Origin of the sequence: Mycobacterium sp. E796 (assembly GCF_001672815.1) — a bacterium.
Classification (GTDB): domain Bacteria; phylum Actinomycetota; class Actinomycetes; order Mycobacteriales; family Mycobacteriaceae; genus Mycobacterium.
The window spans coordinates 1-52,568 of record NZ_LZKK01000162.1; the positions used below are offsets into that span (position 1 = coordinate 1).

The window sequence follows — 52,568 nt, forward strand, 5'->3', positions numbered from 1 at the left end:
AATGCTCGACAAACTCGGCAGCTGAGAAAGGCAGGCTTGCAGTGGCTTTCGGCGATGGCGCCGCCGACGCGGCGCTGAACTCCAGTCCGGCCATCGCGCCGTAATCCAGGATCTTGGGAACCCGCAGCCCGGCGTCCACATACGACTTGATGATTCGGGCGACCTGCCGGGGTGTGCCGTGCGGCACGACCGCCCGGATCGCTTCGGGCTTGACGCGGCCGAGGAAGTCGAGGATCCGTTCCCGCGTCAGCGTCGTCGGGTCGATGTCATGAAAGCCGCCCCAGTCGTCGCCCATCGGATGGTCAAAGCCGAAGCGGCGCAGCACTTCCGCGGATACCTGCAACAGGAACGCGGCCACCAGCGGAGCGCGCAGGATCCCTTCGATCGCGTCGTCGTCCTCGCCGATCAGGCAAACCTGCACGTAGCACGGCGTGATCGCCATCGGGTCGCGGCCGGCCTGTTCGGCCGATTGCCTTACCGCGCCCAGCATTTCGGCGTAGTGCTCGGGGGTCCACGCCCCGGCCGGCCACCAACCGTCGGCATAGCGCCCGACGATGTCGAGCATTCGTGGCCCGCTGGCGCCGATCCAGATCGGCGGGAAGCGCCCGTCGTAGGGCTCGGTGTCCAGGCGGGCGCGATGCAGCCGGTAGAACCGGCCCTCGAAGTCCACCGGACCGTCGCATTCCCACAGCAGCCGGATGACCCGCAGCGCCTCCTCGAAGCGGCCGACGGGCCTAGCGAAGTCGAAACCGTAGGGCACGATGTTTTCGCTCTCGCCGCTGCCCAGGCCCAGGATGAATCGCCCGCGGGAGAGATGGTCGATGGTCAGCGCGCTTTGGGCCAGCATCGCGGGGTGGCGGCGCACCGTGTCCACGACGCTGGTGGCGAGCGGCACCCGTTCGGTCAGCACGGCCGCCGCGGCGGCGACCGCCATACCGTCGAGGTGCCGGTGCGGCGACGGCGACGACGTTGCGAGGTCGGTGAACTCGGGCGTCCACAGCGCGTCGGGCCAAAAGCTCACCATGTGATCCGGCAGCCAGATCGAGTGGTACCGACCGGTGTCCAGCTCCGCCAGGCCCGACAGGTTCAGCGGGAGCGTGGTGCGCACGAACGCAGCGGGCGAAACCTTCACCGCGCCACCCACTCCGAGTTCAGCGCGAACTCCGACATGTACCTGGTCGAACTCCAGCCGCCGTCGACGACGATCGTCTGACCGTTGATGAAACTCCCGCCCGGCGAGCACAGGAACGCCACGGTGCTGGCGATGTCGTCGACGGTGCCCAGCCGCTGATGCGGCGTCAGCTCGGTGTTGATCTTGCGGAATCGCTCGTCCTGCAAGCGCTTCTCGACCATCGGTGTCACCGTGACGCCGGGCGCGACGGCGTTGCAGCGGATGCCGGCGGGGCCGTACTGGCAGGCGATGTGGGTGGTCAGCGCGGTCAGCCCGCCCTTGGCGGCGGAGTAGGCGCCGCCCCGCAGCCCGCCCACCACGGCGAAGGTCGACGTGATGTTGATGATCGCCGACCCGGGCCCCATGTGCGGCAGCACCTCGCGCGTGAGCCGAAACGGCGCCCGCAGCATCAAACCCAGGAAATAGTCCAGTGTTTCGTCGTCGGTTTCGTGTACCGGTTTGGGGTTGCCGACCCCGGCGTTGTTGATCAGGAAGTCGACGTGGCCCCACCGGTCGACGGCGGCCTCGACGATGCGCCGCGGCGCGTCGTCCTGGGTCAGGTCGACCGCCAGGGTCGCGACCCGAGCCGGGTCGGCGATGGATGCCTGCAGCTCGGCCAGTCGGTCCTCGTCGCGGCCCGTGCCGAGGACCGCCATTCCCATCCCGGCGAGGCTCCTTGCGCATCCCAAACCGATGCCGCTGGTTGCGCCCGTGACGATAGCGACCTGCATCTCACCCATCCTGTGTTAAAGCGGCCCTGATCCGATGTTTGAGGATCTTGCCCGCGTCGTTCTTGGGCAGGGCATCCCAGATGACCACCTGTTCGGGGGCCTTGAATTTCGCGACGCCCTTGCTTTGCAGCAGGGCGAGCAGCTCGGCGACGCCCGGCTCCGACTTGCCCCGCTCCGCCGAGGGCACGATCACCGCGCACGCCCGTTCCCCGGTCCGGTCGTCGGGCAGCCCGACGACCGCGATTTCGGCGATGCCGGGGTGCTCGGCGAGCAGGTCCTCGACCTCCTTGGCCGAGATGTTCTCGCCGTTGCGAATGATGACGTCCTTGGCCCGCCCGGTCACGAGGAGGTATTCGCCTTTCAAACCAGCTGAGACCCAGCGGCCGAGGTCCCCCGTGCGGAAAAACCCTGCGGCATCGAATGACTCGGCATCGTCGTGCAAATGCCGGTAGCCGAGCAGCATCTGTGGGCCGCGGACGCAGATCTCGCCGCCGCCGTCGGCTGCGAGGTCGTGGGGGACGAGTTTGATCTCCGCGATGCCGGCCCGCCCGTCGGTGTCCGCGGCTCGGTCGGCTTCGTCCGGCCGGGGCGCGCCGACGGTCGCGACGGGCACCTCGGTGCAGCCGTACACCCGGGTGACGACCGCTCGGTCGAAATAGCCGGCGGCGCGCCGGATCAGCGCCGGCGACACCGAGGCGCCGCCGCAGATGAACACCTTCAGGTCGGGCAGGCGGGTGCCGGCGCGTTCGGCGGCGGCCAACAGCTGCTGCAGGAACGGTGTCGCGCCGGCCATGTGGGTGCAGTGTTCACGGTTCATCATCGCCACGGCCGCCGCCGGGTCCCACCGGTCCATCAGCACCGCGGTCGTGCCCAGCAGCAGCGGGCATTCGAACGCGTAGATCGACCCGCCGATGTGGGCGATGGGCGACGGGACCAGGAACGTGTCGCCGGGCTCGACGTTCCAGTGGTCACGGATCTGGCTGATCAGCGCGTGTAGCGAATTGTGGCTGTGCAGCACGCCTTTCGGGCGGCCGGTGGTGCCCGACGTGTACAGGACCATGCGTGCGGCGTCGGGATTCAGCCGCGGCAACCGCGCGGGATCCGGCGGGCCCTCCAGCAGCGCGGGATAGGGCGTGTGCGCGCCGGCTTGCCAGATTTCAGAGCCGCGCAGCACCACCACCTCGGGCGCGGGGTCCATCGCGGCGGTGACGCGTTCGAGCATCGCGGCGTAGTCGTGACCGCCGAACCGGTGCGGGACGAAGATCATCGCTGCTTCGACGTCCTCGAGGATGAAGCGCAAATCGTGGTCGCGCAGCGACGGCAGGATCGGGTTCACCACCATCCCGGCCAGTGTCGCGCCCAGGTAGACGACGGCGGCCTCGTGCCAGTTCGGCAGCATGAACGACACCACGCTGCCGGTCGGCACGCGCGCCAGCAGGGCGTTGGCCAGCCGGGTCGCCTGGCTGTCGAGCGTGGCGCAATCCAGCCGAGTGTCCCCGTCCACCAGCGCCGTTCGCCGTGGCGTGGTCTCCGCGGCCGCGCGCAGCGAGTCCGCCAGCGTGGTGCTGACCCACAGCCCACGCCGGTATGCCTCCGCCGCGAATGTGGCGTCTTGATGGGCCCGGGCTGTCACGTCAGTCGGCCTGGTCATTCACGCGGCGCATGGTCATCGCGTAGCGAAAGCTCGACGACAGGTGAGTGTTGACCGTTACCTGGGCGACCTCGCCGTCGGATGTCTTGTAGGTTCGCCGCATCTCCAGCGCCGCCGTGCCCGCCGCGACTCCGAGGCCGTCGGCCAGCCCGGGCGGCAGCAGCACCGCGGCGATTTCCTGGCGCAGCTCGGCGATGCTCACCCCGAACAGGTCCTCGATGAGCGGAAAGATCGGGCCGGTGTGGCGTCGCAGCAGCCGGCCGACCGCGGCGAAATCGCGGTTGATGTAGTACTCCGTTCGACACAGGGGCGCCGAGGCGCCCTCGGCCCGCCGGTAGCCGCGCACGGACAACCACTGCGTGCCGGCCGGCAGCCCGGTCCGAGCGGCGAGTTCGTCGTCGATCTCCACCATCTCGTTGGACTCGATGGTCAGCTGCGCTCCGGACGCGAACGCGAGCAGGTCGTCGATCGACATCGTGTCCTGCGCATAGGAACTGGTCGCCGGCCGGGGGACCACCCGGGTGCCCGCGCGGGGCCGCGACGCGACCAGGTTGTCCTCGCGCAGCCGGCGCAGCGCTTCGCGCACGGTGTAGCGGCTGACCGCGAATCGCTCGCACAACTGGTGCTCGGTCGGCAGCTGCGAACCCACCGGGTACACGCCGTCGACGATCTCTTTGCGCAGCGTTCGCGCGATCTGCAGATAACGGTGCTCGCTCGAGATCGCCTGGGACATCAGCGGCCGTCCCGGGATCGGCGCACCGCCAGCACGCTGCCGTCCCCGTCGGCCGAGACGTACAGCGTCCCGTCGGCCGCGGCGGCGACGCCGGCGAACGGGCCCTGCGGCCCGGAGAACGGCGGCATGCCTTTCAGCGGCTTGGGGACCACGCCCGCCGGGGGACCGACCGGTAAACCCGACGCCACCGTCCACCGAGCCCTGGTGTTCATGTCGAACGCGACCAACTCCTTGGCGCCGGCGTCGACGATGTAGAGCACGCCGTCATGCACGCAGATGCCCTGCGGGCGTTGCAGATCGGCGACGACGGTGTCGATGGTCGATCCGTTCAGTCGGATCACCCGTCCGGCGCCTGCCTCCGCGACCAGGCACGCCCCGTCGGCGCCCATCGCGACTCCGACCGGCTCGCGCAGGCCGCGGGCCAGCGCGTCGACGCCACCCGGGCGGACCGACAGCACCCGCCCGGTGCCCAACTCGGCGACGACCGGCCCGCCCGGCCCGACCGCGACGCCGTAGAGCTGGTCGAAACCGTCTGCCAGCACCTCGGTTTCGCTCGCCGCGGGCCGGTAGCGGCCGACCTGGCCGCCCGAGGTGGTGACGGCGAACTCGCCCGGCCCGCTCGACGCGACGCCCCGCAGGAAGCCGGGATAGCCGGGGCTGAACAACATCCCGACGGTCTGCAACGACCCGTCGGGCAGGGCGACATAGAAGTATGTGCCGTCGGCGACGTAGAGCCGTCCGTCGTGGCCCACGGTCAGATCCAGCGGCCAGTTCAGCCCGCCGGGCAGCACGGTTCGCGTCGAACCGTCCGGCGATATCTCGGTGATCTCGCCGGTGAAATTGGATGCCAGCACCCGGTCGCCGACCAGGGTGCAGTTGTCCAGGCCCGGGCTCAGCTGGGCCAGCAGCCGCCGATCACCGTTGCGCGGGTCGATGCGCAGCACCTGCCCGCTGGCCACCTGGGTCGAGACGATGTAGCCCTGCGGGTCGAACTTGACCGAGTCGGGCACACCGAGATCGCCTGCGACGCATTGTGGTTCGCCGCCGTCGGGATGCACGCGCCAGATCTCGTTGGCGCCCATGACCGGGAAATACAGCATTCCGTCCGGGCCGACCTCCATCGCGTTGGGTGAGGGCACGCCGTCCAGGAGCACCCGCGGCGGCCCGCCGTTCAGGTCCAGCTCCAGCAGCCGCCCACCCTCGCGGCATTCGCCGATGAACAACCGGTCGCCGTGAAAGGTGATCCCGTTGGCCGACGGAACGTCGTCGCGCAGCACCCGGGTCCGGCCGGCGGTGTCGCGCACGCTGACCCGCCCGTCCATCACCTCGGTCGCGTACAGGTTGCCGCGCGCGTCGAACGCGACGTCGTCGGGGGCGACGATCTCGCCGCCCTTGGCGCTCACGACGCCCAGTTGCCCGGTGCGGTGATCCAGCGCGCTGATTTGGCTGCCGGTCACCTGCGCGATGTACACGCGCCCGTCCGGCCCGGTGCGCAGGCCGTTGGCGCCGAACAGGCGGCTGGGAGGAGTGACCCGGTCGAGTCGCCAGCCGTCCGCGACGCCGATCGACGGCGGTACCGCATATCGGGATGGCTGCGTCGCGATGGCCATATCCTGCCGTGGTCCTTCCGTCAGCCCTGTGAGCTGGACGCTATCAACTTGTTCTAGTCCAGACAATAGCTTCCGAAGCGGGCAGGCTTGGCCTTGACAGCCAACTCTGTCGATGGGAATAGTGTTCTCCAAAGGACAGAACGCTGTATCTTGTCCGGACAAAGCGACGCAGCGGATTGCAGGTCATGGACGATCTTCTCGGGCGCCTCCCAGGGCTGGACGGGCGCGTCGTCGTGGTTTCCGGCGCCGGTGGCGGCGGCATCGGCACCACCGTCACGGCCATGACCGCCCGCGCCGGGGCGACGGTGATCGCGGTGAGCCGGTCGAAGGAAAACCTGGACGAGCACGTCGCCCCGCTGGCGCGACGGGGCCTGGCGGTGGTGCCCGTCGCGGCCGACGCGTCGACGGACGAGGGCATCGCCACGGTGATCGACCAGGCGCGGCGTGCCGACGGCAGCCTCTACGGTCTGGTTAACGTCGCCGGCGGCGCCGAGCCGTCGACGTGGATGCCGTCGACGCGGGTGACGCGCGGCGACTGGCGCAAGATCTTCACCGACAACCTCGAAACGGCGTTCTTCATGAGCCAGGCCGTGGCGGCCGAACTCGTCGCGCAGCAGCGGCCCGGGTCGATCGTGTCGATCTCGTCGATCAGTGGCATGAACACCGCGCCGTTCCACATCGCCTACGGGACCGCCAAGGCCGCGATCTCGGCGATGACCCGGACGATGGCGCTCGAGCTGGCGATGTCCGGGATCCGGGTGAACGCCGTGGCGCCCGGCGTCACCGAGACCGCGGCCTCGCGCACCTACGTCGACGAGGACCCGGACCGGGATCGGCAGGCGATCGCGATGGGCCGGCGCGGCCGGCCGGAGGAGCAGGCCGGCGCCATCCTGTTCCTGCTCTCGGACCTGTCGAGCTACGTCACCGGCCAGACGCTGCTCGTCGACGGCGGCCTCGACCTCAGGTGGAGCCACCTGGGCGCCGACAATACCTCGCTGTTCCTCAAGGACGAATCCTTCCGCGCGGCCATTAGGAGGATGTCGTGACTGATACGAAAGTCCAAGCGACCGAAGAACTTTCGAAACCCATGACGATCGGCGTCGAGGCCTACATCAGCCCGGACTACGCCCGCGCCGAGCGCGACAAGCTGTGGCGCAAGGTGTGGCAGCAGGTCGGCCGCGTCGAAGAGCTGCCCGAGGTGGGCAGCTACCTGACCTACGACATCCTCGACGACTCGATCATCGTGGTGCGCACCGGACACAACGAATTTCGCGCGCACCACAACGTGTGCATGCACCGCGGCCGAAGGCTGATCGACACGCCGCAGGGCGCCAAGAACGCCTGCGGCCGCGCCCGCAAGTCGTTCGTGTGCGGATTCCACGGCTGGACCTACGGTTTGGACGGGGGGTGCACGCACATCCGCGAGCAACAGGACTGGCAGGAGGCGCTCACCCCGGAGAACACCCACCTTCGGCCGGTCATGGTCGAGACGTGGGGCGGCTGGTTGTGGATCAACATGGACCCTGACTGCGAGCCGCTGGCCGACTACCTGTTCCCCGCCGCCAAGATCCTCGACCCGTTCGGTCTGGAGAACATGCGCTGCAAATGGCGCAAATGGCTTTATTTCGACTGCAATTGGAAGGTCGCGCTGGAGGCCTTCAACGAGACCTACCACGTCTACACGACCCATCCGGAATTCAACAAGTTCGGCGAATTCAAGGGGTGGGCCAAGGCGCAGGGCAAGCACAGCAACATCGGCTATGACGCCCCGGACGACCTCGCGGCGACCAAGTCCAAGATCCGCCTCGGCACCGGCGCCGATCCCCGCGTGTCGACCGCGGAGATGCAGATCTACACGATGGAGGAGACCAACACCTCCACCACCGAGACGCTGGTGAACGCCGCCAAGCGGCTGGTCGACGAGCTGCCCGAGGGCACCCCGGCAGACAAGGTCCTCGAGCACTGGCTGGCGTCGGCGCGCCGCGACGACGAGGCCCGCGGCGTGATCTGGCCGACGATCCCGACCGACATCCTCGGGCAGGCCGGCACCGCGTGGCAGATCTTCCCCAACTTCCAGATCGGTCAGGGCCTGACGGTTGCGCTGTGCTACGGCGCCCGGCCGGACCCGAGCTACAGCCCCGACAAGTGCATCTTCGAGGTGTCGGTGTTCGAACTGTTTCCGAAAGGCGAAGAGCCGCAAACGGAGTGGGAGTACACGCCCGTGGGTGACCCGCGGTGGCGCTCGGTGTTGCCCCAGGACTTCTCCAACATGGCCGCCGTGCAGCAGGGCATGAAATCGCTGGGCTTTCCGGGCACCAAGCCCAATCCCTACCGCGAGCGCAGCACCGTCAACCTGCACTACCAACTGTCGAAGTACATGGGTACCGGTGAGCCGAAAGAGCTTTGAGATAGATGACCACCGCTGAGGAGCCCTGCGGGCCCACCGATGTAGCGCAGGACGTCGACATAGACGCGATGCGGGCCAGATACGCCCAGGAGCGCGAGAAGCGTCTACGCAAGGACGGCGGCGCGCAGTACCTCGAACTCGAAGGTGACCTGGCCGACTTCTACGAGATAGACCCATACACTCCGGTGGCCGAGCGCGCGCCGATCAACGAGGACATCGAGGTGGCCGTCCTCGGCGGTGGGTTCGCCGGATTGTTGTCGGGTGCCTACCTGAAAAAGGCAGGCGTGCAAGATGTTCGGGTCATCGACATGGCCGGAGACTTTGGCGGAGTATGGTATTGGAACCGCTTCCCCGGCATCCAGTGCGACAACGACGCCTACTGCTATATCCCAATGCTCGAGGAACTCGACTTCATGCCGAGCAAGAAGTTCGCCGACGGTGCCGTGATCTTCGCACACTGTCAGGCCATGGGTAAACACTTCGACCTCTACGATGGAGCGATCTTCTCGACCCAGGTCAAGACCATGCGCTGGGATGAGAACATCACACGGTGGCGGCTGATCACTAACCGCGGCGACGACATCCGCGCACGGTTTGTGGTGATGGCGCAGGGCTCGTACAACAAGCCAAAGCTGCCCGGCATCCCCGGTATCAAAGAGTACCTGGACGGCGGGGGCCACGCGTTCCATTCCGCGCGCTGGGACTACGACTACACCGGCGGCGATGCCAACGGCGGCCTACATAAGCTGGCCGACAAACGGGTCGCACTCGTCGGCACGGGGGCTACCGGCGTCCAGCTGGTGCCGCATCTCGGCCGGGATTCCAAGCAGCTCTTCGTGTTCCAACGCACGCCGTCGTCGGTGGACATGCGGGCCAACACGCCCACCGATCCGGCCTGGGCGGCGGCCCTGCAGCCCGGTTGGCAGGAGGAGCGCAAGCGCAACTTCCACAACTGGTCACCGTTCGTTGGAGTGGTCTTCGGCGAGCCGGACCTGGTGTGCGACTTCTGGACTGAATTGGGCCGCAACATGTCCGCCCGGATTGCCGCCAGCCCGGATCCCGCCTCACTGGGGATCGAGGAGATCATGGCGATCCGGGAGGAAGAAGACTACAAGATCATGGACCGGCTTCGTCGCCGGGTGGACGCGCTGGTCGACGACCCCGACACCGCGGAGTCGCTCAAGCCGTACTACCGCTTCATGTGCAAGCGGCCGTGTTCGAGCGAAACCTACCTGCCGACGTTCAACCTGCCTAACGTGACGTTGGTGGACGTGTCGGAATCCAAGGGTGTGGAACGCCTGACAGCGAAGGGCATCGTCGCCAACGGCGTTGAGTACGAGGTCGATTGCGTCGTATTCGCCAGCGGGTTCGAGATCTCTACGGAGATCAGCCGGCGCTTCGCCGTCGACGTCATCGAGGGCCGAGACGGGGTGTCGCTGTTCGACTACTGGCACGACAGGTACCAGACGCTCCACGGCATGACGACCCGCGGATTCCCCAACCAGTTCTTCACGGGCTTTATTCAGGGCGGCGTCTCGGCCAACACCACCGCGATGTTCGAGCAACAGGCAGAACACATCGCTTACATCATCGCCGAGGCGCAGAAACGCGGCGCGACCACCGTCGAACCCAGCCAAGAGGGCCAGGACGGCTGGGTCAGAACGGTCGCCGAGCTCGCGATCGACAACTCGGGATTTGAGATGTCGTGCACCCCTGGTTATTACAACAACGAAGGCCAGGGTGGTGCCAAAGACAACGGTGCGTTCCTCGGCGATTTCTACTCGCCGGGTTTCTACGCCTTCGGTGACCTGATCGCCGAGTGGCGCGCCAGGGGTGACTTGGAAGGCCTTGAGCTTTCGTGAGCGAATTGCGGTTCGATGGCCGGGTCGCGGTCGTCACAGGCGCCGGGCGGGGCCTGGGCTGCGAGTACGCGCAGCTGCTCGCCAGGCGCGGGGCGAAGGTGGTCGTCAACGACCACGGCGGCAGCCTGGCCGGCGACGGGGCCGACGCCACGCCCGCCGAGGAGGCGGTCGAGGCGATCAAGGCCGGCGGCGGCGAGGCCGTCGCGTCCACCGCGTCAGTCGCGACCCGAGAGGGCGCCGCCGAAATCATTCAGAGCGCGCTCGAACACTACGGTCGCCTCGACATCCTGATCCACAACGCCGGCAACGTCCGTCGCGGCTCGCTGAAGGAGATGAGCTACGAGGATTTCGACGCCGTGCTCGACGTGCACCTGCGGGGTGCGTTCAACGTTGTGCGGCCGGCGTTTCCGGTGATGTGCGAGGCCGGCTACGGGCGCATCGTGCTGACGTCCTCGATCGGTGGCCTGTACGGAAACCACGGCGTGGCCAACTACGCGACGGCGAAGGCCGGCGTGCTCGGGCTGTCGAACGTCGCCGCCCTCGAAGGTGCGGCCGAGGGCGTGAGGTGCAACGTGATCGTCCCGGCCGCGGTGACGAGGATGGCCGATGGCATCGACACCTCGTCGTACCCGCCGATGGGCCCCGAGCTCGTCGCGCCCGTGGTGGCCTGGCTCGCCCACGAAAGCTGTTCGGTGACCGGGGAGATGTTCATCGCGCTGGCGGGTCGGGTGGCGCGGGCGGTGATCGCCGAAAGTCCCGGTGTGCACCGGCCGGCGTGGACGGTCGAGGATGTCGGCGCGCATCTCGACGCGATCCGAAACGTCGAGGCGCCGCTGATCTTTCCGGTAGTGCCCGACGGTCACGGCCAGCACATCCGGTACAGCTTCGACCTCGCGCGCCGTTCCAGTGATCGAGGCGTGCTTCATGGCTAGCCGGGCGGGCGCGGGACCACTGGCCGGCGTGCGGGTGATCGACCTCACCGCGATGGTGATGGGACCGTACTGCACCCAGATCATGGCCGACATGGGCGCCGACGTGATCAAAGTCGAACCGCCCCAAGGCGATAACACCCGCTACATTTCGGTCGGTCCCGCGCCGGGCATGAGCGGGGTGTTCGTCAACGTGAACCGCGGCAAGCGCAGCGTCGTGCTGGACCTGCGCACCGACGAGGGAACGCGGGCGCTGCGCGGCCTCGTCGAGTCCGCGGACGTGTTCATCCACTCGATGCGCGCCAAGGCGATCGCCAAGCTCGGCTTCGCCTACGACGACGTCGCCGCGATCAACCCGGCGATCGTCTACACCAACTGCTACGGGTACGGGCGGCGCGGGCCCGAACGGGACCGGCCGGCCTACGACGACACCATCCAGGCCGAATGCGGCCTGCCCGCGGTGCAGCAGCAGCTCACCGGCGAGGCCGACTACGTCGGCACCATCATGGCCGACAAGGTCGCCGGGCTGACCGCGCTGTACGCGACGACCATGGCGCTGTTCCACCGCGAGCGCACCGGCGAGGGGCAGGAGGTCGAGGTCGCCATGTTCGAAACCATGGCGTCGTTCATGCTCGTCGAACACGCCAACGGCGCCCTGTTCGACCCTCCCCTGGGCCCGGCCGTCTACCCGCGCACGGTGGCGCCCAACCGCCGTCCCTACCGCACCAGCGACGGCTACATCGCCGCGCTGATCTACAACGACAAGCACTGGAACGCATTCGTCAACGCCGTACGGCCGCCCTGGGCCAGCGAGGTGTATTCGACGCTGGAAGAGCGCGCGCGCCACATCGACACCGTGTACGGGTTGGTGGCCGAGACCATGAAACAGCGCTCGACCCAGGAGTGGCTGGCGCTGTTCCGCGAGCTCGAAATACCGGCCGCGCCACTGAACACGCCCAGCGCCTTGTTCGACGATCCGCACCTCAACGCCGTCGGCATGTTCCAGACCGTGGACACCCCGCACGGGCCGGTGCGATTCCCCGGAGTGCCCACCTGGTTCTCGCGGACCCCGGGCCGCATCGCGGGGCCTGCGCCGGAGCTCGGCGCCGACACCGACGAAGTGCTCGCCGAAATTGGCACGAGCAGACACAGAATCGCACGAAACAGTCTGCCAGAGGGCGATTTTGCGTCTGCTCGCGAGGGAACGGAGTTTTAAACATGGCTGTGCCCGTCTACAAGCGCATCCTCGACCTCTTCGAGGTCGAGGGCGTCAACACACTGTTCGGCATCCCGGACCCGAACTTCGTGCACATGTTCGCCGAGGCCGACGCTCGCGGGTGGTCCGTGGTCGCGCCGCATCACGAGCTGAGCGCGGGCTTCATGGCAGAGGCGGCGTCGCGGATGACGGGCAATCCCGGCCTGTGCATCGGCACGCTCGGCCCCGGCATGGCCAACATCGCCGGGGCCATCCAGTGCGCGAAGGTCGAGAACTCGCCGGTGATCTTCATCGGCGGCCAGCGCGCCCGCATCACCGAGCGCCGGGTCCGGCGCGGCCGCATCCAGTTCGTCCGGCAGGAACCGCTCTTCGCGCCGTCGGTCAAGTACAGCGCCTCGATCGAGTACGCCGATCAGACCGACGAGATCATTCACGAGGCGATCCGCCGGGCCATGTCGGGAACACCCGGGCCCGCCTACATCGAGTACCCGTCGCACGTCATCCTCGAAGAGCTCGATGTGTCGGATCCGCTGCCACCCAACAGGTATCGGCTCGTCAACCAGACGGCGGGTGAGCGCGAGGTCGCCGAAGCGGCGAAGTTGATCCGGGCGGCCGAAAGCCCGATCCTGTTGGTCGGACACGGGGTCCACACCTCGCGCACCGGTGCGGCGGTCCGGGAGCTGGCCGACCTCATGGCCTGCCCGGTGATCCAGACCTCGGGCGGCACGTCGTTCATCGACGGTCTGCAGGACCGCACCTTCGCCTACGGATTCTCGCCGGCGGCCGTCGAGGCGGTGGTGAAGTCCGATCTGTGCGTCGCGCTCGGCACGGAGCTCGGCGAACCGAGCCACTACGGCCGGACCCGCCACTGGGCACCCAACGACGCGAAACGGAAATGGATTCTGGTCGAACAGGATCCGGTCGCCATCGGCGTCAACCGGCCCATCGACATCCCCCTGGTCGGCGACCTTCGCGGTGTGGTGCCCCAGCTGGTGGACGCGCTCCGTGACGAGCCGAGAAAGGCGTCGGCCGCTTCCAAGACCGACCTCTCCCGCTGGATCTCCGAGGACGCGGCGGAGCTGGCGCAGCTCGCGGAGAACGCGCCCACGGGCCGCACGCCGATACACCCGGCGCGGTTCGTCGTGGAGGCCACCCGAGCGTTCCCCAAGGACGGCATCCTGGTCCGCGACGGCGGCGCGACCGTCATCTTTCAGTGGACCTACTCGCAGGCCAAGCCGCGCGACGTCATCTGGAACCAGAACTTCGGCCACCTGGGCACCGGCCTGCCGTACGCGATCGGGGCGTCGGTCGCGGAGGGCGGCAAGCGCCCGGTGATGCTGCTGACCAGCGATTCGGCGTTCCTGTTCCACATCGCCGAGTTGGAAACCGCCGCGCGGCAACAGCTTCCGCTGGTGTGCGTGGTGGGCGTCGACCACCAATGGGGCCTCGAGGTGGGCGTCTACAAGCGCACCTTCCCCCAGCCGTCACCCCAGCCCGGCGTGCACTGGAGCAAAGACGTCCGCCTGGACAAGGTCGCCGAGGGCTTCGGCTGCCACGGCGAGTACGTCGAAAAGGAGGACGACATCGGCCCGGCGATCGAGCGGGCCTACGCTAGCGGCAAGGCGGCCGTGGTCCACGTCTGCATCGACCCGAAGGCCAATTCCGAGGAGATGCCCAAGTACGACGAATTCCGCACCTGGTACGCAGAAGGCACCCAGTAGGTAGTAAGGAGTAGTCATGCGCGAGTACTTGAAGTTCTACATCGACGGCCGCTGGGTCGACCCGGTGCGGCCCAACACGTTCGACGTCGAGAACCCGGCCACCGAACAGGTCGCGGGAAAGATCTCGCTCGGCTCGGCCGCCGACGTCGACGTGGCGGTCAACGCCGCCCGGCGCGCTTTCGACGGCTGGTCGCAAAGCACCCGGGAACAGCGCCTCGAACTGCTGGAGGCGATCCTCGCCGAATACGGCAAGCGGGCGGGCGATCTGGCCGACGCGGTCACCGAGGAGATGGGCGCGCCGCCGTCGCTGGCGGCCGGCCCGCAGGTCCAGCTCGGGCTCGGCCACCTGGTGACGGCGATCGACGTGCTGAAGAACTTCCAGTTCTCCGAACAGCACGGGGCGACGCTGATCGCCAAGGAGCCGATCGGTGTGTGCGGGCTGATCACGCCGTGGAACTGGCCGCTCAACCAGATCGCGGTCAAGGTCTACCCGGCCTTGGCGACCGGCTGCACGATGATCCTCAAACCGTCCGAGGTGGCGCCCTTCTCCGCCTACATCTTCACCGAGATCCTCGATGCCGCGGGCGTCCCGGCCGGGGTCTACAACCTGGTCAACGGCGACGGCCCGGGCGTCGGCGTCGCGCTGGCCAGCCACCCCGACATCGACATGGTGTCGTTCACCGGGTCCACGCGCGCCGGCGTCGAGGTGGCCAGGAACGCCGCGACGACGGTGAAGCGGGTGACGCAGGAGCTCGGCGGCAAGAGCCCCAACATCGTCCTCGACGACGCGGGCTTCGCCGACAGCGTCCGCGCCGGCGTGACCAACATGATGCCGAATACCGGGCAGAGCTGTAATGCCCCGTCGCGCATGCTGGTCCCGAATTCGCGGATGGCCGAGGCCATCGAGATCGCGCGCGAGGTCGCCGAGCAGGTGAAAGTCGGTAATCCCGAGGACAAGAGGGCGATCGGACCGGTGGCCTCACAGGCGCAATTCGAAAAGGTCCAGGGCCTGATCCAGAAGGGCATCGACGAGGGCGCGACCGTCGTGGCCGGCGGCCCGGGCCGGCCGGACGGGCTGGACAAGGGTTACTACGTCAAGCCGACGGTCTTCGCCAACGTCACCAACGACATGACGATCGCGCGCGAGGAGATCTTCGGTCCGGTGCTGTGCATCCTCGGCTACGACGACCTCGACGAGGCCGTGCAGATCGCCAACGACACCGACTACGGCCTGGCCGGCTATGTCTCCGGGGCCGACCTCGACAAGGCCCGGGAGGTGGCCCGCAAGATCCGCGCCGGCTGGGTGACGATCAACCACGCCTTCGACATGAACTCGGCGTTCGGCGGCTACAAGCACAGCGGCAACGGCCGCGAGTGGAGCGAGTTCGGGTTCCACGAATACCTCGAGGTCAAGAGCACCCTGGGCTACGCGCCCCAGAAGGGATGAAGCACAGATGTTTTCAGCAGTCTTGATCGACAAGGGTGACGCGGGACAGACCGTCGGGGTCACCGAGCTGGACGAGGCCCAGCTGCCCGACGGTGACGTCAGCGTCGACGTCGAGTACTCCACGCTGAACTATAAGGACGGCCTGGCCATCACGGGCAAATCGCCCGTCGTGCGCAAGTTTCCGATGGTGCCCGGTATCGACCTCGCCGGCGTGGTGAGCGAGAGCAGCCACGCAGACTGGAGCAAGGGCGACCGCGTGGTGCTCAACGGTTGGGGCGTCGGCGAGACGCATTGGGGCGGGCTGGCTCAGCGGGCCCGCCTCAACGGTGACTGGCTGGTGCCCCTGCCGGCCGCCTTCACCACCCGCGAGGCGATGGCGATCGGCACCGCCGGCTACACCGCCGGTCTTTGCGTCGATGCCCTGCTGCAACACGGGGTCTCCCCCGATCAGGGCGAGGTCCTGGTGACCGGCGCGACCGGTGGCGTGGGCACGATCGCGATCGCGCTGTTGACCGCGGCCGGGTTCAAAGTGGCCGCCGCGACAGGCAAGTCGTCGGAGGGACAGTTCCTCCAGCAACTCGGCGCCGTGACGGTGTTGGACCGCGCCGAATTGAGCGAGGCGGGCAAGCCGCTGCAGAAGGAGCGTTGGGCGGGCGTCGTCGACACCGTCGGCAGCCACACCCTGGCCAACGCCTGCGCGCAGACCCGGTACGGCGGCGCGGTCGCCGCGTGCGGCCTGGCCGGCGGCATGGACTTCCCGGCGACCGTGGCGCCGTTCATCCTGCGCGGTGTCTCGCTGCTCGGCATCGACAGCGTGATGGCGCCCAAGCAGCGGCGGCTGACCGCCTGGGAACGCCTGGCCCGCGACCTGGACGCCGGCGCGCTCGATGCGATCGCCCGGGAGATCGCCCTGGGCGAAGCCATCGCCTCGGCCGGCGAACTCATGGATGGCAAGGTGCGCGGCCGGATCGTCGTCGATGTCAACCGCTGACGGGGAGCTCTGAATGACGGAGAACACCACCGCTCAACTCGACTTGACCGACGTCGATCATCGGGTGGGCAAGCCCGTCGGTGGCGGGCAGCTGTGGGACCCGTGCAGCTCCTCGGACATTCGGCGCTGGGTGATGGCGATGGACTACCCCAACCCGGTGCACTGGGACGAGCAGTTCGCGCGCGAGTCGAAGTTCGGAGGCATCGTCGCGCCGCAGTCCATCGCGGTAGCCCTGGACTACGGGCACGGCGCGGCGCCGGCGTGCGTGGGCCACATCCCGAACAGCCACTTGATCTTCGGCGGAGAGGAGTGGTGGTTCTACGGCTGCCCGGTTCGCCCCGGGGACAAGCTGTTTCAGGAACGCCGGTTTCACGACTACAAGGTGACCGAGACGAAATTCGCCGGCCCCACGATGTTCTCCCGCGGCGACACCGTCCACAAGAACCAGCACGGCGCCCTGGTGGCGCGCGAGCGTTCCACCGCGATCCGCTATCTGTACGAGGAAGCCACCAAGCGTGGCATGTTCGAAAACCAGCTCGGCGAGATCAAACGCTGGACGCAAATCGAACTCGAGGCGGTCGAGCGGCTGCGCCGCGAGTGGCTCGAGTCCAACCGACTGGGTGTTTCGCCCCGCTTCGACGAGGTCAAGGTCGGCGACACGCTGCCGCGTCGGGTGATCGGCCCGCACAGCATCGCCAGCTTCACCACCGAATACCGGGCGTTCCTGTTCAACATCTGGGGCACCTTCGAGTGGGTGGCGCCGGCCGGCATCGAGGATCCCTGGGTCTATCAGGATCCCGGTTGGGGCAAGGACTTTGCCTTCGACGAAGAAGACGCGAAGATCGATCCGCGCAAGCGCGACGGGCTTTACGTCGGTCCGTCGCGTGGACACATTGACGCCGAGCGGGCCAGCGAGGTCGGCATGGCGCGCGCCTACGGCTACGGCGCCACGATGGGCGCGTGGTGCACCGACTATCTCGCGTACTGGGCCGGCCACGACGGCCTGGTGCGTCACTCCAAGGCCGACTTCCGCACGCCGGCCTTCGAGGGCGACGTGACATATTTCGATGCCGAGATCGTCGACAAGCAAACGGAGTCGGCCTGGGGTGTGCCGCTGGTCCAGGTGAAGCTGCGGCTGACCAACCAGAACGGGGAAATGCTGGTCGGCTGCACGGCCGAGGTGGAACTCCCGTTGTAGCCATGGCCGACGAGACGGATCCGCAAGCGGCACAGGTTCTTTCGATCGTTTCCGGGCCACCGCTGTCGGATGAGCCCGGGCTCGGGTCGCTCACGCTGCCGGGCTTCCTGCACGACGTGACGCGGACGTACGGCCCGCGCGAGGCGTTGGTGTGGCGCACCGCCGACAGCGTCACCCGGTGGACGTACGCCGAACTCTGGGACCGCGCGATCGAGGTGGCGCGCGCGTTGCGCGCGTGCGGCGTGGGCAAGGGCACCCGCGTCGGGGTGTTGATGACGAACCGCCCGGAATGGCTTGCCGCAGTGTTCGGCACCTCCTTGGCCGGGGGCATCGCCGTCCCGTTGAGCACGTTTTCGACGCCGCCCGAACTGGACTATCTGATCCGGGCCTCCGCCATCGCGGTGCTGTTGTTCGAACGCACGGTGCTGACGAAGGACTTCGCGGCCGTGCTGGCCGAGCTGGACCCGGCGACGTACCCCTACTTGCGCAAACTCGCGCTCGTCGGTGACCCGGCGCCGGGCATCCAATCGTGGCCCGAGTTCCTGTCCTCCGGCCACGAGGAGCCGCGCGAGTTGGTCGAGGCGACTGCCGCGGCGGTGTATCCCAGCGATTCCGCCGTGCTGTTCTTCTCGTCCGGCTCGACCAGCAAGCCGAAGGGCATCCTCGGCGCGCACCGCGGGGTGTGCATCCAGCTGTGGCGGTTCCGGCGCATGTACGGGTTCAGCCCGGACGACCGCGTTCGCGGCTGGACCGCCAACGGCTTCTTCTGGTCCGGCAATTTCACGATGGTGCTCGGGTCCACGCTGGCCAGCGGCGGGGCACTGGTCCTGCAATCGACGTTCGACGCCGCGGAGGCGCTCGAGCTCATGCAGGCCGAGCGGGTGAACTTCCCGTTCGCGTGGCCCCACCAGTGGGCCCAGTTGGAGGGCGCACCCAACTGGAGCACGGTGGACCTGAGCAGCGTGCGATTCGCGGATTTCAAGACCCCCATCGCCCACCATCCGACGGTGTCGGGCGAGTGGCACGAGCCGGGCCACGCCTACGGCAACACCGAAACATTCACGATCACAACGGGTTATCCCGCCAACACCCCACCCGAGGTCCACGCGGACAGCTTCGGGGTGGCGCTGCCCGGTGTGACGTTGAAGATCGCCGATCCGCTTACCGGCGGCACCGTCCCGCGCGGCCAGGCCGGCGAGATCTGCGTCAAGGGGCCGACACTCATGCTCGGCTATCTCGGCACCCCGCTCGACGAGACGCTCGATTCCGAGGGCTTCTTCCCGACCGGCGACGGCGGCTACCTCGACGACGAGGGGCGGCTCTACTGGCAGGGCCGGCTGACCGACATCATCAAGACCGGCGGCGCGAACGTCTCCCCCCGCGAAGTCGACGAGGCCCTCATGACGCAGCCGGGCGTCAAGGTGGCCCAGACCGTCGGCGTTCCGCATCACACGCTCGGCGAGATCGTCGTCGCCTGCGTCGTGCCGCACGACGGCGTAACCATCGACACCGCAGAGCTTTTGGCGCGCATGCGGCAACGATTGGCGAGTTACAAGGTGCCGCGCCAGGTGCTGTTCTTCCGCGAGGACGAAGTGGCGGTGACGGGCAACGCCAAGATCAAGGCCGGCGAGCTTCGGGAACTGGCCGTCAAGCGACTGACCGAAGCAGGAGGTTTGCCATGAAGTGTCGTGCCGCCGTGCTGCGCGGCGTCGGCGAGGACTGGGAGGTCCGCGAGATCGTTCTCGACCCGCCACGCAGCGGCGAGGTCCTGGTGCGGATGGCCGTGGCCGGCATCTGCCATTCCGATGACCATGTGTTCACCGGCGACGTGGTGCCCACTCCCGAGGTGCTGGCCGCGAGCGGTCAGCCCGCGCCGGACTGGTTCCCGCTGCTGGGTGGCCACGAGGGCGCCGGCGTCGTCGCGGAGGTCGGGCCGGGCGTGACATCGGTGCAACCCGGGGACCGCGTGGCGCTGTCGTTCATCCCCGCATGCGGCAGCTGCCGGTTCTGCGTCAACGGTCAAAGCTACATCTGCGATATCGGCGCGAGCCTGTTCGTGCGGGAGATGCCCACCGACGGAACATGCCGCCGCCACCTCGGCGACGAAAACCTTTTGGCGTACGGGCAATTGGGTACTTTCGCGGAATACGCGGTGCTGTCCGAGAGGTCCGTCATCAAGATCGACGACGCGATCCCCTTTCACGCCGCCTCACTGGTCTCCTGCGGTGTCAGCACCGGCTGGGGCTCCGCGACGGTCTCGGCGGGCACCGAGCCGGGCGACACCGTCGTCGTCATCGGCGCCGGCGGCGTCGGGATGAACGCCCTGCAGGGCGCTCGCGCGGTCGGCGCAAAATATGTGGTCGCGGTGGATCCCGTTGAATCCAAGCGGGATTCGGCCAAGATCTTCGGCGCCACGCACACCGCCGCCTCCGCGGCGGACGCAATCCCCTTGGTCAGAGAGATCACCGCCGGCCTGATGGCCGACCGCGTCGTCGTCTGCCCCGGCGTTGTGCACGTGGACCTGATCCCGTTGGCGATGGCGCTGCTCCGCAAGGGCGGGGTCTGCGTGCTCACCGGCATCACCCCGTACACCGAGCCCCCCACGCCCCTGGTCCTGCAGGAGATGACGCTGTCGGCGAAACAACTCCGGGGAGCCCTCTACGGCGGGATGAACCCGCGAACCAGCGTGCCGCTGCTGCTGTCGTTGTATCAGGCGGGCGCGTTGAAACTGGACGAACTGGTCACCCGCCACTACGGGCTCGACCAGATCAACGAGGCGTTCGCGGACCTGCGCGAGGGGCGCAACATTCGCGGGATCATCGATTTCGCCGGCGCCTGAAGTTCGCCCGGCTCAACCGGTTTCGAAGTGGCGCCGGATGCCGGCCAGCATCTCGGCATGCGCCTTGACGGCCTCCCGCGTCGTCATCGCGGCGAGCGGCCGGGGCGCGGCGATCCGGATCCGCTCGGTGACGCGGGTTCCGCCGTCGATCGGCGCGAAGCTCACCCTTCCGCGCAGGCGGACTCCCGGCGACTGATCGGCCTCGGTCGTCACCTCACCGTCCGTGCGGACGTGCAGCCGCGCCCGGTAGGTGATCCGCATGGTGAACGGCCCCAATGGAATCCGGTCCACCACCCGGTAGCTCTGCAGGTAGCCTTCCGGCGTTTCGTCGCGCGACGTCGCCTGCACCGACACGATCAGCGGATGCACGAGTTTGATGTTGTCCAGATCCACGTAGAAATCGCGGACGTCCTCGGGCGGCGCGGGCACTTCTTCGGACAGCTCGGTTTCGGCGTGCGCCGTCCACCAGCTCACAGGTACAACTCCGCCGCGAGAACTCCCGTGCGCCACCAGACCAACGCCGCGAACAGAACCGACACCAGGACGGTCACCGAGGCCTGGATCAGGTTGCGGCGTTTCATCGGCGCGTAAACGTAAGCCGCGGCAACCAATCCGCCGGTCACCAGCCCGCCCACGTGGCCCTGCCAGCTGATCCGTTCGGAACTGACGGCCGGAGCGACGAACGTGTAGAGCAAATTGATCACGATGACCGCGACGACCCAGCGCATGTCGAGGTTGAGCCGCTTCGCCACCACGAACGTGGCGCCGAAAAGGCCGAACACCGCGCCCGACGCGCCCGCCGTCGCCGTGTTCAGCGTGATCAGGTAGACCAGCACCGACCCGCCCAGCAGGCTCAGTGTGTACAGCGCGCCGAACCGCAACCGGCCGAGCAGCATTTCGAGCGGCGGGCCCACGACGTACAGGGCCCACATGTTCAGCAGCAGATGAGCGGCGCCGTAGTGCACGAACGCCGAGGTGACCAGCCGGTACAGCTGGCCGTCGGCGACGGCGGGTGGCCACAGCACGAGCTGACTTTGCAAGCCCCGCACCGACATCTGCAGCGCGAACACTCCCACGTTGATTGCGATCAGCGCGTAAGTGATCACCGGCGTGGCCGTCCGTTCCCGCCCACCGAATTGTGTGCGGGGCTGACGAATGCTTCGGGCACCCGCCTGCACGCATTCCACGCACTGGTGACCGACCGCGGCCGCGCGCATGCAGTCCGGGCAGATGTAGCGCTCGCAGCGGTTGCAGCGCAGATAGGTCTGGCGACCGGGGTGCCGGTAGCACGTCGGCGCTTCGGCCTCCGGTGGCCTGGGTGCAGTCATCGCACTATTCTCGCCGTTTCCCAGGTTGCCGCGGTGCCTTACTGTGTTTTCGTGAGGTCACCGAATGTGACTGAGGTCCGGGCCGGCGTCGTGGAGCGCTACCTGGAGTGCCTCGCCGCCCACGATTGGGACGGCCTCGCCGCCACCATCGCCGACGACGGACTGACCCGGGAGGGCCCGTTCTGTGATGTTGTCGAGGGCAAGCAGCACTACGTCGCCTACCTGCGCAAGGTGTGTACGACCCTCAAGGGTCACCGGCTGGAGGTGCAGCGGGTCTCACACGTGAACGATCGCCTTTCCTACGTCGAGTTGACCGAGGCGTTCGAGATCGACGGCGCAAGCGCGACGTGGCCCGAATGCATTCTTTTCGAGCGGAGCGACGACGGGCTGATCTCTCGCGTCAGCGTGTTCTTCAAGCAACGCTCGCCCGACACCGGCTAGAGGTCTATTCCCTCCCCCGCGGAATTGACCTACCGTGTTGGGATGGAGGAAGCAGGAACCCCGGAGTCGGTGCCGGTCGAGAAATTGCACTCGGGCGACCCGATCACCGATTGTGGTCAGCGGTACATAGTTCTCGAGTCGAAATCTCTCGGCGATAGTTGTGTGGTTCTCGAGCTGGAGTCCCGGGTGAACCATCAGTTGCAGGTCATCGAGAAGTCCTTCCCGGCCGGGTACCAGGTCGGCAGGGCGAATCACCGGATCTTGTAGACCTTTACCCAAGCCGAATGCGCGAGTAGCCGTCCGACGGCTACCGCGCATTTGTGTTTTCTGGCCGGCTGGTACGCCGGCCGTTCCCGAAACACCTTCTCCGCCAACCAGTTCGGCGCGACACCGCAACCGCGTCGTTCCGGCGACGTCTCCGCGAGATTTCTCCACCTCTGCGTGTTCTCCCATGTTTGGCCCGCCGCCAACCCGGTAACCTTTTGCCAGGAAGCAATTGCAACCCTGGCAACCGAGCGAGTCCGACGCGCCCCACTCGCTGGTGTAATCGCACGGCCGTCCATCCGAGCCACATGTGGACAGGCCGATGACACGCCAGGATCATTAGGCGCGGGTAGACGGGTTTGAAGGGTGACGGAATGAGGATTCCGGGTGTAGCCAGCGTCGTTGCTGGCGTGACCGGCGGAGCTGCGCAGGTGGTACGAGCCGGCGTCTCCACTGCGGCCGGCGCCGCGGGCGCGGTGCAGATGTTCGCCAGCCCGGTGATGGAATTGGCTAGCCCGGTGGTTTCGTCGATGGCCCACACGACCGGCCGGGCGATCGGCCTCGGCGCCGCGTCTAACGGCTCCTCCCCCAACGGTGTCGCCCCGCCGGTGCGCTGGCACAGCGGGCGCCGAGTGCATCTGGACCTGGATCCACTGCTGCCCTTCCCCAGCTGGCACGAACACGCGGCGGTGGTGGAGGAACCGGTTCGCAGGATTCCGGGCGTCGCCACGGCCCACGTCGAGGGCGCGCTGGGACGGCTCGTGGTCGAACTCGACGGCGACGCCAACGCCGACGCTGTCCTGGACGAAGTCCGGGACACGGTATGCAGCGTCGCCGCCGACCTGGCTTTCACCGGACCCAAGGCGATAAGCCGCACCGCGCCGTTCGCCGACCCGGGCAACCCGTTGGCAATTCTGGTCCCGTTCACCGCGGCGGCGATGGATGTCGCGGCCATCGGCGCCGCGGTGACCGGCTGGCTGGGCCGCCTGCCCGTCGCGCCGCGCAGCGCGCGCGCCGCGGCCGCCGTGCTCAATCACCAGCCGCGGGTGGTTGCCGTCCTGGAGTCGCGGCTGGGTCGCGTCGGCACCGACATCGCGCTGAGCGCCTCGACGGCCCTGGCCAACGGACTGACCCAGGCGGTGGGCACGCCGATGCTGGACCTGGCGCAACGCGGCCTGCAGATCTCGGAGGCGTCGGCCCACCGTCACCGCTGGCGGGAGCGGGAGCCCCAGCTGGCCTCGCCGGATCGACCCCAGGCCCCGGTGGTGCCCGTCATCTCGTCAGCCGGACCCGGCTCGCAGACCCCGCGCCACAACTGGGCCGCGGCGGCCGCCGGCGAGGTCTCCCACGTGATGGTCGGCGGGGCGATCGACGCCGCCATCGACACCGCCAAGGGTTCCATGGCCGGCCCGGTCGAGGAGTACGTCGATCAGGCCGCGAACGCCTCGCTGATCGCCGCGGCCGGCGCGCTGCTGGCCGGCGGCGGCACCGAAGACGCGGCCGGGGCGCTGCTGGCCGGCGTGCCGCGGGCCGCGCACGTGGGCCGTCAGACCTTCGCCGCCGTGCTGGGGCGCGGCCTCGCCAACGCCGGGCAACTGATCCTCGACCCCGGCGCGCTGCGCCGGCTGGATCGGGTCAAGGTGGTCGTCATCGACGGCGCGGCGCTGCGCGGCGACAACCGCGCGGTGCTGCAGGCCAGAGGAGACGTGCCCGGCTGGGACGAGGACCGGGTCTACGAAGTCGCCGACGCGCTGCTGCACGGCGAAGAGGCGCCCGACCCCGACCCCGACGAGTTGCCCGCCACCGGGGCGCGCCTGCGGTGGCTTCGGGCGCAGGAGCCGTCGGCGACGCCCGCCCAGGGCCTTGAACACGCCGACCTCATCGTTGACGGTGAACGCGTCGGCGGCGTCGACGTGGGATGGGAGGTCGACCCGTTCGCGATCCCGCTGCTGCAGACGGCCCACCGGACCGGGGCGCGGGTGGTGTTGCGCCACGTCGCCGGCACCGAGGACCTGACGGCCAGCGTCGCCGTGAGCCATCCGGCGGGCACGCCGCTGCTGCAGTTGGTCCGCGATCTGCGGACGGACCGCGGACCGGTGCTGCTGATCACCGCCGTGCACCGGGACTTCGCGTCCACCGATACCCTGGCGGCCCTGGCCATCGCCGACGTCGGCGTGGCGCTCGACGACCCGCAGGCCGCGACGCCGTGGACCGCCGACATCATCACCGGCACCGACCTCGCCGCGGCGGTGCGGATCCTCTCGACGCTGCCGGTGGCCCGGGAGGCCACCGAATCGTCGGTGCGCCTGGCCAAGGGCGGCAGCACGCTGGCCGGGTTGTTGCTGGTCACCGGCGAGCCCGGGACGGCCAACCCGTTGGCCCTGCAGCGTTGGCTCAACCCCGTCAACGCCGCCGCCGCGGCCGCGCTGGTCTCGGGCGTCTTCTCGGCCACCCGGGCGCTCCGGTTGCCGGACCCCACGCCGCAGCCGCTGACCGCGTGGCACGCCCTGGACCCCGAAATCGTCTACTCGCGGCTGGCCAGCCGCACGCGGCCGCTGGCCGTGGAGCCCGGGGAGGCGCCCTGGAGGCAGGTACTCGACGACCTCTCCTACAACCCGCTTGTCGCACCGCTGCGGGGCCCGGCCACCCAGATGGGGCGGCTGCTGTCCGCGACGCGGGCTGAACTCGCCGATCCGCTCACGCCGATCCTGGCGGTCGGCGCGGCGGCCTCGGCGATCGTCGGCAGCAACGTCGACGCGCTGTTGGTCGCGGGCGTGATGACGGCCAACGCGATCGCGGGCGGGGTGCAACGGCTGCGGGCGGAGGCCGCGGTCGCCGAGCTGTTCGCCGAGCAGGACCGGCACGCGCGGCGCGTCGTCCTCCCGACCGTGGCAACGGCGCGCCGCCGGCTCGAGACGGCCCGTTCCACCGAACGAACCGTGACCGTGAGCGCCAAGTCGCTGCGCCCGGGCGACATCATCGACCTGGCCGCCCCGGAGGTGGTGCCCGCCGACGCACGCCTATTGGTGGCCGAGGACCTCGAGGTCGACGAGTCCTTCCTCACCGGTGAGTCGCTGCCGGTGGACAAGCAAGTCGATCCCGTCGCCGTCGCGGACTCCGACCGGGCCAGCATGCTTTTCGAGGGCAGCACCATCGTCGCCGGCCGCGCCCGCGCGATCGTGGTGGCCACCGGCGCGGGCACCGCGGCGCAACGGGCGATGTCGGCGATCGCCGATGTCGAGTCGGCCGCCGGGGTGCAGGCGCGGTTGCGGGAATTGACCAGCAAGGTGCTTCCGCTGACGCTTGCCGGCGGCGCGGCGGTGACCGGTCTGGCCCTGGCGCACCAGGGTTCGCTGCGCCAAGCGGTCGCCGACGGCGTCGCGATCGCGGTGGCCGCCGTCCCGGAGGGCCTCCCGCTGGTGGCCACCCTGTCCCAGCTCGCCGCGGCCCAGCGGTTGTCGCGGCGTGGCGTGCTGGTCCGCACGCCACGCGCCGTAGAAGCCCTGGGCCGCGTCCAGACGGTGTGCTTCGACAAGACCGGCACCCTCACCGAGAACCGCCTGCGCCTCGTCCGGGTGGTGCCTCAGGAAACCAGCGCCGACGGCCCGTTCCCGGATCCGACCGAGCCGCGTGCGGCTGAGGTGCTGCGCACCGCCGCGCGCGCGTGCACCCAGCCGCACAACGGGCAGGGGCACGCGCACGCCACCGACGAGGCCATCCTGACGGCCGCCAATTCCCTTGATGGTCAAGCGGATTCGGAGTGGACCGTGCTCGCCGAGGTGCCGTTCGAGTCCAGTCGCGGCTACTCCGCCTCCATCGTCACCTCCACTGCAGCGACGGCGGAGCCGATGCTGATGGTCAAGGGCGCCCCCGAGGAGATCCTGCCGCGATGCCGGTTCGCCGAAGGCAACGGGGACCAAGACCATGCCGAGTCGTTGGTGTTGGGTCTCGCCGGGGAAGGGCTGCGCGTGTTGGCGGTGGCCCGGCGCAACTGGGACCGCGAGACCGCCGACGAGCACACCGACGCCGACGCCGTCGACGCCGCGGCGCACGACCTGGAACTGGTCGGCTTTGTCGGATTGGCGGACACCGCGCGCCCGTCGGCGCGGCCACTGATCGAGGCGCTGGTGCAGGCCGGACGCCGGGTCGTGCTGATCACCGGCGACCATCCCATCACCGCCCGGGCCATCGCGCGTCAGCTTGGGCTGCCGTCGGATGCGCGTGAGGCCACCGGGGCCGAACTGGCCGCGCTCGACGAGGACGCCCGCGCCAGACTCGCCGCCGACGTGCAGGTGTTCGCCCGCGTCAGCCCCGAGCAGAAGGTGCAGATCGTCGCGGCGTTGCAGCACAGCGGGCAGGCGGTCGCGATGGTCGGCGACGGGGCCAACGACGCCGCCGCGATCCGGATGGCCGACGTCGGCATCGGCGTCAGCGGACGCGGGTCGTCGGCCGCCCGCGGCGCCGCCGACATCGTCTTGACCGACAACGACCTCGGCGTCCTGCTCGACGCCCTGGTCGAAGGCCGCGGCATGTGGGGCGGGGTGCGCGACGCCGTCAGCATCCTGGTCGGCGGCAACGTGGGCGAGGTGCTCTTCACCATCATCGGGACCGCCCTGGGGACCGGCCGGGCGCCGGTCGGCACGCGTCAACTGCTGTTGGTGAACCTGCTCACCGACATGTTTCCCGCGCTGGCGGTGGCCGTCACGCCGCAGTACCCCCAACCAGAAGACGATGGGGACGGCTCCGACCGCGACGCCGAGGAAATGCAGCGGGCCTTCCAGCTGGCGGCGCTCTCCGAACCCGCGCCGTCGCTCGACGCGCCGCTCATGCGCCAGATCGTCACCCGCGGCGCCGTCACCGCTGCCGGCGCGACGGCCGCCTGGGCCATCGGGCGTTGGACTCCGGGCACCGAACGGCGCACGTCGACGATGGGTCTCACGGCGCTGGTGAGCACCCAGCTCGCGCAGACCCTGTTGACCCGTCGCCACAGCCCGCTGGTCCTGGCCACCGCCCTGGGCAGCGCGGGCGTGCTGGTCGCCATCGTGCAAACCCCGGGCGTCAGCCAGTTCTTCGGCTGCACACCCCTGGGGCCGGTCGCCTGGTCCGGCGTGATCGGTTCGACGGCGGGTGCCACCGCCGTGTCGGTGCTGGCACCCAACTGGCTGGCCAACCGGGTTGCCGCGCTGGAGCCCAAGGACAAGAAATAGACGACGTCGAAATCCGATATCGCGTGCGCTATCAAATTCGCGGGTCGGGTACGGGTCGGCAGACCGCGCCTAGGTCGACAGCTCCTTGCGCACCACCTTGCCCGCGGGGTTGCGGGGGATGCTCTCGACGACGTTGATGTCGCGCGGCTGCTCGAAGCGGGAAACCCTGCCCTTCAAGTAATCCCGCAACCCCTCCGGATCGAGGCTGCGCCCGGGGTGCGGGACCACGAAGGCGGCCAGCCGATGACCGAACTGTTCGTCGGGAACGCCGATGACCGCATTGTCGGCGATGTCGGGGTGCTCGGCGAGCGCGTTCTCGACCGCGCGCGGGTAAACGTTCTCTCCCCCGGAGATGATCATGTCGTCCTCGCGGCCGACGATGTAGAGCCGGCCGGAGTTGTCGAGATAGCCCATGTCGCCGGTGCTGGTCATGGTCCCGACGACAGCCTTGGCGCCGCCGTCCGTGTATCCCTCGCTCGCCAGCTCGCCGCCGACGAAGATGCGGCCGGTGACGCGCGAGCCGACGGGTCGGTCGTTTTTGTCGAAGATGCGCACCGGGCATCCGGCGACGGGTTTTCCGACGGTCTCGGGGGCCTCTCGCAGGTCGGCCGGCGTGGCCAGCGCGCCGATGCCGACTTCTGTTGAGCCGTAGCCGTTGTAGAGAATGTCGCCGTAGGCGTCCATGAACCGCTGCCCGAGGTTGGGATCCAGCCGGTCCCCACTGGACAGCACCACACGCAGGTAGGGCAACGGGTTTCGCGCCCGCACCCGCTCCGGCAGGTCCAGGATGCGCGCCAGCACGACCGGCACCGCGGTGAAGGCGTCGGCGCGATGCAGCGACGCCTGCGCGAGCGCGGCCTCGGCGTCGAAGTGTCGATTCGTCAGGACCGTCCCGCCGAGGGCCACGGTCAGCATCAGCATGCCGAGCCCCAACCCGTGAAACATCGGCATCGCCACCGAGATCCGCGAGCCGGTCCGCAACCCGGTGCGATCCAGGATCGTCACCCACACGCCCACCGCCGAACGCAGCTGCGGCGTGCGTGGCACACCCTTGGGCGTGCCGGTCGTACCCGACGTCAGCAGGATGATCCGGCCGGGTGCGGCCACGTCGGGTCTCGAAGGCCGCCAGCCTTCGTCGCGCGCACCGATCGCCGCCGGGTCGACGACGGCGACCGACTGATCCGCGGCGCGCACCCGTTCCGCGAACTCGTCGTCGGCGACCATGGTGGTGATCTTGTGCCCGCTCAGCGCGGCGGCCAGCGCGTCGGTGCGGAAATCCGTGTTGACGAGCACGACGTCGGCGCCGACGAGCGCGGCGGCGAAGAAGCCCTTGACGAAGCCCTGCCCGTTGCGGCACATCAGCCCGACGGCTCGACCGGGGCCGGCTCCGGCGCCGGACAACTCATGGGCAAGGGATTCCGTTTCCGAGCGCAGCTCGCGGTAGGTGAGCGCGCCGTCGTCGTCGATGATCGCGGCGCGGTCGGGCCACCGAGCCGCCGTGACCGCCAGCAGCGTGTAGGGATTCGTGCCGCTGCGGCGCGCCTCGCGAATCAGTCGCACCGTCGCAGCCGGCGAAGGCGGGCTGAGCAGTCGGGAGCGCAGCAGCGCGCGGAGCGCGGTGGCGACCACGCCGTCGGTCATCGTCCGGCCTTTTGGTCATCGGTGTTGGCGAAGAAGCGCCGGTGCCACAGCCGGGCCGCGCGATCGGCGGGCCCGGCCAGCAGCACCGAGGCCAGCTCGGCCGGCCACACCCACGGGGGTTCGTTGGTGCGGGGCCGCTCGATCACCGCCTTGGCGATCGCGTCGGCGGCCTCATCCGGGGACAGGCCGGGAAGCCGGCCCAGGATCGGTGTGGGTGCGATCATCCGGGTACGGACCAGCGCGAAGTAGACCGCCGTGACGTCCACGCCGTCGACGTGCAATTCCGGGGCGACGCTGCGCAGCCACCGGTCGAATGCGCCCTTGGAGGCCTGGTAGGCGCCCCACTGCGGGCCGGGCACGACGCGCACCCCGACGCTCGACACGTTCACGATGTGCCCGCCGCCGCGCTCGCGCATGGCCGGCAGCAGGCCCAGCAGCAGCCAGATCGGTCCGAGGTAGTTAATGCCGATGGTGCGCTGGAAGTCGTGGGGGCGGTCGTACTGATCATGCAGGCTGCGACGCAACGACTTGCCCGCGTTGCTCACCACGATGTCCACCGCGCCGTGCTCCTCGGTGACCCGCTTGGTCAGCTCGCTGACCGCGGACTCGTCGGTGAGGTCGGTCGGGTAGGCGACCGCCCGGCCGCCGCCGGCGTTGATGGCCGCCGCGATGTCCTCGAGCCTTTCCGCGGACCGCGCGACGATCAGGACCGTGGCTCCCGCGGCGGCCATCTTGCGGGCCGTCGCTTCGCCGATTCCATACGACGCGCCGGTCACCAAGACCGTCTTGCCGGAAACCGCGCCGCGCAGCCGGTCGGGATCGGAGACCCGCGCCGGATTTGCCAATCGATCGGTGGCTCGTGCCAGGGCCGCTTCGACGGCCTTCACAAGGGGCTTTACAAGGGGCTGAGGTATCACGTTCACGTTCACTGCCGCATTCACTCCGAATTGCGCGCGAGGTGCGGCGCTGGCTTGACCGTTTGCCTCGACTCGGACTACAGCAAGCAGACCACACCGGGGTATCGGCCCGCGCCCCGGCCCGGCAATCGGTGACTGTCGCGAATCGCTCGCCGGCGCGCCGTCGCGCGTCCGCCGGAGGTTTTACGGATCTGAAATAATTCGCCGGAAGATCACTGTTTAAGCAGGCATTCAGTTGGGCACAATTGCGGCATGATCGCACGTCACCTCCCTCGTTTCCTTGGTCCAGCAGTCGTCGCGGCGGCCGGCGTGAGCGCCTCGGTCCTCTCCGGCGCCCTCCCCATCGCCTCCGCCCAATGTCCCGACGTGCAGGTGGTGTTCGCCCGCGGCACCGGTGAGCCGCCCGGCCTTGGCGCGACCGGCCAGGCGTTCGCCGACACCCTCCGCTCGCGAGTCGGCGCAAGGTCCTTCGACATCTATCCGGTCAACTATCCCGCCAGCCAGGAGTGGGCGACGGGTCTCGACGGCATCAAGGACGCAGGCGCGCACGTGGTTTCGATGGCGCACGACTGCCCCAACACCAAGATGGTGCTCGGCGGCTTTTCCCAGGGCGCGGCGGTGATGGGGTTCGTCACCTCGTCCTCCGTGCCGGACGGGGTGGATCCCGCGACCGTACCGAAGCCGCTGGGTCCCGACGTGGCCAACCACGTCTCCTCGGTGGTGCTGTTCGGAACGCCGAACGTCCGGGCGATGAACTTCCTCAACCAGCCCCCGGTCTCGATCGGTCCGCTGTATCAGGGCAAAACCATCAAGGTGTGCGCCCCCGAGGACCCGGTGTGCTCCGACGGCATGAACTTCGCCGCTCACGATGCCTACGCCGATGACGGGGCGATGATCGACAAGGGCGTCGCCTTCGCGCTGAGCCGCCTCGGCGAGGGGCCAGCCGCCCCGGCGGGTCCCGCGGCGCCGACGACGGTCGTCGCGTCGCCGAACGGCGGGGGCTTCGGCAGCTGAGCGGACCGGGATTAGTCCCTGACAAATCCCTTGTTGCGCATCAGGAAATCGGCCAGAAACCCGTCGTGCGGGATTTCGGGGGCCGCGTAGAAGGTCGGGTGGTGCCCGGCGTAGACGTTGGCGACCGTCGGTTCGGCGAGCAGCTCGTCGACGAGCCGCTCGTCGTCGGTGATGGCGGTGACGACCAATGAATGCCGCAGCGGCGCGACGCCCGCGGCGCGCGACCACGGCGCCACCCACACGCACGGAAACGGCAACTCGGTGTTGAGCTTGTCGCTGAGCTGGCCGGAGCCGGGTTCCTCCAGCAGGTGCACCGCCGGGCGCAGCGCCGCGCAGCCCTCGCCGATCGGGGCGACCACCCGATCGGCGCTCAGCAGCGGCGTCGTTCCGGCGGCCTTGGCGGCCAGATAGGCCGCAAGCGCCCGCGCCTTTTCCAGTGGCTGGGTCGGCAGGATCGCGCGCTCGTCCTCGCTGGGCAGCGGCTCGATGGCGGCCAGCCGCTCGGCGATCGCGTGCGCCAACGGGGCGGGGTCGCCCTCGTAAAGCACCGCGGTGGCATTGACGCAGGCCATCCCGCCCAGGTTGGCGATCGAGTCGACGATGAGGTCGAGGCGGTCGCGCCAATCCCGGTCCGCCGCGATGAGGATCTTCGTACGACCGGGACCGTTCACCAGCACGGCGGGATCGTCGGCGTACTTGTCCACCACGTCCTGGCCGCCGTACACCATGGCCAGGTCGGCCGAGCGGATGATCTCGTCGGCGCCGCCGTGGTCGGTGGGCAGGTAGGCCGCGTCTTCGGGACGAAATCCCGCCTGGCGCAGGGCATTCACCAGCCGGTGGCCGGTCAGCGGCTCACGGCGCGACGGGCGCACCGCCACCCGGTATCCCAGCGCGAGCGCCTGGGGCCAGAGGGCGTGCACCCCCGGGCCGTTCCCGGCCGCATGCACCGCGAACACCTCCCCGCGCCGCGCCCACACCGCGCCGCCGCGGCGGATGCGCTCCTCGCGCCACTCGAGCGCGGCGCCGGCGGGCCGAGCCGCCCGCACCGCGTCGAAGGCCGAGGCGACGGCGTCGGCCACCCCCCGTGCCCCGGCCCGGGCGACCGCGATCGGCAGGCCGGAAATGCCACTGACCAGCCGCACGTACTCCTCGAAGTCCAGCCCGCCGATGACCGCGGTGGCAAACAGACCGGCCGCGTCGGCCAGCGCCGCTTCGCGTTGCCCGGCGGGCAGCGGTGCGGCCTTCCGCTGCGTGCCGATGGTGCGCGAAACATACAGCGGCGGAACGATGCTCAGCTCGGCAACGGGGGCGCCGGCGGTGCTCATGATGACCTCGCGGTTGCGGGTGCGATACTCGCCGCCGGGGCCAAGCGCGTCGATTTGCGCCAAATCGGTTGTGAGGCCGGATCTTTGCCCTCCCACGGTCAGTACACGCCTTCGATGACGGCCTCGCCCTCGAAGGTGGTGACGGGCCGCACCTCGCTGACGGAATCGCTGAGCTCGCCCGCCGGCCCCGGCATCCGGATGGCCAGGTCCCGCTCCAGGTTGTTGGGGATGAACATGCCCTTGCTGATGTGGTTCATCACCACCTGGCCTCGCTGTCCGTACGGCACTCGCTCTCCGGTCTCGGGGTCGACGACCCAGAACACGACATACGGTGTGCGCGGGTCGAAGACGAACGAGTCGTCGTCGGTCGTACGGGTGACCGCTTGGGAGAGCACCATGGTGCTGCCGAAGGCCATGGTGATGGTCGTTTCGGGGAAGATGTCGCGCAGCAGGTCGAGCGTGTCGGCATCCACGTGGGCACCGCTGAGCAGCAAATAGCGGACCTTGTCGTTGACCAGGTCGACCACCCGGTCGTCTCGGGCGATGGCCTCGAGTAGCGGCGGGGTGGTGTGCAGATTCGCGACGTTCTGGGTTTGCAGGACGAACACCGCCTGCTCGACGACGTGGTCGATGTAGGCGGCCACCTCGTCGGCCGCGTTGCGGGCCGCGAGCTTCTTCACCCAGCGGGGGTCGATGTCGATCGCGTGAAAGACCGCGCCCAGCCCTTGGGAGACCAAGCGGGAGAAGTAGCCGACCCCGTGCGGCCCGCTCGGCATCAGGCACAGGAAGCCCCGGTCCCGGACAAAGCCGCCGCCCGCGAAGTCCTCGGTTTGCCATTCGATGATCTGCGCGATCCAATCCGGCATCTGCACAGTGCGTTTCGGTGCGCCGGTGGTGCCACCGGACTCGAATATCTGGGGCAGCGGCGTGGGCGATCCATAACCGCGCGGAATGAGGTCCTCGACCGGCGTGACCCGCAACTCGTTGACGAGGTTGGGGAACAGGCGCAAGTCCGCAAAGCTTTTGACGTCGGTCAACGGGTCGAAGTCCAGCGTCTGGGCGGTTCGCAACCAGAAGCGGGAACCGGTGTCCTCGCCGAAGTGCCACGCCATGGCGGCGCGCAGGTACGCCTCGGGGTCGGCGACCGGAGCCGATCGGGGAACGTCCAACAGCGAAAAGTCGCCCATGCCGTCGATCCTGTCGCATCGCTGACCCGCCCGACAACCGTGCCGGAGCGCGCCGGGCATACGGGCGTTGAACGTTGCTCGATCCCGCGGCGAACTCTTTGTGACCGGCCGGTTTTCAGCCGTTGCGCGATTGAGCGACGGCCGCCACCATCGCCTCGTTCAGGGCGGCAAAGGTGTCCTGATAGACGCCGTCGCGTTCGGCGCAGCGGAACGGCCTGACACGCTCAACGATGATCTCGTCGGCCTCCGGTTGCGTCTGCAACAGCTTTATCGTCTCGGCGATGTACTCGTCCAAGGGCATCGCCCTGGGGTCGCTGGTGTCGAATCCCCGGCCGCGCTGCAGCTCCGTCTGCACGTGCGGCGGGATTATCTCGATCACCTGGACCGCGGTTCCACGGAGCTGGAAGCGGAGCGACTCGGTGTAGGAATGCAGCGCCGCTTTGGTGGCGCAATACGTCGGCGTCACGGCGCTGGGGACGAAGGCCAGGCCCGAGGTGACGTTGAGGATCGCGGCCCGCGGCTTCTTCAGCAGCGACGGCAGCAACGCCGCCGTCAGCCGGATCGGACCCAGCAGGTTGATGGCGACCGTCAGCTCGGCCACGCTGGGGCCGGTCGTGGTGAGGTTCTCGAAGCGCTGGACGCCGGCGTTGTTGACGACGACGTTGACGTCCCGGTAGTGGTCGGTCAGCTCGGTGGCGAACCGGCGGATGTCGGCGGGATCGCCCTGATCCAGCGACAACGTCCGAATGCCCGGGTTGGCCTTCGCGACGTCCTGCAGCAGGTCACGGCGCCGGCCGGCGATGACAACCGTATTGCCGAGTCGGTGAAACGCCTCGGCAAGGCCGCGACCGATTCCGCTGCCGCCTCCGGTTACCAGCACCGTGTTGCCCGTCATCTGCATGGCCGCTCCCCTCCTTCGGTTTCGTCTACCCCCTCACTTTCGTGCTTTCGGGGACCGATGGGTAGACCCCAGGGCGGATTGACGTGCAGACCGCGCAATACTGCACGTCATGCCCCACCACGGATGAGGGAGGCCGATGCGCTACATCGCGTTGGAGGAAGCGTTTTTCGTCACCGAACTGGCTGACCTGCAGCCGGCCCATCAACGACTGATGCAGCTGCTGAAACCCGAATTCGCCGAGCGGTACGAACGCCGGCTGCCCGACTTCACCGACTACCGGCTGGCGGAGATGGACGAGGCCGGCATCGACATGCAGGTCTTATCGCTGACATCCCCGGGCCTGCAGGTCGACATCGACGCCGAGCGGGCGCGCACCAACGCCCGGTTCGCCAACGACCACCTGGCCAAAATCATTGCCCAGCATCCCGATCGGTTCCGCGGCTTCGCCGCCTTGCCGCTACAGGACCCGGCCGCCGCGGCGGCGGAGCTGGAGCGCGCCGTCACCGAGGACGGGTTGTGCGGTGCACTGGTCAACGATTGCATCTGCGGGCCCGGCGGGCGGTATCTGGACGCGCCCGAATACGACGAGTTGTGGTCCGCCGTGGAATCCCTTGGGGTGCCGATGTATTTGCACCCGGGCGCACCGCCGGCGGATCGCTGGCGCGTGATCGACGGGCGCCCGGAACTGTACGGGGCGACCTGGAGCTGGGCCGCCGAGGTCAGCGGGCACGCGCTGCGGCTGGTGTTCGGCGGGGTGTTCGACCGGCATCCAGGAGCGACGCTGATCCTGGGGCACATGGGTGAGTTCCTGCCGTTTCAGCGCAGCCGGCTGGACTCCCGCTACGCGACGATCGAGACGACGACTCCGTTGCAGCGCCCGCCGTCGGCGTACCTCGGCACCAACATCGTCTTCACCAACAGCGGGGTGTTCTCCCCGGCGGTGATGCTGGGAGCGGTGCTGGAGGTCGGCGCCGACGCCGTGATGTTCTCGGTCGACTATCCCTACGAGTCGTCGCGGGAGGCGGTGCAGGGATTCGAGCGGACGACGCTGTCCGCGGGCGACCGGGAGAAGATCGCCCACGGCAACGCCGAACGGCTGCTGCGCATCCGTTAAGCCGCCCGGTTGTGCAGCTTGCGCGGGTCGACGCCCGCGCGGCGCCACGCCGCGGCCGCCCACGGCAGGTAGATGAACGACACGGGCAGCCGGTTGATCAGCGGATTGAGTGCGCGCACCGCGGCGGCGAACCGCTGAAATCGCTTCTCCTTCTTGGCATCCCACTGCAGCCGGCATACCTCGCGCATCTGCTGCGGCAGGGTGCCGACGAGCACCAGTCGGGTGTAGGCGTTGATCGGCGCGGACAACACCTTCCAGACCGGCTTGGGAATCCAGCGCGGGCCCGGGATCCCTTTGCGGATGTATCCCGTGCCGTACAGGACGGTCTTGTGCGGGACGAACCGCTCGAGCATCTCGTTCCAGTAGGCGACGAACTCGTCGTATGTCTGCGGCTGGCCGCGGTCGCTCACCCCGTAGAGGCCGTACCAGACCTTTCCCTCGTTGAAGATCTGCTCCTTCTCCGCGCGGGACAACCGGCGGATGAACGTGTCGGCCGTGTAGATGACCTGATCGACGAACGTGGCGTGCGCCCAATAGAACAGTTCCGGATTGAGCGCGTGATATCTCGAGCCGTCGCTGATGGTGCCCTTGATCGGCTTGTGGAAGTCGCGGACCTTGCGGCCCCACTCGTGCGGGTCGGCGGAGTAGACGGTCTTCATCAGGGGCGGCGCCGTCCGCTTGGCCCGGCCCAACGTGTCGCTGAAGATCACCGAGTGATCGAGCACGCCCTGGGCCAGCTGCTCGATGCAGTTCTCCACGCCGGCCGTGCGCTGAAACCCGAAGAACTGGGTGCGGTGATCCCCGTAGAACTTCCACGTCAACGACTCGGGCCCGAGCCGGGGGGCCGAACCGTCGACTGCGTCGTCGACCGGCATGGGGACGGCTTCGCGAACACCGGCGTCGAAACCCTGGTCGGCCCGTTGCGCCGTCATCGAATCCTCCTGCCCGACACGCTGGGTGTGCAACAGAGAAACAAATACGTATCTTTGTGTCAGAGTAACAGCGTCGCGTCGAGATCGCCGTGAGGGTCGTGATCCATGCAGAACCGCAGCCTTGCCGGCACTCTCGGCGAAGCGATCGACGTCGACCGCACCATCCTGGACACCGCGCGAACGGTCTTCGAGACCTACGGCGTGCGCCGGGCCAACATCGAAGACGTCGCGGCCCGCGCCGGGGTCAGCCGCAGCACCATCTACCGGCGCTTTCCGACCAAGGACGACCTGTTCGAACACGTGGTGCGGCGCGAGGCCGAAACCTTCTTCAGCACGCTCCACCGCGCGACCGAGGGCTGCACCCCGCAAGAGGCCGTGATCGAGGCGTTCGCGCTCGGGGTGCGGCTCGTCGGCGACTCCCCCCTCTATTCGCGGATCGTCGAAAGCGAGCCCGAGTTGCTCGGCCTGTTTTCCCGGTCCCATGTCTTCCCGATTCGCCAATTCGCCGACGGGATCGCGCACACGCTGCGGCGTTGCGGGGCCGACATCCCCGACGCCGACCTGGCCGACATCGCCGACGTCCTGCTGCGCGTCGCCCTGGGCATCATCGTGTTCCCCACCGACCGCCTCGACACCTCGGACCAGGCGGCCGTGCGCGACTACGCCGCCCGCTACCTGGTCCCGATCATCGGCCGCTAGCGGGGCCCGTGCTTGTCTCGGACTTGTCACAGCCCTGCACTAGCCTTTAAACCGTGGCTGGGTTTCCTGGGACACCACGAACCCGGTACGCCAGTTGCGGCGACACGGACATCGCCTACCAGGTGTTCGGCGACGGCCCGATCGACCTGCTGCTGCTTCCGGGGCCCTCGATTCCGATCGACTCGGTCGACGCCGAGCCGTCGATGTTCCGCTTCCATCGACGGCTGGCGGCATTCGCCCGGGTGATCCGGCTCGACCAGCGCGGCATCGGGCTCTCGTCCCGCGTGCCCTCGATCGACGAGATCGGGCCGCAGTTCTGGGCGAAGGACGTCGTCGCGGTGATGAGCGCGGTGGGATGCGAGCGGGCCGCGATCGTGGCGCCGAGCTTCACCTCGATGACCGGGCTGACGCTGGCGGCCGAGTACCCGGAACGGGTGAGCAGCCTGGTGATCATCAACGGCGCGGCTCGCACCCTGTACGCCCCCGACTATCCGATGGGCGCCGAGATCGAGGACCTCGACCCGTACACCACCCTCGCGATAGACCCGGACGCCGTCGAGCAGGGCTTCGACATGCTCGGCATGATCGCGCCCAGCGTCGCGCGCGACGACGCCTTCCGGGCCTGGTGGGACGCCGCCGGCAACCGCGCCGCATCGCCGAGCATGGCCCGCGCGATGATCCTGGCCATCCGCCAGGCCGACGTGCGCGACGCGCTGCCGCGCATCACCGCGCCGACGCTGATCCTGCATCGCGTCGACTCCGAGTTCACCCCGGTGGCGCACGGCCGGTACCTGGCCGACAACATCGCCGGTTCGCGCTTCGTGGAGCTACCGGGTGAAGACACCCTGTACTGGGTCGGCGAGACCGCCACGATGCTCGACGAGATCGAGGAGTTCATCACCGGGATGCGGGGCGGTTCGGAAGCCGAGCGCCTGCTGACCACCATCGTGTTCACCGACATCGTCGGCTCGACCGAGCGGGCCGCGCTGCTGGGCGACGGCCGCTGGCGCGACCTGCTGGACAACCACGACACCATCATTCGGCACGAATTGCAGCGGTTCGGTGGGCGTGAGGTCAACACCGCCGGCGACGGGTTCGTCGCCACCTTCTCCAGCCCCAGCGCCGCGCTCGCCTGCGCCGACGACATCGTCGACGCGGTGCGGGTGCTGGGCATCGAGGTGCGGGTGGGCATTCACGCCGGCGAGGTCGAGGTGCGCGGGTCGGACGTCGCCGGGATGGCGGTCCACATCGGTGCGCGGGTCGCAGCGCACGCCGAAGCCAGCGAGGTGCTGGTGTCCTCGACCGTGCGCGACATCGTCACCGGCTCGCGGCACAGGTTCGCCGACCGCGGCGCGGGCGAGCTCAGAGGCGTGCCGGGTCGGTGGCAGCTCTGTGCCCTGGTGCGCGAGCGCACCTCGGTTCGGCGGTAACGAAACCCACATCGCGAGCGGTCGAGGCGCCCCCGGGCTCGGCGTAGGCTCGCCAGCGAGCCCCGAATTCGATTCCCGCTGCAGGGCTTTGATTAGTGATCGAAGGAGTACGCGTGACCGACGTGCACGTCTCGCTGCCGCCCGCGCTGCGCCGCGCGCTGGATCTACTCGCCGATCCGCCCGCGGACCCGGACGTCAGCAGGGGCTACCTGGACCTGCTCGGCGCCGGATCGGCCGAGGACGACGCCGTCCCGAAGAACACCGGCCCGATCCAGGCGGCCTGGGCGTCACCCATCGGGTCGATGCTGTACGACAACGCACAAGCCCTGTCGCGCCGGCTGATCAGCGCGTGGCAACTGCCGATCGACTGGTTGAGCATCCCGCCGGGCGGTGTGGCGCTCGACGTCGGCTCGGGCCCGGGCAACGTCACCGCGTCGCTGGCGCGTGCGGCCGGCCCCGAGGGGCTCGCCCTGGGTATCGACATCTCCGAGGCGATGCTGGCCCGCGCCGTCCGCAACGAAGCCGGGCCGCAGGTCGGCTTCATCAAGGCCGATGCGCAACGACTTCCGCTGCGCGACAACACCATTGACGCGGTGGTTTCGACGGCCGTGCTGCAGCTGGTTCCGAATCCGGCGGCGGCGCTGGCCGAGATGGCCCGGGTGTTGCGGCCGGGCGCCCGACTGGCCATCATGGTGCCCACCGTCGGGCAGGCCGCCAGGTTTTGGCAAAAGCTGCCGAACGTGGGGGCGCACGTGTTCGACGACGACGAAATCGGCGACATCTTGGAAGACAACGGATTCGCCAGCGTACGGGTCAAGAACTACGGCACGTTCCAGTGGGTGCGCGGCAAGAACGGCTGATTCTCAGCTTCGTTTGAAGGCCGGGTGGCCACGCCTCAGGACCGGCAGCAGCAGCTCGGGGGGCGCGACCCGGATTAAGGCCGACGCCACCCGGTTCACGCGGCCCGGCACGACGACGGCCTTGCCGGCCGCGAGCCCGTCGATTCCGGCCTGGGCCACCTTGTCGGCGGGCACCCACATCACCCGCGGCAGGGCCGATTCGGCCTCCTCCTTGGAGAAACCGGCCGCCTCGCCGAATCCGGTGTCCACCGGCCCCGGGCACAGCGCCGTCGCGCCGACCCCGGTGCCGCGCAACTCACCGCGCAGGCTGTGGGTGTAGGACAACACGAACGCCTTGGCGGCGCCGTACGCCGCCTGGCCCGGCAGCGGACCGAACCCGGCAACCGATGCCACGTTCAGCACGGCGCCGCGACGGCGCTCGACCATTCCGGGCAGGAACCGGCTGCACAGGTCCACCACCGCGGCGACGTCGACCTCGACGAGGTTGAGTTCTTGCTCAGGAACGGATTTCGCCACCAGGCCCAGCGTCGAGAGGCCGGCGTTGTTGACCAGGATGTCCGGGATCAGACCGAGGGCCGCGATGCGGTCTGGCAGGGCAGCCCGTTCGCTTCGATCGGACAGGTTGGCCGGCAGCGGGTGCGCCTGCGCGCCCAACCGCGCGGCCAGCGCCTCAAGACGGTCGACGCTGCGGGCCACCAGCACCACCTGATAGCCGCGCCGCGCGAGTATCCCGGCGAACTGTTCGCCGATGCCCGACGAAGCGCCGGTGACGATCGCGGCGCTGTCGGCGTCCGGCGGCGGGAGGGCCATGTCAGCCCTCGCTTGCCTGGGCGAGCGTGGCGAGCCGGTCGATCGACTCGCGCAGCATGTCGGATGTTATCGAGCTCGCCCTCTCGATCCGGGTGCGGTCGGTCAGCTCCGTCCAGTCGTAGGTGTGCGTCACGCTGGTGAGGGTCGCGTTGATCGGCTGCAGTTCCCAGCGCCACAGGTGGCCAGGCGGCAGCTTCTTGGGCTCTGCTGGGCGCCAGGCAATTTTCGTGCCTTCGATGAACTCCACCACGTGGTTCTCCCGCACGGCGCCGTTGGTCAGCGTCATCTTGAACACGGCGCCGACCTGGCGGACCCGTTGGCCGGGGGCGGCCGAGGCGAGGTTGTTGTTACCGTCCCAGCTCGGCTGCTGAGCGGGATCGGCGATCAGTTCGAAAATCCGCTCGGCGCTCGCCGAGATCACGCGGGTGGCGCTCACGATGCGTTCCGGTTCCATGTCGCCATCCAAACATGCCCGCCCGGGCGGGGCGGATGTGACTTTCGGCCGGCCGCCTTCGGGACCTTCGGCCGTCGTGGCGCGCGCGGTCGGGCTGGCATCGTGATCGGTGCCGGGGCAACCCGGTGGCCTGTCCGAAGTGCAGCAAGCCCATTTTTGGGTGAGGCCCCCACGGCCTGCTTGACCCACCGTCACAAGACGGGGATCTGCCTTCGGACAGGCCATTTACACGCCCGCCTCGGTTAGCCGACCCGGAGCGCCTCGACCGGTCCGGACAGCGCGGACTTCATGTAACGGGTGTCGTCGTCGGCCAGCACCTCTGCGTCGCCCCGCTCGATACCGTCGACGATCTGCCGCGCGACGTCGCGAGGGTCATTCTTCGGCGCGTCGAAGCCGGCGGCCATGTCGGTGTCGGTGAAGCTCAGGTGTGCGCCGGTGACCAGGGTGCCCTGCTTTTCCAGCTCGATGCGCAGCGAGTTCGTCGCCGCCCACAGGGCCGCCTTGGAGTCGCCGTAGCCGCCGAAGCCCGCGACCCAGGACAGGATCGAAAGGGTGTTGACCAGGGCTCCGCCGCCGTTGTCGGCCAGGATCGGGGCGAACGCCTTGGCGACCCGAAGGGCGCCGAAGTAGTTCGTCTCGAACACCTCGCGCACCTCGTCGATGTCGCTGCCGAGCAACTTCGACGCACCGATGATTCCGGCGTTGTTGATGACGATGTCGGCGTCGGACGCCGTGGCAGCCAGCGCCGCAACGGAATCCGGCTTGGTGACGTCCAGCTCGAGGGCGACGACCCGCGGGTCCTCGCTGGGTTTGGGCGCCCTCGCCGTGGCATACACCTTCGCCGCGCCCCGCTGCAGGAACTCCTCGACGATGGCCTTGCCAAGCCCGCGCTGCCCGCCGGTTACCACGACCGTCGACCCATTGATGTTAACCATGATGCGTACTCCTTGACGTAGTTGAAAGCGTTTTGCCTCTGTCACCATAGTTGACGATAGCGACATAGGCAAGTATTTTTTGAGTATGTCTACTGAATGGCGTGCATCACAGCGCTACCAGCTCACTCCGGCGCCCGGGGGCCTGGGCCTGGTCCAGGACTTCCTCAACACGGTGGGGATCGGAGAATACGGCCCGGACCTGCTTGCCGACGCGGCCGTTGCGGGCGACTGGGCGGCCGGCGCCGTCCGGACATGGGCGACCGCGCGCGGGCTGGCCGTGCAGCCGCCGCCGCTCGGCGACTCGGACGTGGCGAAGCTTCGCGCCCTGCGCGACACGATCGCGCGGCTGGTCGCGGGGGAGCCGCTAACCGGACGCGCGACGGGCGCGGCCTCGGCCTCGTTGACGCTGTCGGAGACCGGCGAGGTACGGCTCGAGCCCGCCGGAACCGGCTGGCGATGGCTGGCGTCGGCCCTGTGGGGAGAGATTCTGCTCAGCCAGCGCGACGACACGTGGCGGCGGCTCAAGCAATGCCACAGCCCCGGCTGCGCGTCGACGTTTTACGACCGCTCGAAGAACAACAGCGGGGTGTGGCACGACGTGAAGACGTGTGGAAACGCCGCGAATTTGCGGGCTTCGCGGGCGCGCCGACGCGAACGGGATCGCGCGGGCAGCTAGTTCAGCGCGCCGGCCCTCAGCAGCGCTCGACCCCCTTCGGCATGATCCGCGCGGGTGAACCCCCTTGGCGCGGCCTGCTTCTCAGCACCGCCTGTAGGGCGTCGCACGCCCGCGCCTTGATCGGGGTGACTACGTCGATGCTGGTCGGGCCCTGACTCATCCAGTGCTGCAGTGTTGGCACAGTTGCCGTCCTCGTCCCTTGTCCATTCGGCCAGTTCGCCGACTCATTGAATTGCACCCCAGTGGTTTTACGGGCGCGCCGCGCCGCGGTAAACGTCGCGAAAAGCGGTGTTGTGGCGTAAGGCACATTTGCGGTGACGCAACGGGCTCGTCACATGCTGGTCCTGAACCGCCGCAGATAACCGAACAGCCGGCGCGCCGGCAGGGCCTTGGGCCAGTCGTCGGCGCGGAAGTACGCGTCGGTCCCGCCGTCAACGAAAACGATGCTGCCGCAAAGGAAGTCGGCCGAATCGGATAGCATGAAACGCATCCAGTCGGCCAACTGCCCGGCGTCTCCGAAACCGCCGACCGGTACCGGGAACGATCGGACCGCTTTGGCCTGCCTGGGGTCCGCCAGCTGCTCTTGCAGCATCGGCGTCATGATGGCGCCCGGCGCCAGGGCATTCAGGCGCACCCCCGAGCCGGCCCACTCCGGCCGCACCGCGTGGCGTCGGACCCAACGTGCCACCGCGATCTTCGAGGCCGCATACATCATCGTGGGCGCGGCCGGCCCGAACGGCCGCACGGATCGCACCGCCCGGTCGGCATCGTGCGCGAGCAACGCCCGCACCGTTCGGCCCGGCACCGCGGGCACTGTCGTCGTGGAGTTACTGGAGACGACGACGACCTTGGCGCGGTCGGCCGAGGCCAGCGTGGGGCGCAATGCAACGAGCAGTTCCACCACGCCGAGGTAGTTGACCTGGGCGATGAGGCGGGCCCGATCCCGGCCGCGGCTCGGGCCCAGGCCGGCGGCCAGCACGGCGCCCTCGAGCTGGCCGCCGCAGGCCGCCAGGATCCCGTCGGCGGCCGCCTCACGGCCGTGCGGCGTCGACAAGTCGGCGACCACCTCGGCGTCCTTCACGTCGACTCCGATCACGGTGTGCCCGTCGGCCCGGAGCCGCTGCGCGGCCTCCCGGCCCATCCCGGACGCCGATCCGGTGATCGCGTAGGTGCCCATTCAGGTCGCGGTGGCGGCGCGCTCGACGTCGAGCAGCTGCTCGCCGCGGCGCTCCTCGTCGTAGGCTTTGCGACCGCCCCGCAGTCCGAACAGCCGCTTCGATACCAGCAGATAGATCACGGCGGCCACGTTGATCGTGAAGGTGACCAGGCGGGTCATCGTGATGCCCTTGGCGAGGTCATGGATTTCCAGGGGCAGGAAGACCGAGGTGGCTACCACCGCGAAGTACTCGCCCCAGCGCTTCAGCAACCAGAGGCCGACGCCCTCGATGACCTCGATCAGCGCGTAGCCGACCAGCATCAACGTCAGGAGCGCCAAGGTGGACGGCTTGGCGGCCAGCGCCTTTTCCAGCTCGTGCACGATCGTCATCTGATCGACTTTGAACCCGGCCGCGCGGAAGATCGGCAGGTCACGGTCCAGGGTGGCCTGGATGGCCCCGCGCGCGCCGCGGAATTTCCAGACGGCATACGCGGCCAGCGCGATCACCACGGCCCGAAACAGCCGTTCGACCGCGAGCGCGCGGATGATGATGGCCTGGCGTAACGCCTTGCCGCGCAGGATCATCGGGGCGTCGTCGGCGTGGCCGCGGCCGTGTGGTTCGCCGACGGTGAATTCACCGCAGCGCAGGCAACGCCAGACTTCGCCTAGTCCGGTGGTGCCGCTGAGCCGCTCAGCCAGCCCCTTCTCGTCCGGCGCGTACGTCACGTGCCCTGCAAGCGCGCAGGTGACCAGTTCCCACCGGTTGATGCCGCGATCTTTGCGCATGGCCGATCATTGAACGCCCGCAGCGAACCACGCAAGGGGACGCGCGCAGGGAGCGTCAGAAGCGCGCCCTGCTGCGGCGACGTCGGGCGCTCGGGCTGACCGCACCGAGGAGGGCGGCGAGCTCGCCGACGGCGATCTCGTCCAGGCGATCGACGGCGGCGACGATGTCGTCGCGCAGCGCCTCGTCGCAAAACGGCTCGGCGAGCCAACCGAACTTGTCGACGACACGCTCCCAGGACATCGGCCGGGTGGGCGATCCCTCGTAATCGCTCTGTTCGCGGCTGAATTCCCGCCCGTCGCGCGTGAGCACGTGCACGCGGGCCGCGGTGCGTTGCGGGTAGTCCGCGGTCAGGTCGGGCGCGGGCTTGACGTCGACCCGGGCCAGCAGGTCCTGAACGTCGCCGCGCAACAGGCGTTCCGACTCGATCTGTCCGGGACCGACGCCCCCGTCGAGCAGCGCAACCGCGCTCAGGTATTTCAGGTTGTAGTCGGCCTGCTCCTTGGTCAGCGGGTGGTCCTTGGCGCCGTACGCTCCCCCGCCGGCGAAGTCGTAGGCGCCCTGGAAGACCTCGAGCCTCACCCGCGCGACGTCCTCGCCGCACAGGTCGTTATCGCCGCGGATCGCCAAGACCGCGTCAATGATGGCCTGGCCGTGGATAAGTGAGCAGTACTGCTTCAAGTAGGTCTGCTCGACGCAGGCAAGTGCGCGGTCGGCGGTGTGGAAGTCAATCGGCTGATCGAAGAGCTGCACCAGGCCGTGCGGGCCTTCGAACAGCGATTTGGGCCCGGTGACGCCACGGGCGGCCAACATCGTCGTGTACACCGCGCGCATGCCCGTGATCGCGGGCGAGATGCCCTTCCAGTTCGAGACCGGTTCGGCGTGCACGGCCGCGAGTGACACGTTGTCGGCGGTGGCGGCGGCAATCGCGTTCGCGGTTTGCTCGGCGTCGAGCCCCAACAGTTTGGCCGATCCCGCCGCGACCGACATCGCCAGTTGCAGTGCGTGATTGAGCCCGCGCGCCATCACGGGAACCTGGGCGCTGAACCGGCATTGGATCTCGTAGGCGACCGCGAGCGCCAGCAGGAAATCCGCCCCGGTGGCGTTGACGTGCTCGGCCACCGCCAGGATCGCACCGAAGTTGTCGGCCGGATGGCACAGTCCGCCCACCGTCAGATAGGTGTCGAGCAGATCCGGGTAGCGCACCAGGACCGCGTTGAAGAACGCCGCCTGATCGACCGAGGCCCGGCCGCCACCGACGAGCGTCGCGGTAGGAACGCCGCTGAACTGGTCGGTGTGTTCGCGGATCGTGGTGATCAGCTCACCGTCCAGCGAGCCGACGGCGCAGGCGACGCTGTCCAGCACGTTGCGTTTCAGCAAGGCCCGGGGTGACCCGCTCAGGTCCTCTTGTTGGGCGCCGACGACGAAGGCGGCGAGCTCGTCGACAACGTAGTTATGTGCCATGGGGTTTCGTCCTCCCGTCGTTGACTCCACTGAAGCGCCGCAACGACACGGAAGTCCAGGACCGATCTCCTACCAGTGCTCGACGGGAGTTCCTACCGCAGTTCGGCGCCCGCGGCGAGGGCGTCGCGGTGCGGGTCGTCGGCTGGAGCCCACCACCGGTCGGCGGGCGGGGTGAGCCAACCGCGCCCGCGCGCGGTCGTCAGCAGCGCGTCCACCAGCCCACGCACACCGGCCCGATCATCGTCTTGGCGGTGCACTAACGACCACGTCCACAGGGGTGTCGGCGCGGTGACGGGCCGCTGGCCCAGGCTGGGTGGAATGACCGCGGTGTGTCGCTTCGGTGAAGCGAGCACGGGGGCGCCGATCCTGCGGACATGGGCATAGAAGGCGTCGCCGGTGACGCCGCCGTCGTCAATCCTGACAATCCGCGCACCAGTGTGGGCCGCGAATTCCTCGGCGAACCGATTCCAGGACGACCATGCCGACTCGTCGGCGTCGAGGAGGACCTTGACCCGTTGCGCGGCAATCGGTTCCGGTGAGCCGACGCCGGGAACCACGGCCTGCAGGGGTTCGGCCCGCAGCAGGTGGGCCGTCAGCCCGCGCTGCTTGAGCTGCTCGGCGGTCACCCACGCCAGCGCGATATCGAGCGTGCCCTCCGCCACACGGTCGGCCTGCGCGTGCGACGGCAGCACCCACTCATCGACTCGCAGCGCCACCTCAGGCCCGAACAAGCTGGTGATGTCGTCGGGCAGCCAGCTGACGTAACCGAGCCGCACCGGCGTGCTTTCGGCCGCCGCCAGCTGCAGTCGACGCTTGGCGTCGTCGGCCAGGGACAATATCCTCCGCGCGTCCGGCAGCAGGGTGCGTCCGGCTTCCGTCAGCCGCACGCTGCGCCGGTCTCGCGCGAACAGTTCGGCGCCCAACTCGCGCTCGAGGGCGATGATCTGTTGCGAGAGAGCCGGTCCCGAGATGTGTTTCCGCCTGGCGGCCCGACCGAAGTGCAGTTCCTCGGCAACCGCCACGAAGTAGCCCAGCTGCCGTAGTTCCATGAGACGAGCTTAAGTGGCTCTACCTGCGGTAGGAAGCGTGACTTAGCACTGGTCGAAAGCCCGTCGTGGACGCGTCGGCGTTCGGGGGATTGGCTGGGTTAAAACAACCGCGATCACGTGAGGAGGGGCCGGTGCGACTTCCGCTGTTGCCACCGACCGGTTTGACCGCCGCACAGCAGGCCCTGTACGCCGACATGCGCGCCGTAATCGACAGCGGCTTCGGCGAACTCATTGCATACCGCGGCGACGGCGCGCTGGTCGGGCCGTTCAACGGTTGGCTGCATTTTCCCCAATTCGGCTCGCCGGCTTGGGCTCTCAATAGATCGCTCTGGGAGCATGCCCTGCTACCCGGCAGCGTCCATCAACTGGTCATCCTGGTCACCGCCGCGAAGTTCGGGGCGCGGTACGAGATCTACGGGCATGAGTACTTCGCACGCCGCGCGGGCCTGTCCGACGACAAGATCGCCACCATCGCCGCCGGTGAGCGCCCCGCCGACCTGACCGGAGACGAACGTGCCGCGTACGACATGGCGGCCGCGCTCAACCGCGGCGGTGTGCTGCCCGAGACTACCTATCGACGTGCCGTCGCGCGGTTCGGCGAGCAAGGGGCCGCCGAGATCGTGTTTCTGGTGGGCTGCTTCTCCATGGTTGCCGTGACGCTCAACGCATTCGACGCGGGAGTTCCCGGCCGCGAGGCATAGCGCCCATCAGACCGGATGCCGACGAGGGCTGCTGTGCCGCAGGTGTTTTGGCGATGACCCTCCATAAGCGGACGGCTAACTCAGCCGGCGCGATCCACCGCGTGCTGTTGCGATTGAGTGATCGCCGCCGTCTCGGCCGTCAGCTTTTCACCGATGTGCCGGATCTGCCTCGCACTGAGCGGGCACAACGGATGCACGGCCAACATCAGGGCGGCTTGCCGACGATGGTCGAAAACCGGTGCGGCGATGGTGACCACGGGTTGCTTGCGGCGACCGGGGTTGTCATCGGAGAGGAAGCCGATGGTGGTGAACTCGACCAGCAGCTGGTCCAGGATGTGCCGCACGGGAGTCGGCATCTCGTGCTGATCCAGCGTCCCGACCGCCTGGACGGCCTGCGCCAGCGCGGGCGTCGTCCAGTCGACGTCGAAGCCCCGCTCCCGCGTGTGCTCCAGGACGCGTTCGAGGCGCTGAACGCGATCGATGTTGTCACCTGCGCCGCGACGGATCCATGCCCGTTGCTCCTCCTCGCCGTCCCACGCCGCGAGGGCGACGCCGAACGGCGGGGCGTAGGGAATCCGATCGCCCGGGATGCCCGCGGGCTGCGTCGCGGGGTCGCCCTCGAAGGCGGTCACCACCAACGAGTCACCGAATCGCTCGACCACAGAACCGGCGTAGCCGACTTCGCGGGAGAGTCGCAGCGCCGCGGAACGGGCGGCGTGCGCCAGGGGACGCGCGGTGTCGGTCCGCGCCGCCACCACGGCCAGCGCGGGGCCCAGGGAAAACGTCTTCGTGACGGGGTCACGGCTGACCCAGCCCCGGTCGCACAGCGTCTTGAGGATCGCGTGGGCCGTCGCCTGGGTGAGATTTAACTCGCGCACGACATCGGAGAAGCGCAGCGGCGCATCCGGGGACCGGGCCAGGAACTCGACCACGTCGAGCACGCGGGCGGTCGGCGCCGACGGCGATCCGCGAATGTCTTGACTCCTTTACGCCGGGGTTCATATGGTTACACCGATCATTCGAAACTCTATATCGATTATTCGAGAAAATAAACGCGAGGCTGATGCGTTGCGCGCCGTGGTGTTGAGGGACGGCCGGCTGCAGGTACGCGAAACGGCGGACCCGGCACCGGGGCAGGGCGAGTTGTTGCTGCGCACACTGAGTACCGCGATCTGCGCGGCCCGCAAGTCTGCCGGCCCACCACGCATCGTGGTTCACCCGGATGGAGACATCCGATGACCGAAAACGGCGACCGGCAGGAGATTTCGGATCTGCTCGTTCGTTACGCGACGGGCATCGACCGACGCGACTGGCCGCTGTTTCGAACGGTGTTCACCGAGGACTGCCAACTCGACTACGGCGAGATCGGCGCATGGAACGGCGTCGACGCCGTCACGGACTTCATGGAGAAGACGCACGCCTTGGCGGGGCACACGCTGCACCGGTTGACCAACCAGGTCATCACTATCGACGGCGACAAGGCCACGGCGCGTACCTATGTCGATGCGCTGATCATGTTCGCCGACAACCAATCCGGCGCCAACGGCATCGGCTTTTACGACGACGACATCGTCCGCACCGCCGACGGATGGCGCATCGCGCGGCGACGGTTCACCGTGGTGCGGGTGGCTACAGTGGGGAGCCCTTAGGTGACATTCGCAACCAAGTACGGGCCGTGGGCGCTGGTCGCCGGGGCGTCCGACGGTCTGGGCGCCGCGTTCGCCGCGGGGATCGCTGAGCGCGGCGTCAACGTCGTGCTGCTGGCCCGCCGCCAATCGGCATTGGATCACGTTGCTGCGGAGATCAATTCCAAGTCATCGGTCGAAACACGCACCCTCGCGATCGACCTCGCGGGGCCGAGCGCGGCGTCGGCGATCGCGGCGGCCACCAGCGATCTGGAGATCGGCTTCCTCGTGTACTGCGCCGGTGCCGACCCGAATTACGAACCGTTCCTTGCCAATCCGATCGAGGCCGCCGAGGCGATGGTGCAACGCAACTGCACGGTGCCGATGCAGTTGTGTCACCACTTCGCTCCCGCCATGGTCGAGCGGGGCAGCGGCGGCATCGTCATCTTCGGGTCCGGCGCCGGGCTGGCCGGCGGGCCGAACATGGTGGCCTACGGCGCGTCCAAGGCGTTCGACATGGTCTTCGCCGAGGCGTTGTGGGCCGAGCTGCACGACAAAGGCGTCGACGTGGTGGGCCTGATCCTCGGCAAGACCGACACGCCCGCGCTGCGCCGGCTCGAGCACAGCCGCGGCCAGATCAGCTCGCCCGACGAGACCCCACCGGGCGCCGTCGCCGTGGACGACGTGATCGCGGAGGCGTTCGACAACCTCGCGAACGGCCCAACCCGGTTCGTCGGCGACGTCATGCGCGCCGCCGAGCAGCTGATGAGTTCACTGACGCGCAAGCAGGCCGTCGAACTCTTCGCCCAGGCCGCGGCCGCGGCGATGGGCCCGCCGGGAACCGTGGACTCCAGCAACGCGTCGTAGTGGATGTTGATGTTCCACGGTTGTCCGGCGGAATGCACTTCCCCGGAGTTAATCGAGCTATCTGTGCACCGTCGACACATCCGTGGCCCGAGACGCGCCCACCCGCGGCGTGGGCAAGTCAAAACGGCACCACAACGCCCGAAAGGTTTGCCAAAGTTTCAGATCAGCCGGCCCGAACTTTCCGACTCGAACCGCGTGGCCAGCGAAGACGGAATGCGCTGTACGGCTGCTTTGCCGATCCGGTCGCGTTGCTGGTCCATCGTTTCGCGGGTACGTTTGGGAGCAGTTCACCGGGGCACGCGAGCCAAGCACCCACCACTGATCGGCACCCCTCTTCGAGCTGAAGGATGACGATGCCGGCCACAGACTCACCCGCTGCCACGGTCGCGGCGGCATCGCGGGCGCGGCGGTTCACCCTGACCCGTTCGGCGCTGATCACCGGGATCTTCATCGCCCCGGCGGTGGTCGTCCGAATCATCGGCCTGCACCTGGACCCCGTAGCCGCGCTGCTGATCTACGGGTCCGCGGTGGTCGCCGCCAGCTTCCTGCTCGCGTGGGCCGCCGAGACCGCGCAGATCGACGTCTCCGGCGGCCTGGCGATCGCGGTGCTGGCGCTGGTGGCGGTGCTGCCCGAATACGCCGTCGACCTCTACTACGCCTACGTGTCCGGCCACGATCCGGATTACACCCAGTACGCCGCCGCCAACATGACCGGGTCCAACCGGCTCCTGATGGGGCTGGGCTGGCCGGTCGTGGTGCTGGTCAGCATCGTCGTGGCGCGAAAGGCGGCCGCGGGCAAATCCGCACGCAAGTCCGCCGCGGTGGCGCTGGAGCCCGCCAATCGCGTCGAACTCGGCTTCCTGCTGATCGCCGGCATCGCCGCATTCGTCATGCCCGCGACGCGGCAGATCCACCTGTCCCTGGGGCTGGTGCTGCTGGCCTGGTTCGGCTTTTACCTCTACAAGATCGGCCACGGCGACGTGGAGGAGCCCGATCTCATCGGTACCGCGGCCGCGCTCGGGGAGCTGCCCGATCGCGTTCGGCGCGTCGCCGTCATCGGTCTGTTCGTCACGTCGGGCGCCGTGATCCTGCTGTGCGCCAAGCCGTTCGCCGACAACCTCGTCGCGGCCGGCACCGAGCTCGGCATCGACCGGTTCCTGCTGGTGCAGTGGCTCGCGCCGCTGGCCTCGGAGGCGCCCGAGTTCATCATCGCGGTCATCTTCGCCTCCCGCGGCAAGGGCACTGCGGCGATCGCCACGCTCATCTCCTCCAAGGTCAACCAGTGGACGCTGCTGATCGGATCGTTGCCGGTGGCCCACCTGCTCGGCGGCGGCGGCCCCTCGCTGGCGCTCGACTCCCGCCAGGTCGAGGAAGTGCTGCTGACGGCCACCCAGACGCTGATGGGGGTGGCGTTGATATTGGGGCTGCGTTTCGGGCGGCTCGCGGCGTGCGCGCTGCTGGTGTTGTTCTTCGTCCAGTTCCCGTTGGTCTCGACACAGGAGCGGTTGCTGCTCTGCGGTGTCTATACCGCGGTGGCGGTCGTCGGGCTGATCATCAACCGCAGCCACCTGATCGACACGTTCCGGGCGCCATTCGTCGGCCGGGCGATCCGCCACACCGGCCACCCCCATCACCAGGTGGACGGCCCCACAATCCCGGGCTAACGCGCGCCAACCCGGCCCGCGCCGCCAAGACGCTGTGCAATACGGTCCACCTATGAATCGAGTGTCGGTAATCACGGGCGGCGCCGGCGGCATGGGTCTGGCCACGGCCAAGATCATTGGCCGCGACCACGCGGTGGTCCTCTGCGACGTGCGGCAGGACCGCCTGAATGCCGCGGCCGCGACCCTGAAAGACCTCGGGATCACTCCCACGGCCGTCGACTGCGACGTCACCGATCGGGGTGCGGTCGGTGCGCTGCTCGACACCGCAACCAAGCTCGGGACGCTCGCCTCGGTCATCCACGCCGCCGGGGTCAGTCCGAGCATGGGCGCCGCCGACTACGTCATGCGGACCAACGCGGTCGGCACGGTCAACGTCAACGAGGCGTTTTACCAGATCGCCGGTGAGGGCGCGATGTCGCAGGCCGCCAGCATGGCGCCCATGAAGGCCTCGGGGTCTTCTGAGGCCAGCGGAAATTGGTGTGCCGGAACGATTTCCGCGGGGAGCATGTAGGCCGACATGGACGCCACGTTGACGATCACCGCGCCCTCACCGGCGATCTGGTAAAACGCCTCGTTGACGTTGACCGTGCCGACCGCGTTGGTCCGCATGACGTAGT

The 52,568-nt window shown here is 68.7% G+C and carries 46 protein-coding genes and 2 pseudogenes; 26 read left to right on the plus strand and 22 right to left on the minus strand.

The window, feature by feature from the left end:
* The 5 genes from A5706_RS11635 to A5706_RS11655 form a co-directional block, all read right to left on the minus strand.
* Nucleotides 1-1,132, minus strand: a 1,132-nt coding sequence (locus A5706_RS11635) for an LLM class flavin-dependent oxidoreductase (protein WP_156767074.1), incomplete at its 3' end; no start/stop codon positions are given.
* Nucleotides 1,129-1,911, minus strand: coding sequence for an SDR family NAD(P)-dependent oxidoreductase (locus A5706_RS11640; RefSeq protein WP_068130465.1), 783 nt, complete (start codon nucleotides 1,909-1,911; stop codon nucleotides 1,129-1,131). The genes A5706_RS11635 and A5706_RS11640, both read right to left, overlap by 4 nt.
* The gene (locus A5706_RS11645) at nucleotides 1,904-3,535 is read right to left on the minus strand and encodes an AMP-binding protein (RefSeq protein ID WP_068130573.1); all 1,632 of its coding nucleotides are present in this window, start codon (nucleotides 3,533-3,535) and stop codon (nucleotides 1,904-1,906) included. Before A5706_RS11645 ends, A5706_RS11640 begins: the two co-directional genes overlap by 8 nt.
* A gap of 1 nt (nucleotide 3,536) precedes the next feature.
* Nucleotides 3,537-4,286, minus strand: coding sequence for a GntR family transcriptional regulator (locus tag A5706_RS11650; RefSeq protein WP_068130468.1), 750 nt, complete (start codon nucleotides 4,284-4,286; stop codon nucleotides 3,537-3,539).
* Entirely contained in the window at nucleotides 4,286-5,896 is a 1,611-nt protein-coding gene (locus A5706_RS11655; protein ID WP_068130473.1) for an SMP-30/gluconolactonase/LRE family protein, read from the minus strand. Before A5706_RS11655 ends, A5706_RS11650 begins: the two co-directional genes overlap by 1 nt.
* 185 nt (nucleotides 5,897-6,081) lie before the next feature.
* Between A5706_RS11655 and A5706_RS11660 the strand changes: the two genes are divergently transcribed.
* The 11 genes from A5706_RS11660 to A5706_RS11710 are packed head-to-tail and all read left to right on the plus strand — an operon-like array spanning nucleotide 6,082 to nucleotide 20,506.
* On the plus strand, nucleotides 6,082-6,942 hold the full coding sequence (locus A5706_RS11660) for an SDR family NAD(P)-dependent oxidoreductase (RefSeq protein ID WP_068130477.1): 861 nt from the start codon (nucleotides 6,082-6,084) through the stop codon (nucleotides 6,940-6,942).
* A gap of 41 nt (nucleotides 6,943-6,983) precedes the next feature.
* On the plus strand, nucleotides 6,984-8,303 hold the full coding sequence (locus tag A5706_RS11665) for an SRPBCC family protein (RefSeq protein WP_068130481.1): 1,320 nt from the start codon (nucleotides 6,984-6,986) through the stop codon (nucleotides 8,301-8,303).
* Nucleotides 8,304-8,308: 5 nt separating this feature from the next.
* Nucleotides 8,309-10,165, plus strand: a complete 1,857-nt coding sequence (locus tag A5706_RS11670) for an NAD(P)/FAD-dependent oxidoreductase (RefSeq protein WP_068130483.1) — start codon at nucleotides 8,309-8,311, stop codon at nucleotides 10,163-10,165.
* Nucleotides 10,162-11,097 (plus strand): SDR family NAD(P)-dependent oxidoreductase, encoded by a 936-nt coding sequence (locus tag A5706_RS11675; protein ID WP_068130486.1) that lies wholly within the window; start codon nucleotides 10,162-10,164, stop codon nucleotides 11,095-11,097. The genes A5706_RS11670 and A5706_RS11675 overlap by 4 nt, the downstream gene beginning before the upstream one ends.
* A gap of 19 nt (nucleotides 11,098-11,116) precedes the next feature.
* Entirely contained in the window at nucleotides 11,117-12,310 is a 1,194-nt protein-coding gene (locus tag A5706_RS11680) for a CaiB/BaiF CoA-transferase family protein (RefSeq protein WP_068130576.1), read from the plus strand.
* Nucleotides 12,311-12,312: 2 nt separating this feature from the next.
* Complete coding sequence (locus A5706_RS11685; RefSeq protein WP_068130490.1) at nucleotides 12,313-14,031, plus strand: thiamine pyrophosphate-binding protein; 1,719 nt, start codon at nucleotides 12,313-12,315, stop codon at nucleotides 14,029-14,031.
* 16 nt (nucleotides 14,032-14,047) lie between these two features.
* A complete protein-coding gene (locus A5706_RS11690; protein ID WP_068130494.1) occupies nucleotides 14,048-15,478 on the plus strand; it encodes an aldehyde dehydrogenase family protein in 1,431 nt (476 codons plus the stop codon).
* Nucleotides 15,479-15,485: 7 nt separating this feature from the next.
* Entirely contained in the window at nucleotides 15,486-16,469 is a 984-nt protein-coding gene (locus tag A5706_RS11695; RefSeq protein ID WP_068130497.1) for an MDR family oxidoreductase, read from the plus strand.
* 13 nt (nucleotides 16,470-16,482) lie between these two features.
* The gene (locus tag A5706_RS11700) at nucleotides 16,483-17,667 is read left to right on the plus strand and encodes a MaoC family dehydratase N-terminal domain-containing protein (protein ID WP_068130500.1); all 1,185 of its coding nucleotides are present in this window, start codon (nucleotides 16,483-16,485) and stop codon (nucleotides 17,665-17,667) included.
* 2 nt (nucleotides 17,668-17,669) lie between these two features.
* Entirely contained in the window at nucleotides 17,670-19,349 is a 1,680-nt protein-coding gene (locus A5706_RS11705) for a class I adenylate-forming enzyme family protein (RefSeq protein WP_068130504.1), read from the plus strand.
* A gap of 14 nt (nucleotides 19,350-19,363) precedes the next feature.
* Entirely contained in the window at nucleotides 19,364-20,506 is a 1,143-nt protein-coding gene (locus A5706_RS11710) for an NDMA-dependent alcohol dehydrogenase (RefSeq protein WP_068130580.1), read from the plus strand.
* Nucleotides 20,507-20,518: 12 nt separating this feature from the next.
* Here the strand turns inward: A5706_RS11710 and A5706_RS32965 are convergent, their stop codons facing one another.
* A complete protein-coding gene (locus A5706_RS32965; protein WP_068130507.1) occupies nucleotides 20,519-20,980 on the minus strand; it encodes an SRPBCC family protein in 462 nt (153 codons plus the stop codon).
* Nucleotides 20,977-21,834, minus strand: a complete 858-nt coding sequence (locus A5706_RS32970; RefSeq protein WP_156767076.1) for a rhomboid family intramembrane serine protease — start codon at nucleotides 21,832-21,834, stop codon at nucleotides 20,977-20,979. The genes A5706_RS32965 and A5706_RS32970 overlap by 4 nt, the downstream gene beginning before the upstream one ends.
* 66 nt (nucleotides 21,835-21,900) lie before the next feature.
* On the opposite strand from A5706_RS32970, the gene A5706_RS11725 reads away from it, so the two are divergent.
* The 3 genes from A5706_RS11725 (at nucleotide 21,901) to A5706_RS11735 (ending at nucleotide 27,746) form a co-directional block, all read left to right on the plus strand.
* A complete protein-coding gene (locus tag A5706_RS11725) occupies nucleotides 21,901-22,275 on the plus strand; it encodes a nuclear transport factor 2 family protein (protein WP_068130511.1) in 375 nt (124 codons plus the stop codon).
* A 42-nt stretch (nucleotides 22,276-22,317) separates the two neighbouring features.
* The gene (locus A5706_RS11730) at nucleotides 22,318-22,542 is read left to right on the plus strand and encodes a hypothetical protein (RefSeq protein ID WP_068130514.1); all 225 of its coding nucleotides are present in this window, start codon (nucleotides 22,318-22,320) and stop codon (nucleotides 22,540-22,542) included.
* 371 nt (nucleotides 22,543-22,913) lie between these two features.
* The gene (locus A5706_RS11735; RefSeq protein ID WP_068130517.1) at nucleotides 22,914-27,746 is read left to right on the plus strand and encodes a cation-translocating P-type ATPase; all 4,833 of its coding nucleotides are present in this window, start codon (nucleotides 22,914-22,916) and stop codon (nucleotides 27,744-27,746) included.
* Nucleotides 27,747-27,815: 69 nt separating this feature from the next.
* On the opposite strand, the gene A5706_RS11740 is transcribed toward A5706_RS11735, so the two are convergent.
* Entirely contained in the window at nucleotides 27,816-29,387 is a 1,572-nt protein-coding gene (locus tag A5706_RS11740) for an AMP-binding protein (RefSeq protein WP_068130520.1), read from the minus strand.
* The gene (locus tag A5706_RS11745; protein WP_231985209.1) at nucleotides 29,384-30,274 is read right to left on the minus strand and encodes an SDR family NAD(P)-dependent oxidoreductase; all 891 of its coding nucleotides are present in this window, start codon (nucleotides 30,272-30,274) and stop codon (nucleotides 29,384-29,386) included. The genes A5706_RS11740 and A5706_RS11745 overlap by 4 nt, the downstream gene beginning before the upstream one ends.
* Before the next feature lie 282 nt (nucleotides 30,275-30,556).
* Here A5706_RS11745 and A5706_RS11750 point away from each other — a divergent pair, with 282 nt between their 5' ends.
* Entirely contained in the window at nucleotides 30,557-31,318 is a 762-nt protein-coding gene (locus tag A5706_RS11750) for a cutinase family protein (protein WP_068130526.1), read from the plus strand.
* An 11-nt stretch (nucleotides 31,319-31,329) separates the two neighbouring features.
* Here the strand turns inward: A5706_RS11750 and A5706_RS11755 are convergent, their stop codons facing one another.
* From A5706_RS11755 to A5706_RS11765, 3 genes are all read right to left on the minus strand, one after another.
* Nucleotides 31,330-32,706: an aldehyde dehydrogenase gene (locus A5706_RS11755; protein WP_068130583.1), complete on the minus strand. Its 1,377-nt coding sequence runs from the start codon at nucleotides 32,704-32,706 to the stop codon at nucleotides 31,330-31,332.
* A gap of 35 nt (nucleotides 32,707-32,741) precedes the next feature.
* Nucleotides 32,742-33,830, minus strand: a complete 1,089-nt coding sequence (locus tag A5706_RS11760; protein WP_068130529.1) for an AMP-binding protein — start codon at nucleotides 33,828-33,830, stop codon at nucleotides 32,742-32,744.
* A gap of 115 nt (nucleotides 33,831-33,945) precedes the next feature.
* Nucleotides 33,946-34,731: an SDR family oxidoreductase gene (locus A5706_RS11765; protein WP_068130533.1), complete on the minus strand. Its 786-nt coding sequence runs from the start codon at nucleotides 34,729-34,731 to the stop codon at nucleotides 33,946-33,948.
* Between the two features lie 136 nt (nucleotides 34,732-34,867).
* Here A5706_RS11765 and A5706_RS11770 point away from each other — a divergent pair, with 136 nt between their 5' ends.
* Complete coding sequence (locus A5706_RS11770) at nucleotides 34,868-35,845, plus strand: amidohydrolase family protein (protein WP_068130536.1); 978 nt, start codon at nucleotides 34,868-34,870, stop codon at nucleotides 35,843-35,845.
* On the opposite strand, the gene A5706_RS11775 is transcribed toward A5706_RS11770, so the two are convergent.
* Nucleotides 35,842-36,777 (minus strand): oxygenase MpaB family protein, encoded by a 936-nt coding sequence (locus A5706_RS11775; protein ID WP_068130588.1) that lies wholly within the window; start codon nucleotides 36,775-36,777, stop codon nucleotides 35,842-35,844. The genes A5706_RS11770 and A5706_RS11775 overlap by 4 nt on opposite strands.
* 105 nt (nucleotides 36,778-36,882) lie before the next feature.
* On the opposite strand from A5706_RS11775, the gene A5706_RS11780 reads away from it, so the two are divergent.
* The 3 genes from A5706_RS11780 to A5706_RS11790 all read left to right on the plus strand — a co-directional run bounded on the left by A5706_RS11780 (nucleotide 36,883) and on the right by A5706_RS11790 (nucleotide 39,766).
* Nucleotides 36,883-37,476, plus strand: a complete 594-nt coding sequence (locus A5706_RS11780; RefSeq protein ID WP_068130539.1) for a TetR/AcrR family transcriptional regulator — start codon at nucleotides 36,883-36,885, stop codon at nucleotides 37,474-37,476.
* A 53-nt stretch (nucleotides 37,477-37,529) separates the two neighbouring features.
* Nucleotides 37,530-38,906: an adenylate/guanylate cyclase domain-containing protein gene (locus A5706_RS11785; RefSeq protein ID WP_068130541.1), complete on the plus strand. Its 1,377-nt coding sequence runs from the start codon at nucleotides 37,530-37,532 to the stop codon at nucleotides 38,904-38,906.
* A 113-nt stretch (nucleotides 38,907-39,019) separates the two neighbouring features.
* Entirely contained in the window at nucleotides 39,020-39,766 is a 747-nt protein-coding gene (locus tag A5706_RS11790) for a class I SAM-dependent methyltransferase (protein ID WP_068130543.1), read from the plus strand.
* Between the two features lie 3 nt (nucleotides 39,767-39,769).
* Here the strand turns inward: A5706_RS11790 and A5706_RS11795 are convergent, their stop codons facing one another.
* The 3 genes from A5706_RS11795 to A5706_RS11805 all read right to left on the minus strand — a co-directional run bounded on the left by A5706_RS11795 (nucleotide 39,770) and on the right by A5706_RS11805 (nucleotide 41,965).
* Nucleotides 39,770-40,576: an SDR family oxidoreductase gene (locus tag A5706_RS11795; protein ID WP_068130546.1), complete on the minus strand. Its 807-nt coding sequence runs from the start codon at nucleotides 40,574-40,576 to the stop codon at nucleotides 39,770-39,772.
* Between the two features lies 1 nt (nucleotide 40,577).
* The gene (locus A5706_RS11800) at nucleotides 40,578-41,030 is read right to left on the minus strand and encodes an SRPBCC family protein (RefSeq protein WP_068130549.1); all 453 of its coding nucleotides are present in this window, start codon (nucleotides 41,028-41,030) and stop codon (nucleotides 40,578-40,580) included.
* A 242-nt stretch (nucleotides 41,031-41,272) separates the two neighbouring features.
* Nucleotides 41,273-41,965: an SDR family oxidoreductase gene (locus A5706_RS11805; RefSeq protein ID WP_068130550.1), complete on the minus strand. Its 693-nt coding sequence runs from the start codon at nucleotides 41,963-41,965 to the stop codon at nucleotides 41,273-41,275.
* A gap of 85 nt (nucleotides 41,966-42,050) precedes the next feature.
* Between A5706_RS11805 and A5706_RS11810 the strand changes: the two genes are divergently transcribed.
* Nucleotides 42,051-42,641 carry a CGNR zinc finger domain-containing protein gene (locus A5706_RS11810; protein WP_231985211.1) on the plus strand — a complete coding sequence of 197 codons (591 nt, stop codon included), beginning with the start codon at nucleotides 42,051-42,053 and terminating at the stop codon, nucleotides 42,639-42,641.
* A 16-nt stretch (nucleotides 42,642-42,657) separates the two neighbouring features.
* On the opposite strand, the gene A5706_RS33585 is transcribed toward A5706_RS11810, so the two are convergent.
* The 5 genes from A5706_RS33585 to A5706_RS11830 all read right to left on the minus strand — a co-directional run bounded on the left by A5706_RS33585 (nucleotide 42,658) and on the right by A5706_RS11830 (nucleotide 47,094).
* Entirely contained in the window at nucleotides 42,658-42,822 is a 165-nt protein-coding gene (locus A5706_RS33585; protein ID WP_197517811.1) for a hypothetical protein, read from the minus strand.
* A gap of 150 nt (nucleotides 42,823-42,972) precedes the next feature.
* Nucleotides 42,973-43,818 (minus strand): SDR family oxidoreductase, encoded by an 846-nt coding sequence (locus A5706_RS11815; protein ID WP_068130554.1) that lies wholly within the window; start codon nucleotides 43,816-43,818, stop codon nucleotides 42,973-42,975.
* Nucleotides 43,819-44,583, minus strand: coding sequence for a DUF2127 domain-containing protein (locus A5706_RS11820; RefSeq protein ID WP_068130556.1), 765 nt, complete (start codon nucleotides 44,581-44,583; stop codon nucleotides 43,819-43,821).
* Nucleotides 44,584-44,638: 55 nt separating this feature from the next.
* Nucleotides 44,639-46,045 (minus strand): MmgE/PrpD family protein, encoded by a 1,407-nt coding sequence (locus tag A5706_RS11825; protein WP_068130560.1) that lies wholly within the window; start codon nucleotides 46,043-46,045, stop codon nucleotides 44,639-44,641.
* A gap of 92 nt (nucleotides 46,046-46,137) precedes the next feature.
* Nucleotides 46,138-47,094 (minus strand): LysR family transcriptional regulator, encoded by a 957-nt coding sequence (locus A5706_RS11830; protein WP_068130562.1) that lies wholly within the window; start codon nucleotides 47,092-47,094, stop codon nucleotides 46,138-46,140.
* Between the two features lie 131 nt (nucleotides 47,095-47,225).
* Between A5706_RS11830 and A5706_RS11835 the strand changes: the two genes are divergently transcribed.
* On the plus strand, nucleotides 47,226-47,795 hold the full coding sequence (locus A5706_RS11835; RefSeq protein ID WP_068130564.1) for a carboxymuconolactone decarboxylase family protein: 570 nt from the start codon (nucleotides 47,226-47,228) through the stop codon (nucleotides 47,793-47,795).
* A gap of 80 nt (nucleotides 47,796-47,875) precedes the next feature.
* Here the strand turns inward: A5706_RS11835 and A5706_RS11840 are convergent, their stop codons facing one another.
* Nucleotides 47,876-48,736, minus strand: coding sequence for an IclR family transcriptional regulator (locus A5706_RS11840; protein ID WP_068130566.1), 861 nt, complete (start codon nucleotides 48,734-48,736; stop codon nucleotides 47,876-47,878).
* Between the two features lie 136 nt (nucleotides 48,737-48,872).
* On the opposite strand from A5706_RS11840, the pseudogene A5706_RS35230 reads away from it, so the two are divergent.
* From A5706_RS35230 to A5706_RS11860, 5 genes and pseudogenes are all read left to right on the plus strand, one after another.
* Nucleotides 48,873-48,977 (plus strand): annotated as a pseudogene (locus A5706_RS35230) (zinc-binding dehydrogenase); the annotation flags it as partial.
* A 53-nt stretch (nucleotides 48,978-49,030) separates the two neighbouring features.
* Nucleotides 49,031-49,444: a nuclear transport factor 2 family protein gene (locus tag A5706_RS11845; RefSeq protein ID WP_068130568.1), complete on the plus strand. Its 414-nt coding sequence runs from the start codon at nucleotides 49,031-49,033 to the stop codon at nucleotides 49,442-49,444.
* Nucleotides 49,445-50,287, plus strand: coding sequence for an SDR family NAD(P)-dependent oxidoreductase (locus A5706_RS11850; protein ID WP_068130571.1), 843 nt, complete (start codon nucleotides 49,445-49,447; stop codon nucleotides 50,285-50,287). It abuts the gene before it with no gap.
* 353 nt (nucleotides 50,288-50,640) lie between these two features.
* Nucleotides 50,641-51,951 carry a sodium:proton exchanger gene (locus A5706_RS11855; RefSeq protein ID WP_068130594.1) on the plus strand — a complete coding sequence of 437 codons (1,311 nt, stop codon included), beginning with the start codon at nucleotides 50,641-50,643 and terminating at the stop codon, nucleotides 51,949-51,951.
* A gap of 52 nt (nucleotides 51,952-52,003) precedes the next feature.
* Nucleotides 52,004-52,390: pseudogene (locus A5706_RS11860) on the plus strand (SDR family NAD(P)-dependent oxidoreductase); the annotation flags it as partial.
* Nucleotides 52,391-52,568 lie beyond the last annotated feature (178 nt).

Excerpts from the sequence above, each read along its gene's own strand:
- A5706_RS11640 (WP_068130465.1), bottom strand. The coding sequence starts at position 1,911 with ATGGGTGAGATGCAGGTCGCTATCGTCACGGGCGCAACCAGCGGCATC.
- A5706_RS11650 (WP_068130468.1), bottom strand. The coding sequence starts at position 4,286 with ATGTCCCAGGCGATCTCGAGCGAGCACCGTTATCTGCAGATCGCGCGA.
- A5706_RS11655 (WP_068130473.1), bottom strand. The coding sequence starts at position 5,896 with ATGGCCATCGCGACGCAGCCATCCCGATATGCGGTACCGCCGTCGATC.
- A5706_RS11660 (WP_068130477.1), top strand. The coding sequence starts at position 6,082 with ATGGACGATCTTCTCGGGCGCCTCCCAGGGCTGGACGGGCGCGTCGTC.
- A5706_RS11665 (WP_068130481.1), top strand. The coding sequence starts at position 6,984 with ATGACGATCGGCGTCGAGGCCTACATCAGCCCGGACTACGCCCGCGCC.
- A5706_RS11670 (WP_068130483.1), top strand. The coding sequence starts at position 8,309 with ATGACCACCGCTGAGGAGCCCTGCGGGCCCACCGATGTAGCGCAGGAC.
- A5706_RS11685 (WP_068130490.1), top strand. The coding sequence starts at position 12,313 with ATGGCTGTGCCCGTCTACAAGCGCATCCTCGACCTCTTCGAGGTCGAG.
- A5706_RS11690 (WP_068130494.1), top strand. The coding sequence starts at position 14,048 with ATGCGCGAGTACTTGAAGTTCTACATCGACGGCCGCTGGGTCGACCCG.
- A5706_RS11695 (WP_068130497.1), top strand. The coding sequence starts at position 15,486 with ATGTTTTCAGCAGTCTTGATCGACAAGGGTGACGCGGGACAGACCGTC.
- A5706_RS11700 (WP_068130500.1), top strand. The coding sequence starts at position 16,483 with ATGACGGAGAACACCACCGCTCAACTCGACTTGACCGACGTCGATCAT.
- A5706_RS11705 (WP_068130504.1), top strand. The coding sequence starts at position 17,670 with ATGGCCGACGAGACGGATCCGCAAGCGGCACAGGTTCTTTCGATCGTT.
- A5706_RS32970 (WP_156767076.1), bottom strand. The coding sequence starts at position 21,834 with ATGACTGCACCCAGGCCACCGGAGGCCGAAGCGCCGACGTGCTACCGG.
- A5706_RS11730 (WP_068130514.1), top strand. The coding sequence starts at position 22,318 with ATGGAGGAAGCAGGAACCCCGGAGTCGGTGCCGGTCGAGAAATTGCAC.
- A5706_RS11735 (WP_068130517.1), top strand. The coding sequence starts at position 22,914 with ATGAGGATTCCGGGTGTAGCCAGCGTCGTTGCTGGCGTGACCGGCGGA.
- A5706_RS11740 (WP_068130520.1), bottom strand. The coding sequence starts at position 29,387 with ATGACCGACGGCGTGGTCGCCACCGCGCTCCGCGCGCTGCTGCGCTCC.
- A5706_RS11750 (WP_068130526.1), top strand. The coding sequence starts at position 30,557 with ATGATCGCACGTCACCTCCCTCGTTTCCTTGGTCCAGCAGTCGTCGCG.
- A5706_RS11760 (WP_068130529.1), bottom strand. The coding sequence starts at position 33,830 with ATGGGCGACTTTTCGCTGTTGGACGTTCCCCGATCGGCTCCGGTCGCC.
- A5706_RS11765 (WP_068130533.1), bottom strand. The coding sequence starts at position 34,731 with ATGCAGATGACGGGCAACACGGTGCTGGTAACCGGAGGCGGCAGCGGA.
- A5706_RS11770 (WP_068130536.1), top strand. The coding sequence starts at position 34,868 with ATGCGCTACATCGCGTTGGAGGAAGCGTTTTTCGTCACCGAACTGGCT.
- A5706_RS11775 (WP_068130588.1), bottom strand. The coding sequence starts at position 36,777 with ATGACGGCGCAACGGGCCGACCAGGGTTTCGACGCCGGTGTTCGCGAA.
- A5706_RS11780 (WP_068130539.1), top strand. The coding sequence starts at position 36,883 with ATGCAGAACCGCAGCCTTGCCGGCACTCTCGGCGAAGCGATCGACGTC.
- A5706_RS11795 (WP_068130546.1), bottom strand. The coding sequence starts at position 40,576 with ATGGCCCTCCCGCCGCCGGACGCCGACAGCGCCGCGATCGTCACCGGC.
- A5706_RS11800 (WP_068130549.1), bottom strand. The coding sequence starts at position 41,030 with ATGGAACCGGAACGCATCGTGAGCGCCACCCGCGTGATCTCGGCGAGC.
- A5706_RS11805 (WP_068130550.1), bottom strand. The coding sequence starts at position 41,965 with ATGGTTAACATCAATGGGTCGACGGTCGTGGTAACCGGCGGGCAGCGC.
- A5706_RS11810 (WP_231985211.1), top strand. The coding sequence starts at position 42,051 with ATGTCTACTGAATGGCGTGCATCACAGCGCTACCAGCTCACTCCGGCG.
- A5706_RS11815 (WP_068130554.1), bottom strand. The coding sequence starts at position 43,818 with ATGGGCACCTACGCGATCACCGGATCGGCGTCCGGGATGGGCCGGGAG.
- A5706_RS11820 (WP_068130556.1), bottom strand. The coding sequence starts at position 44,583 with ATGCGCAAAGATCGCGGCATCAACCGGTGGGAACTGGTCACCTGCGCG.
- A5706_RS11825 (WP_068130560.1), bottom strand. The coding sequence starts at position 46,045 with ATGGCACATAACTACGTTGTCGACGAGCTCGCCGCCTTCGTCGTCGGC.
- A5706_RS11830 (WP_068130562.1), bottom strand. The coding sequence starts at position 47,094 with ATGGAACTACGGCAGCTGGGCTACTTCGTGGCGGTTGCCGAGGAACTG.
- A5706_RS11845 (WP_068130568.1), top strand. The coding sequence starts at position 49,031 with ATGACCGAAAACGGCGACCGGCAGGAGATTTCGGATCTGCTCGTTCGT.
- A5706_RS11855 (WP_068130594.1), top strand. The coding sequence starts at position 50,641 with ATGCCGGCCACAGACTCACCCGCTGCCACGGTCGCGGCGGCATCGCGG.